The sequence below is a fragment of the Flavobacterium quisquiliarum genome (genome assembly GCF_019308285.1).
Lineage (GTDB): Bacteria > Bacteroidota > Bacteroidia > Flavobacteriales > Flavobacteriaceae > Flavobacterium > Flavobacterium quisquiliarum.
In genome coordinates, this window is sequence record NZ_WWEM01000035.1 from 230,686 (window position 1) to 281,877 (window position 51,192).

A 51,192-nucleotide genomic window follows, 5' to 3' on the forward strand; every position below is an offset into this window, starting at 1 on the left:
TGCCGACCACAATACACCAACCATAAACCAACATTTACCAGTTCAAGATCCGCTTTCTGCTAATCAGCTTCAAGCTCTTGAAGATAACGCTAACGAATACGGAATTTCGCACTGGGGATTAGGTCACCAAAAAAATGGAATTGTACACGTAGTTGGCCCTGAAAACGGAATTACTTTGCCAGGTGCTACTATTGTATGTGGAGATTCGCATACGTCTACTCACGGTGCTTTTGGAGCTATCGCTTTTGGTATTGGAACATCTGAGGTTGAAATGGTACTTTCTACGCAATGTATCATGCAGCCTAAACCAAAGAAAATGCGTATCAATGTAAATGGTAAATTGAGCAAAGGTGTTGGTCCAAAAGACGTTGCACTTTATATTATTGCTCAATTAACTACTTCTGGAGGTACAGGATATTTTGTTGAATATGCTGGTGATGTTTTTGAAAACATGACTATGGAAGGCCGTATGACAGTTTGCAACTTAAGTATCGAAATGGGTGCTCGTGGAGGAATGATTGCTCCTGACCAAACTACTTTCGACTTCCTTGAAGGAAGACTATACGCTCCAAAAGGAGAAGCTTGGACAAAAGCTGTTGAATACTGGAAAACTCTTAAAACAGATGCTGATGCTGTGTTTGATGCTGAATTAAACATCAAAGCCGAAGATATCGAACCAATGATTACTTATGGTACTAACCCAGGAATGGGAATTGGTATCACAAAACATATCCCAAGTGCAAACCAAGTTGAAGGTGGTGAGGAAACTTACAAAAAATCTTTAGCTTATATGGGCTTCAACGAAGATGACGTAATGATCGGAAAACAAATCGATTATGTTTTCTTAGGAAGTTGTACAAACGGACGTATTGAAGATTTTAGAGCTTTCGCTGAAATTGTAAAAGGAAGAAAAAAAGCAGATAATGTTACCGCTTGGTTAGTTCCGGGTTCTCACGTTGTTGAAGCTCAGATTAAAGAAGAAGGTATTTTAGATATTCTGACAGAAGCTGGTTTCGTATTACGTCAGCCGGGTTGTTCTGCTTGTTTAGCAATGAACGACGATAAAGTTCCTGCTGGTAAATATGCAGTAAGTACTTCAAACAGAAACTTTGAAGGTCGTCAAGGTCCTGGTTCAAGAACTTTATTAGCAAGTCCAATTATGGCTGCTGCAGCTGCTGTTACAGGAAAACTAACAGATCCAAGAGAACTGTTCTAGTCAATGACGATGGCAATAACAATTTCAAAAATTCAATAAAATTGTTTTTAGATTTAATATAGATTCTCATTTTCAGAAAATCTAAAATCTAAAATCCAAAAATCTAAAATTAAAATGGCATACGATAAATTTAACATACTTACTAGCAGCGCAGTGCCGTTGCCAATTGAGAACGTAGATACAGATCAAATCATTCCGGCTCGTTTCTTAAAAGCTACAAAACGTGAAGGTTTTGGAGACAACCTTTTTAGAGACTGGAGATACAATGGAGACGATACTCCAAAATCAGATTTCGTTTTAAACAATCCAACTTACAGTGGAAAAATTCTTGTTGGAGGAAAAAACTTCGGTTCAGGATCTTCAAGAGAGCACGCTGCTTGGGCGGTTTACGATTATGGATTCCGTGCTGTAGTTTCTAGTTTCTTTGCTGATATCTTCAAAGGAAATTGTTTAAATATTGGTGTTTTGCCAGTACAAATCAGCCCAGAATTTTTGGCTAATATTTTCAAAGCTATCGAAGCTGATCCAAAAACAGAATTAGAAATCAATCTTCCAAACCAAACGATTACTTTATTGTCAACTGGTGAACAAGAATCATTCGCTATTAACGGTTACAAAAAAAATAACATGATTAATGGCTTTGACGATATTGATTATTTACAAAACATGAAAGAAGATATTAAGGCTTTCGCCGATAAACTTCCTTACTAATAGCAATACCATTTAGTCTATTAGACCCGGCAGGCTTCAAAAACCAGTCGGGTCTTTCTAGAATATAGAACGCGGGTAAAACAGATTTGCTATCGCAAAAACGCGGATTAACGCAGATTTTATTTTAATAAAAAAATCCGTTTTATCAGCGTCTTCGCAAAGCGAATCCGTAAAATCAGCGTCAAAAAAATAGAATATGTTTATCTGTTACATTCAAACAGTTAGAAATTAGAAATATCAATATGGAAAAAAGAAAAATTGAAATAATGGATACGACACTCCGTGATGGTGAACAAACCTCAGGAGTATCATTTTCTGCTGCAGAAAAACTAACCATTGCGCAATTGTTGTTGGAGGAATTAAATATTGATAGAATCGAAATTGCTTCGGCACGCGTAAGCGAAGGAGAATTTCAGGCTGTAAAAGGCATTACTTCATGGGCCGAAGAACGTGGCTACATCAACAGAATTGAAGTGCTGACGTTTGTTGACGGTGGTGTTTCAATTGACTGGATGAAAAAAGCCGGTGCCAAAGTGCAGAATTTGTTGACCAAAGGCTCAATGAATCACTTAAAGCATCAATTAAAAAAAACTCCAGAACAGCATTTTTCCGAAATTGCTCAAATCATTTCTTTAGCTAAAGAAAACAATATTGAAACCAATGTTTACCTGGAAGACTGGAGCAACGGAATGCGAAATTCTCAAGATTATGTTTTTCAGTTTCTTGATTTCTTAGCAACACAGCCAATAAAAAGAGTTTTACTTCCTGATACTTTAGGTGTTTTAATTCCGTCTCTGACTTTTGAATTTATATCAAAAATCAGAGCAAAATATCCAAACATTCATTTTGATTTCCATGCACACAACGATTACGATTTAAGTATTGCGAATGTTATGGAAGCCATAAAAGCGGGAATAAACGGGCTTCATGTAACGGTAAACGGAATGGGAGAACGTGCAGGAAATGCGCCACTTGAAAGCACTGTTGCAGTAATTAACGATTATTTGCCAGAAGTAAAAATCAATGTTAAGGAAACGTCTTTATATTCTGTAAGTAAGCTTGTTGAAACTTTTACTGGATATAGAATTCCTGCGAATAAGCCAATTGTAGGAGATAATGTTTTTACTCAAACAGCCGGAATTCATGCTGATGGAGACAACAAAAACAATCTTTATTTTAATGATTTGCTTCCAGAACGTTTTGGAAGAAAAAGAAAATATGCCCTAGGAAAGACTTCTGGAAAAGCCAATATTGAAAAAAATCTTCAGGAATTAGGTTTAAAACTAAACAACGAAGATTTGAAATTGGTTACCCAAAGAATTATCGAACTAGGCGACAAAAAAGAAACCGTAACAAAAGAAGATCTTCCATACATTATTTCAGATGTTTTGGACAGTCATACTTATGAAGAAAAAATTACTATAAATTCTTACATGCTGGTTCATTCTAAAGGAATGCGACCATCTACGACTTTATCTTTAAATTTAAACGGAGAAATAATCGAAGAAAACGCACAAGGAGACGGTCAGTTTGATGCTTTTATGAATGCTTTATCCAAGATTTACAAAAGCAAAAAATTAACACTTCCAAAATTGATCGATTATGCAGTAAGAATCCCTCCAGGAAGTAGTTCTGACGCTTTGTGCGAAACCATTATCACATGGGTCAACAATGGAAAAGAATTCAAAACCCGCGGTTTAGATTCAGATCAAACTGTGGCAGCGATTATTGCGACACAAAAAATGCTTAACATTATAACTTAATAATAGTTACAAAGGTTCAAAGTGACAAAGCAACAAAGGTCTATTACCTGCTTTTAAAACTTTGAACCTTTGCAACTTTGTCACTTTGAACCTTAATAACACATATAGAATGAAATTAAACATAGCCCTTTTAGCCGGAGACGGAATCGGACCAGAAGTAATAAATGAAGCTGTAAAAGTATCTGATGCTATTGCAAAAAAATTCGGACATGAAATCACTTGGAAACCAGCTTTAACTGGTGCCGCTGCAATTGATGCTGTAGGCGAGCCTTATCCAGATGCAACACACGAAGTTTGTAAAAATGCTGATGCTGTTCTTTTTGGAGCAATTGGCCACCCTAAATATGATAACGATCCTTCTGCACCTGTAAGACCAGAACAAGGTTTACTAAAAATGCGTAAAGCATTAGGTTTGTTTGCAAACGTAAGACCAACTTTTACATTCCCTTCTTTATTAGATAAATCTCCTTTAAAAAGAGAAAGAATCGAAGGAACTGATTTAGTATTCTTAAGAGAGTTAACTGGCGGGATTTACTTTGGTGAAAAAGGAAGAAAAGATAATGGAGATACTGCTTACGACAATTGCGTTTACACAAGAGCTGAAGTACAGCGTTTAGCAAAAAAAGGTTTCGAATTAGCAATGACACGTTCTAAAAAATTATGCTGCGTTGACAAAGCAAACGTTTTGGAAACTTCACGTTTATGGAGAGAAACAGTTCAGGCAATGGAAAAAGATTATCCAGAGGTTGAAGTTAGTTACGAATTTGTTGATGCGGTTGCTATGCGTTTGGTTCAATGGCCAAACTCTTATGATGTATTAATTACTGAAAACTTATTTGGAGATATTTTAACAGATGAAGCTTCTGTAATTTCTGGCTCTATGGGATTAATGCCTTCTGCTTCTATGGGAGCTGAAGTATCTTTGTTTGAACCGATTCACGGTTCTTACCCACAAGCTACAGGATTAAACATAGCAAATCCAATGGCTACTATTTTATCTGCTGCTATGATGTTCGAAAACTTCGGATTGATGGAAGAAGGAAAAGCAATGAGAGATGCTGTAAACAAAGCTTTAGAAGCTGGAGTAGTTACTGAAGATTTAGCCAATGGCGGCAAAGCATACGGTACTAAAGAAGTTGGTGACTGGTTAGCTGCGAATGTATAATTAAAGAAATCGTAGAGATGCACCGCAGTGCGTCTTCTCGTTATATTAGACGCACTGCGGTGCGCCTCTAAAAAAAGGGATCAACTTTCGTTGATCCCTTTTATATTTTAGAAAAAAAATACTAATATCCTCCTCTGTTTCCGCGATCATTTCCACGGTTGTTGTTTCCATAACCACCACCACGATTATTTCCTCCGCTGCGGTTGTTATTGAAACTTCTTCTTTCGCCTTCTGGTTTTGGCTCTGATTTATTTACTACAATTGCACGTCCTTGAACAGTTGCACCGTTCAATTCATCAATTGCTTTTTGCGCTTCCGCATCGTTTGGCATTTCTACAAAACCAAAACCTTTGCTTCTTCCAGTAAATTTATCAGTAATAATTTTAACAGAATCTACTGTTCCATAAACCTCAAAAGATTCTCTTAAATCTGCTTCCTCAATACTGAACGGAAGGCTTCCAACAAAAATATTCATAGATATTTATTTATAATAAGAGGCAAATGTAGTCTTATTTATATCTAATCTACCATGTTATGAGTTTATTTAAGTTTTTATTCTGATTTAATGAAGTTCAAAGCAACAGATTAATTGCTAACAGGTACAAAGTTTCCTCCCGGTTCCACTGGAATTTTATAAAAAACACCTTCCGAAAAATGCATTGTTTGTTTTTCGACATCGGAACTAACATTAACTGCTGTAAATTTAAATGTTCCCGAAATAGTATTATCAACCGTATTATATTCTGTCACAACAACTTCTCCATTTCCTTTACCTGTTCCAGTACTAAATTCTGCTTCTTGTCCTTTATAAGTGTTTTTATAAATAGCTTTTATATCATCATTTATTCCTAAGGCAAACGTTTCTTCAGCTGGTTCAGAAAGCTGAAATTTTATCTGCTCATAACCTAAAGAACCTTCAATAATAAAAAAACCATTCGTTTCGGTTCCAGCTTTATATACTTGGGCTCTCCAAAAAGTATTATCTTTTAAGGTTTGAAAAGCAGGATTATTAAATTTTATATCTTCTTCACAAGAAGCAAAAACAGTTAAAATCACTAAAAAGTAGAAATATTTCTTCATATATTAAGATGAATTTAATGCAAAAGTACCGCTTAACTTGAAATTTTATTCTAAAATAAACCAAAAAAACATTCAAAAGATAATAAAAATCAATCTTATATACATTTTATATGGTTAGAAACGCATTATTAACAAAAAAATTATATCTTTGCGCCCTTAATTAATAGAGGTCGAGTACCTCAAAATTTAATCACTAGATTATGTCAGTAAAAATTAGATTACAAAGACACGGTAAAAAAGGAAAACCTTTTTACTGGGTAGTAGCTGCAGATGCACGCTCAAAAAGAGATGGTAGATACTTAGAGAAAATCGGTACTTACAATCCAAACACTAACCCAGCAACTGTTGAGTTAAACCTTGACAGCGCAGTTAAATGGTTACACAATGGTGCTCAACCAACTGATACTGCTAGAGCTATCCTTTCTTACAAAGGTGCTTTATTGAAACACCACCTTGATGGAGGTATTCGTAAGGGAGCTTTAACTCAAGAACAAGCTGACGCTAAATTAGCTGCTTGGTTAGAGGCTAAAGCTGGAAAAGTTGATGCTAAAAAAGATGGTTTATCAAAAGCACAAGCTGATGTTAAAGCTAAAGCTTTAAAAGCTGAAAAAGAAGTTAACGCTAAACGTGTTGCTGATGCTGCCGCTGCACAAGCTGAAGCTGCTGCCGCTGCACAAGCTGCTGAGGCTACAGAAGAAGTTGCTGAAGCAACTGAAGAAGCTCCTGCTGCTGAAGAGAATAACGAAACAACTGAAGCATAATTTTACTTAGCGATAATGCGTAAAGAAGACTGTTTTTATTTAGGTAAAATCGCTAAAAAATTTAGTTTCAAGGGTGAAGTTCTGATCTATTTAGACACAGACGAACCTGAGTTATACGAAAATCTGGAATCAGTGTTTGTTGAGCACAACAAACACTTGGTTCCTTTTTTTATTGAATCAAGCTCAATGCACAAAAACGACTTTCTTAGAGTTCGTTTTGAAGATGTAAATACCGAAGAAGATGCTGATGCTCTTGTTGGAAATGGTATTTATCTTCCTTTATCAATGTTGCCAAAACTTACTGGCAACAAATTCTACTATCACGAAGTTATTGGTTTTGAAATCGAAGACAAACGTTTAGGTGTTTTCGGAAAAATTACTTCTATTAATGACTCTTCTTCACAGCCTCTTTTTGAAGTTCTAAATGGCGAAGTAGAGATTTTAGTCCCAATGATTGATCAATTCCTTGTGAAAATTGATCGCGAAAACAAAAAAGTTATCATGAATCTTCCTGAAGGTCTTGTGGAGATGTATCTTTAGGTTTAAATTTCCAAATCTTAAATTCCAAATTCCAAGCCATAGCAACGTTAAATTCGGGCTTTTTTAAAACTCCAAATTCCCAAAAGAATACAATTTTTTCGACACTAATTTGAAAGAAAAAACTTTCTTTTTAATTCTTTTGTTTATATTTATTGTTTAATAAATTGGAATTTTATACTCATGATGAGTAAGCCATACAATCTAGAAGAAAGAACCTTTTTGTTTGCAAAAGAATGTAGAATCTATATTCGTACTCTACCTAAAACCACATCGAATATTGAAGATGGCAAACAATTAGTACGCTCCTCTGGTTCTGTTGGAGCAAATTACATTGAAGCAAATGAAAATCTTGGAGATAAAGATTTGTTATTTCGTCTTAAAATTGCACGAAAAGAAGCAAAAGAATCAAAATTTTGGCTTCAATTATTAAACGATTTAAATCCGGACCAAAAAGAATTGTCTGAATCTTTATTATTTGAAATTGAGGAGTTACGAAAAATTCTTTCTGCCATAATTACCAAAACTTCTAAGCTGTAAATTAATATTTAATCTTACTTTTGCAACTCAACAAAATTATCCACTTCAATTGAAATTTTCATTTTGAAATTTCTGCTCAATAATTGGAATTTGGTATTTAAAAAAATTGGTATTTTATTTTTATGTTTCAGTTTAAGCAATTCTCTATCAACCAGGATCGTTGTGCGATGAAAGTGGGCACAGATGGTGTTTTACTTGGTGCTTGGGCTCCTGTTTTTCATAATCCGTTTAGTGTTTTAGATATTGGCGCCGGAACTGGAATTATTGCTCTAATGCTGGCACAGAGAAGTTATGCGGAACAAATTGATGCTCTTGAAATTGATGAAGACGCTTATGAGCAAGCTGTAGAAAATTTTGAAGCTTCTCCTTGGGGAGATCGTTTATTTTGTTTTCATGCTGGTTTAGATGAATTTATTGAAGAACCTGAAGACGAATATGATTTGATTGTTTCAAATCCGCCTTTTTATGCTGAAGATTACAAAACTGAAGATGAACAGCGTGACCTAGCAAGATTTCAAGATGCAATGCCTTTTGAAGAAATTGTTGAAGCTGCTGATTTATTACTTTCTGAAAACGGAATTCTTGCCATAATTATTCCTTTTAAAGAAGAAGAAAAATTTATTGCTTTAGCCAAAGAAACTGAATTATATCCATTAAAAATTACCCGAGTAAAAGGCACTCCAAAATCAGAAATCAAACGAAGTTTACTGGCTTTTAGCCGAAAAGAAGTTTTTGAAATTGAAATCGACGAACTTGTTATCGAAATAGAAAGACACGTTTATACTCCAGAATATATTGAATTGACTAAGGATTTTTATTTGAAATTCTAAACCTGCTCAAATATACTCTTAAACTGATATAATATTCTTTGTAATAACCTTAAATCTTCTGTTACAATTTCGGCGCTTCCTTTCATTTCCTGCTGAAAAACAATCTGTTTATCATAAGAAGTTTTTAATCCGTTAGGAAGCGAAACATCAACGAGTAAATTCCCATCTTTATCCGGAACTAGGGAAATATTTTTGATTTCACCTTTCAGCACACCAAATTCGCGGTCTGGATAATTTGCCAAACGAATATTAACTCTCTGCCCTACTTTTATTTTTCCAGAATTTAAGGCTGGTGCTTTTACCTTTCCAACAAACCCATTTTTAGCATCAGGGATTATAGAAAAAACATTGTCGCCAACATTAATGGTTTGATTTTCATTCCAAACCTGAAGAAAAGTAACTACACCGCTCACGGACGATTTTAAGGTATAAGCTAACTCCCAGTCTTTTATTACTTTTTTTAACTGATAAAAAGACTGTGCCATGCTTCGTCCTAAGTTAACTTCTTCTCTAGTGCTATTTATCTGAGAATTCTGACTTGATTTTGTATTATCAATCAAAGATGATTTTAACTGAGAAATTGACGTTAAAAGGCCTCTATAATTCTTCTGCGCCTGCAAAAAACCCAGTTTTTTTACTTCCATATCCTGAGCCGAAATAATTCCTTTTTTAAATAAGGCTTCAAAACGGGCTATTTCATTTTTTTGCAGTTCCAATTCACTTTCATTAATCACTTTCTGTTGTTGCAGAATATCCAATCTTTCTTTCAACTGAATTTTCTCTGAGCTCTGAGCCCTGCTTTCCACATCAAAAGGATGAAGGCTTTCGTTTAATTGCTGCGCTTGATAATCTTTCTGGAAAACGGCAAAAGCACTTTCGATTTCGCCTAACTGTTTATTTTTCAATAACTCAAAAGAGAATGCTTTTCCTGAATTAATATCATAACTATCAACAACTTTCTTTAACAGAAAAACATCTTTATAATTGGCTGTATTTTCGATAATGGCCAGCGTACTGTTTTTTAAAACTTCTGATTTATCTTTAACCAAAATGACTTCAATTCTTCCAGAAGATTTTGAAACAATTTTCTCTGGCGGAATATTAGTTGTGATAATAATTTCTGCCTTTACTACATCAGGGTATTTAACAAACCATGACACAAAGAACAGCATAACAATAATAGCAAATATCAGAACTGTTCCCCATCGTATCATCCAATGTGGTACTTTGGTCAGAATGTCCTGAACTTCTTCACTTCTTAATTCAAAAGTATCTTTTTCTTCCACCATAATTAATTTCCTAACTGCAGCTGGTTTTTAACTAATTCAAAATAATTGCCTTTTTGCTCTACTAAAGCAGAATGATTCCCAATCTCAATAATTTTTCCTTTATCCAAAACTACAATCTGATCTGCATTCATCACCGTACTTAGTCGATGCGCAATTACAACTACTGTTTTATTCTCGAAAAAGAGATCCAGTTTTCTCATAATTTCTTTTTCATTATTGGCATCCAAAGCCGAAGTAGCCTCATCAAAAAACAAAATTTCTGGGTTTTTGTAAACTGCTCTTGCAATTAAAAGGCGCTGTTTTTGTCCTGTACTCATTCCAACTCCGTCTCCTCCTATTTTTGTATTATATCCTAAAGGAAGTCCGCCAATATATTCTTTAATATTAGCAACATCTGAAGCGTAAAGCAACCGTTCTTTATCTATCCGATCAACGCCGAGAGCAATATTATTGGCGATGGTATCACTAAAAATATAGCCTTCCTGCATTACCGCTCCAATATTTGACCTCCAGGCTTTCTGTGAAATATTCTTTAACTGTGTATTACCAATAGTCACTTCTCCTTTTTCAGGATCATAGAACTTCAAAAGCAGTTTCATCAGAGTTGTTTTTCCGCTGCCGCTGACGCCTACAATCGCAGTTACCTTTTTGGCTGGAATTATTAAGCTCAGATTATCCAATACTGGAATATCTGAACCTAGATAACGATAAGTAAGGTTTTTAATCTCAATATCAGCATCAAAAGGCACTTCACTTGTCTGATGCGCTTCCTGTTGCAATTCGTCTTCTTTTTGATGGATTTCGGATAATCTCGCCAACGAAATTTTAGCATCCTGAAACTCTCTTACAAATTCTATTAATTGTGTTATTGGCCCGTTTAAACTTCCTACGATGGCACTAATTGCCAACATCATACCGAGTGTTATCGAACCATCAATCACCAATTTCGCAGAAAGCAGAATAATAAATATGTTTTTTAATTCATTAATTACAGAAGAACCAATGGTCTGTGTCTGTTCTAGAATCAATCCTTTTATTGAAACCCTGAAAAGTCTTGCTTGTACATATTCCCAGCCCCATCTTTTTTGCTTTTCGGCATTATGAAGTTTTATTTCCTGCATGCCGTTAATAAGTTCCATTACTTTACTCTGCTCTTTCGAAACTTCTGCAAAACGCTTATAATCTAAAGCTTCTCTTCTTTTTAGAAACAATGTGATCCATCCGAAATAAAAAACACTGCCTACAAAGAATACCAAAAATATCTGTATATTGAAATAAGCTAAAACTGCTCCCATTACAAACATATTGATAACTGAGAAAAGAACATTTAAAGAAGAAGTAGTTAAGATCTTTTCGATACGGCCATGATCATTTATTCGCTGCATAATGTCTCCAGTCATTCGAACATCGAAAAAGGAAATCGGCAGATTCATCAGCTTTATAAAGAAATCTGAAATAAGAGAAATATTAACCCTCGTAGACAAATGCAGTAAAATCCAGCTTCTGATTAATTCTAAACCTGTTCTTCCTGCAAAAATAAACAACATTGCAAATAGAATTAAATAGATGAAGTTAATGTTCTGATTTTGGATTCCGACATCAACAATACTCTGGGTTAAAAAGGGAAAAATTAAATTGAGTAAACTGCTCGCCAAAAGTCCAATTGCAAGCTGAATTAAAAAGGATTTATATTGAAATAAATATTTGGATAGGAATCTAAAATCTAATCCTTTATTTTCTTCTTTCTCAAAATCTGATTCAAAAAAGACAGGAGTTGCCTCTATTAATAGTGCAATACCTTCTTTTGTAGTATCATCGGCATTATGACCAATCCAGAATTTTACAAAATCTTCTTTATTGTATTCTAAAAGTCCAAAAGCGGGATCCGAAATATAATATTTGTCTTTTTTTATTTTATGAAGGACAACATAATGATCTTTATTCCAATGAAGAATACATGGAAGAGGAGCTTCCTCTATTCTCTGAACTGATAATTTTACTCCTAAAGTCCTAAAACCAATTTTTTCGGCAGCATCGCTCAAAAAAAGCAAATTACTTCCTTCGCGAGTTGTTTCGCTGAAATCTCTCAACTCTTGAATATTGATTGTTTTGCCGTAATATTTAGCTATGATCTTTAAACATGTCGGACCGCAATCTTTATTATCGGCTTGTCTATAATGAGGGAATCTCTTCAATTTCTTTTGATTTATTCAAGACTAATGTAGGAAAAAAAATTCTTGTTAATCTATAAAAAAACAGAGAAGATATAAATCTTCTCTGTTTGGGTATTTATAAACAAATTACCAGCAACACAATTTCTTTAGGACATGGCCGCGGTTTTACCCTAACCAAATAAAATCAAACCCAGCGGCCAACTCCTAAGAATCTCAGTACCAATCATCAATACTGAGAAAATGCTCAATGTTCCACGATCGAGCGCCTATACATTCAAAAAAAACATGACTAAATTCTAAATAAGGCTATATCGTATTACTTTTAAAAAAGTTAAAAATCAACAACAAAGACGACTTGTATCACAAATACCTGAGAGTGTATTTATTGGACACTTTTCGCCTGATGGTATTAATATGCATCCTGCTTCAATAGCATGAATCCAGCACTCTGGAATTCCTCCTCTCATAGTTTTCAGCTCATTTCTCGATATAATTTGAGCACCATTGAGATTTAAAATTTTATTCAACATATTAATGACACAATTTTTAATAGTAACAGAGCATTTTAAAACTCTGTTACTATAGAAATATTAAAATTAGCAAGCATAGTTTTTTTCAGCAACAGCATTGTAACAATTAGGCTCAGTGCTTTCGCCTCCTAAAATGTTTTTCTGCTCTTTTTTTGTAAGCTTTTTAGTTTCTTTACTTTTTAAAATCTTTTCTAACATAATTGGTTATTTACGTTTTTTGGGCAAGCCTCAAAAATTTGGGAAAATATCTGAGGCATTAAATCTTCAGTCTTAACAGCTTCCGACATAATTGTTTGGCACACAACTCCAATAAGCTGGAACTGTTCCAAATTCTGTACATCTCTTAGCTTTAAATCCTTCCTCACAAATAGGAGCATTACCTCCATTTATTGTTTTTTGCTCGTTAGCAGTCAATTCTACTGCACCTTTTAATTTCAAGATATTTTTTAACATAACTGCAGGTATTTGGGGTTACTATTTTTTTCTTTATGCTGTTCTTTCTAACACTTGAACTTCATCAATAAAATCATTCAAGAAATATTTCAATTCGTTCAGTTCATATTCATTTGGAAATAATCTCTCATTTACAATTTTAACTGGTGTATAGTTAAAGTTATTCATCGAGCACCAGTCATATTGTTTTTGAATTTCCTGACTGATCATCATACTAACTGAATCAACATGCCATTTTTTGAGCCATTTTTTATAGGCCATTCTTTTAATATACCAATCAGAAATTGCCTCAACAGTTTTCCCAGGAGTTGTTCTATTAATCGTTAATAGCCTTTCAACAATTGCTTTATATGGATTATCATTATTCTCTGGATTAATATTAAAAAGAACGTTTAAAAAAATTCTATCTGGATATTTCATTACTAGCTCAAAAGCCTCCTGAAATGTTTTATAACAATGTCCACAACTAGGACTAATTATAATAGAAAGTTTTACAGCTGCATTTCTATTACCAAAATTTAGACCTCTTAAGTCTTCAAATCCTTTTGTATATTTTACTTTTTTAGACAAGAAGTTTAATAGGGAATAATTTCTTTTAAACTTTTTAAGTTCTTTCAGTGAGTTTTCATTATCAAGCAGTTTTTTAATCATCACCTTTACAGCCGCCCAAATAGGAATTAACAGTAATAAAGAGAAAGTGTATGGAAAAACATCTTTAAAACTAAAACTCAACGTAAAAAGATCTGATGAAAACCATATAACGCTTTGCACTACAATTAATAATGATACTGCTAAACACATTACACACCATTTTTGAATTTCAAACTTCTGAATCCAAATAGAACAAACCACTACTGGAATTGCTAACAAGCTTAAAAATCCAACAAATATTGCTGAGCTTAAAGGCTGAACCAAAATTGCAATAATGCTTGAACTAAAGAAAAGCAATGGTAAATCTGAAAAACTTAACCATCTATTTGCAATGTCGTCATTAAAACTTATAACAGAGTGACAAGAAGAGTTAGAACTTAGATTACAAAATTTTGAAATTACAGTGTTTTTAACACCCCATTTTTGCTGTACAATAAATATGCTTACAATTAGACCTAATATTGAGGTCCCTAAGAAAATAGTGCTAAACAAATTAAATCCGTTATAAAAAAAAGATAGTCCTGCGAGAAGCACTAATGGAAGAAAATATTTCAACCAATTATATTCTACTTTTAGGTTCTCTCTTGCAACAACATTATTTGGTTCAATTGCAACAATTACTCCATTCCAATCTAAAAGAAATTTATCATACGATAATTTTTGGCTTCCTTTTTTCAATGTTGTAATTCGAACACCATTTTTAATCTTTTCAACCAGGATTAATTCCTCTTTAAAATAAGCCAAAAAATTAGATGGCAGATCCACAATTTGCTCTTTTGAAACTCTCACTGCCGCATTCTCTACAGAAAGCAAATCAAACGAATCTGTAATAGCAAATAAACTTGGATAATTTGGATGAGATAAAAACAGATCCTTGAACTCATTTTTTATGTCTGAGTACTTGTTGATTTGTAAAAATTTTTGGACCAGTTTTAACATCACTTTTTATCGATTTAAAATCATAATTACACTGCAAAGATTGGGGTTTTTATTGATAAAAATCGCATGCATGTATACATTTTATTAATTATACCACATACAATTTATAAATTATACCAAGTATACTAAACACAATAAACACCTGTAAAACAAATAGTTATGGTTGTGTTTTTTTATTTAAAACTTCTAAAAGCCTATTTTCGATTAACGGCTATGCTTTTTATCTAGTTTTGGAAAAGCAATAATCCAAACATCAAAAAACATGAAAAAACGGCCTTAAAAATTAAATGATTTTAAAGTAAAAAGATCATAAAAATGAGGACAGAAAATGACAAAAAAATAGTCAAAAAAATGTCTGAATTGAAACAAAAATTCTCCCAAAAAACATAAAAAGCAGATCATTATTTTGAAAGCTTAAACTTACAATAAGAGATTAATTTTTTCTGCTTTTTAATCCAAAAATAAACCCAGAATTTCAAAACATAAACCAAAATTTGACGCACAATTTTAGCGCATTTGACTCAATTGCCTAAAAATATTTATGAAAGATTAATAGTACAAAAAAACTGAACTTAAAAATAAATAAAGATGAAAAATAGAACATTCACATTAAGCGATTTCGAAGTAGAAAAAATAAGCAGAGAAGCACAAAAAATAGTAAAAGGTGGCGTAACAACAACTCCTTCAGAAGAACCAAACCCGCTTAATAACCGTGGTGGAAACGGAAATGGTTAATGACCATTTAAAATCATAAAAAGCAATAAACGTAATTTCTAAAAAAAAGACACATGAAAAAAAATACACTAAAAATAGCAGACTTTCAATTTGAAAAAATAAGCCAAGAAGCGCAAAAAACAGTAAAAGGTGGCGTAACAACAACGCCTTTGGAAGAACCAAATCCGCTTAATAATGGAGGAGGAAACGGAAATGGTTAATTACCATCTTAAATCATAAAAATTAATAAAGCAATCCAAAAAAAAAGACACATGAAAAATAATTCACTAAAAATAGCAGACTTTCAATTTGAAAAAATAAGCAGAGAAGCACAAAGAACGGTAAAAGGAGGCGTAACAACAACACCGCCGGAAGAACCAAATCCGCTTAATAACCGTGGTGGAAACGGAAACGGTTAATTACGCTCTTAAATCATAAAAATTAATAAAGTAATCCAAAAAAAAAGACACATGAAAAATAATTCACTGAAGATAGCAGACTTTCAATTTGAAAAAATAAGCAGAGAAGCACAAAGAACTGTAAAAGGAGGCGATACAACAACACCGGAAGAACCAAACCCGCTTAATAACCGTGGTGGAAACGGAAACGGTTAATCATCCTAAATAATGAAGATCAATTAAAATAATCCAAAAAAGAAAAAAATATGAAAAATAATTCACTGAAAATAGCAGACTTTCAATTTGAAAAAATAAGCAGAGAATCCCAGAGAACGGTAAAAGGCGGTGATACAACAACCCCGCCGGAAGAACCAAACCCGCTTAATAATGGAGGAGGAAACGGAAACGGTTAGTTATCATCTTAAATCATAAAAATTAATAAAGTAATCCAAAAAAGAAAAAATTATGAAAAATAATTCACTGAAAATCACAGATTTCCAAATAGAAAAAATAAGCAGAGAATCCCAGAGAACGGTAAAAGGCGGTGATACAATAACTCCGCCAGAACAACCAAACCCGCTTAATAATGGAGGAGGAAACGGAAATGGTTAAAAAATTCAGCTCTAAATATTGTTCGCAAATTGAGCTGGAGATACTCCAGTTCTTTTGCGAAATGATTTTGCAAAAGAAACAGCATTCTTAAAACCAACACTTTCGGCAATTGCCTGAGTAGAATATTTACGATATAAATGATTGGTAATCATTTGATTAATAACATAATTAATCTTTAGTTCGTTAGAATACTCTCCGAAAGATTTACCAAATCTTTTATTCACCACATAAGATAGATAAGTAGTATTTGTTTTGATCTTTTTCGCGGCATAAGATAGCGTAAAATCAGCATTTAAATATTCTAATTTTTCTTCCAGAGCCAAAAGTTTTTCTACAATTTTATTTTCTTTGGCCTCATCAATACTCAAATTTGCATTTTCCTTTTTGAGCAGAGACTCTTCTAATTCAGGAACTTCTAAAACTACAGGTTTTTCAATTGTTTTCTCAATTTCTTTCTTCTCTAAATTAGCTTTAAATTCTTCAATTAAAGCATTCATTTTTTTCTGTGCTTTATTTTTATCCCGAATGTTTTTAATTAAAAAAAAGACAATTGCTACCACCAAAATAACATAGAAAACTTTAAGTGCTTTATTCCATAAGACTTCATATTTATATTTCTCCTGAATACTTACCATCTCTTCACTAAGATTAGCAGTACCTAGTTTATAATTAACGTCTAAGGCTTCTTCTCTCAATTCTCCTTCATATTTTTCGTAGGCATCTAAATATAATTTAGAATGCTTAAAAGCCAATTCTGGCTCATTTTTTATATTATAAATTTTAGCCTGTATATAATTGGATTGAAAATAACTTTTATCGATTTTCTTCTCTTTGAGAGCAATCGAGTCATTTTTTTTCAAAAAGACCAAAGCTTTGTCATACTTTTTCTGGGTATAATAGAGTTCTCCCAGATTGTAATTTGCAATCTTGTAATACACTTGGTCATTATTTTGCTTAGCATACATTGCTATATCAAAATAGGCTTTTTCAGCGTTTTTAACATCTTTTTTTACCAGATAGATATTTCCTAGACTTAGAGTGGCCGTCATTTTATTATCTATATAGTTCTGCGAAAAATTGACTGCTTTTTTATAAAAATATTCGGCGGAGTCAAGCAAAAATAATTTATTCCTATTCTTCATAAAATAGCTTTCGTAGACATTTCCTAAATTGGTATAAATATTACTTTTACTATTTTGAAATTGATCTTTTTCGTAAAGTCCCTCATTTTTATCTAGAAAATCACTGTTCTGTCTTAAATTTTTGGCAGCAAGTGCGTAATTCCCAACTTCAGAATTCACCAAAGCCATATTGCTTTTAAATTTTACAGTTTGTATAACATCTGATGTTTTTATCGAAAGCTTAATTCCTTCCTGATAATTACTTAAGGCTTCACCAAAATTTTTTCTTTTCCACTCGGTTAACCCTCTGTAATTATAGAGATAGGCTCTAATGTTTATTTTTTCAACAGATTCGGGAATTTTTTTATAGTATTCTAATGCTTTGTTATACCATTCATCACATTTAACGCGGTTGTTCTTTAACTGATACAAATAGGATCCTGCGCCATAAGCAAAGGCTAAATGTTCATTCTTGCTAGATTTCTGAAGTTCGGCTGCGTACTTTAGTCCTTCATCAAAATTACCGTTCATACTGAAACGTATTTTATCCTGTAACTGTAAATACTCTTGTTCAGTAAACTCTTTTGTAGGTTGAGCCATACTAGTATTAAGTAGGAATAAAAATAGAAAAGAGATGATCAGCCTCATTTATTAAATTTTTGGTATTCAAAAATAGTCTATAAATTATCAATAAACTACAATTAATTTGCCAAATTCCTATTAATTTTATTTTTACCTTTAAAAAATATAACAAAACAAGAACTATTTGTTATATTTTTATTACGTAAATTTGTTTTGTTAAAAATTAAAAAACATGAAACCAGACCTATTTCAATCTCCAGATTACTACAACTTAGACGATTTACTTTCTGACGAACATAAATTGGTTCGCGAATCTGCTCGTGCATGGGTTAAAAAAGAAGTTTCTCCTATTATAGAAGAATATGCTCAAAAAGCAGAATTCCCTAAACAATTAATTAAAGGTCTTGGAGAAATTGGTGGTTTTGGACCTTATATTCCTGTCGAATATGGTGGTGCTGGATTAGACCAAATCTCTTATGGCTTAATTATGCAGGAAATCGAAAGAGGCGATTCTGGTGTAAGATCAACCTCATCTGTTCAATCTTCGTTAGTAATGTATCCCATTTGGAAATATGGAAACGAAGAACAAAGAATGAAATACCTGCCAAAACTTGCTACAGGAGAATATATTGGCTGTTTTGGTTTAACAGAGCCGGATCATGGTTCTGATCCAGGAAGCATGATTACTAATTTTAAAGATATGGGAGATCACTATCTTTTAAACGGTGCTAAAATGTGGATTTCCAACGCTCCGTTTGCCGACATTGCCATTGTATGGGCTAAAAATGAAGAAGGCCGAATTCATGGTTTAATTGTGGAACGAGGTATGGAAGGCTTTACAACTCCAGAAACCCATAATAAATGGTCGCTTCGTGCCTCTGCAACCGGAGAATTGATTTTTGATAATGTAAAAGTTCCAAAAGAAAATCTTTTACCTAATAAATCGGGGCTTGGCGCTCCGCTTGGCTGTTTAGATTCTGCTCGTTACGGAATTGCTTGGGGAGCAATTGGCGCTGCAATGGATTGTTACGATACTGCTTTACGTTACTCTAAAGAGAGAATTCAGTTTGGAAAAGCAATTGGAGGAACACAATTACAACAGAAAAAACTGGCAGAAATGATTACCGAAATCACGAAAGCACAATTATTAACCTGGCGTTTAGGTGTTTTAAGAAACGAAGGAAAAGCAACTACTGCACAAATCTCGATGGCAAAACGTAACAATGTAAATATGGCAATCAACATAGCGCGTGAAGCCAGACAAATGCTTGGAGGTATGGGAATTACTGGCGAATACTCTATTATGCGCCACATGATGAACCTCGAAAGTGTGATTACTTACGAAGGAACTCACGACATCCATTTATTGATAACTGGAATGGATGTGACTGGAATTCCAGCATTTAAATAAACAGTAACTATTAAAATATACATAAAATCAATACAAAAAGCTTCTTCTTAACGGAGAAGCTTTTTATCTTTGCACCAAAATTTTTCCAAAAATGAATATCGAAACGATAAACAAAAGCATTCAACCTCAAAAAGATCAACTATTAAAACATTCTTTATACAATAAGATTCAAAACATAGACGACTTACACAGCTTTTTAGAAACGCACGTTTTTGCTGTTTGGGATTTTATGTCACTTTTAAAAGCCTTACAAGCCAAACTTACTTGTACAACAACGCCTTGGTTTGCTACAAAAAATCCAGAAACGAGATATTTAATCAATGAAATTGTTTTGGCAGAAGAAACCGATTTAACGCTAGACGGAAGAAGACAAAGCCACTACGAAATGTATTTGGAAGCTATGGAAGCCTGCGGTGCTGATACAACAGGAATTTTAACTTTCTTATCAGAAGTACATTCGCTTCAAAATATATTTGTTGCCATCAAACAAAGCCCAATGCATCCAAATGTGAAAGCTTTCTTGGATTTTACTTTCAGAGTAATCGAAGAAGGAAAACCACACGAAATTGCTGCTGCTTTTACATTCGGAAGAGAAGATTTGATTCCAAGCATGTTTACAGAAATTCTGAAAAACTTTCAAAAGAACCTTCCAGAAACCGATTTGACAAAACTTTTGTATTATTTTGAAAGACATATCGAACTAGATGCTGATGAACATGGTCCAATGGCAATGACAATGATTACAGAATTATGTGAAGACGATGTACAAAAATGGAAAGAAGTCGAAGAGGTTTCTATTCTTGCCTTAGAAAAACGCATCGGACTTTGGAATGCCATCGAGGAAGATATCGTGATGAAAACCGAAATGGTTTAATAAAATCCAAAATAACTTATTTAACGTAACTATTTGTTTAAAACGACCTCAAAATTTAAACAAATTATGAAACTAGATTTTAAACAAATAGTTATTGTTATACTTTCAGGATTTCTTTTGAGCTGTAATTCAGATGAAAATTCAACTCCTACTACAACTACTCCTCCCGTTGTAAATCCGCCCGTAACAACAAATCCTCCTATTCCGAGTACTATAAATTATTTAGCTTTAGGCGACAGTTATACAATTGGTCAAAGTGTTTGCACAACCTGCCGTTTTCCAGAACAGCTAAAAGCGAGTTTAAATACCATGTATTCGAGTACCATTTCGCTTAAAATAATTGCTACAACAGGCTGGACAACATCCAATTTACTTTCGGCAATCGAATCTCAAAAGCCAGAATCCAATTATGATTTGGTAACACTTTTAATTGGCGTTAACAATCAATACCAGCACAAAAACTTTTCGGTTTACGAAAAAGAATTTCCAGAATTGGTCAACAAAGCGATTATACTAGCAAAAGGCGATCGAAAAAATGTTGTCGTAATTTCTATTCCAGATTACGCTTACACGCCTTATGGGAAAGCACTTTCAGGAGATCAAAGCGCTATAATTTCTGCAGAAATAGACAAATACAACACCTTTGCAGAAAACTATTGCAATGACAATCAAGTCGCATTTGTTTCGATTACAGATATTACCCGTTTAGGACTTAGCAATCCAAACCTTGTAGCCTCAGATGGCTTACATCCTTCCGAAACCGCTTATAAAATGTTTGTAGACCGAATGATGTCAAAGATCAAAATCGCTTTGCAAAATTAAGTTTTTATATTTTTTAGAAGCAGAAAAACTCGTTTTCAAAATCACGTTTAGTCCCGCTATTCGCTATATCTTTTATGGCGAACCCCGCCATAAAAGGATACCGCTTCTATCGGGGCTAGATTAGATCTTTAATTTTTCAAAAGAACCAAAGAGATTTACTTTTTAGACTTCCAAATAAACCCATCCAACAAATAATGCGTAAACTGCGGAACGCTCAACAAAGGAACTAACAAAATCTGCCAGCTAGAAAAATCAAAACTGCTAATCATTATGTTTTCATTCCAGACAAAAAACTCCCATAGAAATTCTTCCGAAAAGGCAATTAAAAGAAGAATTCCAATATAAATTAAAATGCCTTTGTATTGTTTTAAAAAAGACAAACGCCCTAATTCAGAGACTGATTTCCCATCAATTTCCCTAAAATAAACCAAAGCCATATATGGAATTCCATGCGAAACGACATTCAATAAAGTAAAAACCAAATCGTCATTAAAATATACAATTCCGAAATACCAAGACAAAGCCGTTCCCAGAATAATGCTGTTTTTCGGAATATTAAAAAATCGATTTTGAATCGATTTCACAGCCGTATAAACTACATACAAAACCAAAATTCCGATATAAACCCAAAACAGGATTTCGAGAATTCTTTGGTTTTCAAACCTGAAAAATTCATTTTCCACAAACCAGTTGAACTTTCGCTTGGACGAAAAAAACCAATATAACATGGGATATCCAGTTGAAGCATAAATGGCGAGATTATCAATCCAAACCGAGATTTTTGTTTTCACTTCTTTTCTGGCATACAATCGCATAAAGCCGTATTGCTGTCTGATAAAATGAAAAACAGCCACATAAGCCAGAAACGACCAAAAAACTAAACTTCCAAAAGAGAACAGTATAATTCCGGTTACCAAACAAATAATAGGCAACAGAACCAATCTTCTTTTCTGTTTCTGAAATTCATCAGCGACAAAATAAGTTTTGAATAATGTCGCGTAAACATGGGCGACATCAATAAAAACAATTAAAAACAACCAAGTGTAAAAAGAATAATGCTCTTCAATCTGAGTAATATAATCCTGAAACAAAAAGATGATCGCCAATACAAAAAATGACGGTCCAATGATAAAAGTTAAATCGGTTTTGGCTTTATGAATCCACGGTTGTTCCATCTACAATTTCATTTACAACATTAATTCCCTGATGAAAAGCTTCTTCAAAAATCGAAATTCCTGATAAATCGCTATGAGCGAAATAAATCTTATTTTGAATATTTTGTTTGGCTTGTTTCTTCGCTTCACCAAAAATAAAACCTGGCGCAGGCGAAATCATTCCGTGTCCTAAAAGAAAAACTTCGACATCTTCTGTATATTCTTCAATATCCGGATGCGCCACTTTTAAATCGTTCAGCACAAACTGTTTCCAATATTCTTTGTCTTTTTTATAAAGCTCTTTTCTTGTTTTCTTCAAATCGGCAGACGAAAAACTATAATAGTACGTAATGACTTTTTTATCCTGAACCTGATTCACGGTCTGATGCTGATCGTAAACATATCCCAAACCTTTTGCATCATAAATTACATTATCCCACGAAAGCGGAAAACTAAAATTGTCAAACAAATCATTTACAACTAAAGTTGCCAAAAGCCAGGGCGTATAATGAAAATCTTTGGTAAACGCCTTTCTATCATTAATCAGATACTGATTTACAAATTGCGGAGAAGCCATTATCACTTTATTGGCAATAATTTCAACGGATGTTTTGTTTACGTCATCAAAAGCTTTTGCAATTACTTTATTGTTCTCGACTTTAACTTCATAAACCAAATGATTTTTCAGCGATTTATCTTTCGTATATTTTTTCAAATGATTGGCTAAACACGAATTCCCTTCCGGCCAAGTTAAAACGCTGTCGTGTTTTTCGGGTGTAGAATCCTGTTTTCTTCCAGCAAAATAATGAATTCCTGCCCAAGCCGAAACGTATTCAATTCCTAAACCAAAATCGTCTTTACAGCAATAATCGATATAATTATATAAAGGTTCAGAAGTAAAATGATTGTCTGTAAACCATTGTTTCATAGTTATTTTATCTAAAGCTCTTGTCTTTTCGTCTTTAGAAGAAAGATGAAGCGGAATATCAAACAAATACTTCTGATCTTCGCCTTTGGCAGTTCTAAAAACATCCATTTTTTTGAAGAATTTCTCAAATTCCAAATCGTCAGAAATCAAATTTCCTTCTTTTGGCACTACACCTTCCTGCCAATTGTTTTTGTAAAACAAACGTTCGTCTGGTGCAAAAGTCAGCTGTAATTCATCAAAAACAGGAAAACCTTTTTCATCATACTTTAAAATGATTTTTTCTTCTTCCAGAAATTGAAGCAATTCTTTATCCTGAAAATTAGGTAAAGGAAGATAATGTGCTCCTAAAGGATATTTAGAGTATTTGTTTTCTCCGTTGGAAGAATTTCCTCCCAAATGATTTTCTAGTTCTACGATAAGAAAATCTGAAATTCCTTTTTTATGAAATTGTCGCGCGGCGCTTAAACCCGAAATTCCACCGCCAACGATTAAATACGGAATCTGGATTTGCTTAGTCGGTTTAGGAAAATCTTTAATCCATAAACGATGTCCAAGCAAATGTTTAGTACCTAATAAACGAATCATCAAAACCGCAATTTTATCGGAACAAAACTGCAGAAACGGAACCGCAATTAAAGCAGTTCCTACTATTTTTATAAAACTCCTTCTGGATTTATTGCAGTTTTCCCCACTCTTCATCAAAATAGCGTACTAAAATCTGGTTATCTAAACGATTGATTTCGATTTGGTTTGAAATCATATCGTTGGTAAAATAATTGAATCGGTCGAATTGGTAATTGTAAAATTTCAATCCGTCAGCTTTTCGGTTTACGGTATTAAAAGTCGTTCGAAAACCATTTATAGCAATCGTATAACCCCATTCTCCAAACGACGGAACATACACATGATACGCATCAACCTGAGGAAAAACCTGCATGACTGTTTTATTGATACACCAAAAAGATTTCGGTGCAAAATAAGGCGATGTAGTTTGTATTACAACGGCTGCGTTAGGTTTTAAAATGGTTTTAATGGTTTGATAAAAATTAAGCGAATACAATTTCCCCAAACTATAATTAGAAGGATCTGGAAAATCGATTATCGCTACATCGTATTTTTCTTTGTTGTTTTTCGCCCAAATATAAGCGTCGGTATTAATTACGGTAACTTTAGGATTATTCAACGAGTTCTGATTGAAATTCGTCAATACCGAATTGGTTTTGAACAATTTGGTCATTCCTTCGTCCAAATCGACCAAAGTTACTTTCTTAACGTCTTTATATTTCAGGATTTCACGAACGGCAAGCCCGTCTCCGCCGCCTAAAACCAAAACATTTTCGACACTTTTTGCCATCGACATTGCAGGATGAACTAAAGCCTCGTGGTAACGATATTCGTCGGCAGAACTAAATTGTAAGTTGTTATTCAAATAAAGTCTGTAATCGCTTTTATTGTGCGTTAAAACAATACGCTGATACGGAGTTGAATTGGTATAAATGATATTTTCTCCGTACAATTTCCCTTCTGAATACGCGAGAATATCATTCGAAAAAATAAAAAAGACCAGTAATAGCACAAAAGAAAAAATGGCTTTTGCTCTTAATAAAGAAGGTTTTTTTAATTCTCTTTTCAATAAAAAACATAATGCAATAGCAATACTGACATTGATCATTCCGAAGAAAAGAGAAGTTCCCATAATGCCTAATTTTGGCACTAAAACCAACGGAAATAAGATCGATGCCAAAAGTGCTCCGATATAATCAAACGTAAAAACATTCGAAACCAAGTCTTTAAACTCGACTCTGTCTTTTAGAATATTCATTAAAAGCGGAATCTCTAATCCGACCAAAAAACCGGTTACGAAAACAAATAAATATAGAATGAATTGAAAAGAACCTACACTTTCAAAAAGCAGAAACAAAACCACCGAACTTAAACCGCCGATAAGTCCAACCAGAATTTCGATTTCTACAAAAGTATTGAGCAGATTCTTATTGAAAAACTTCGAGAAAAAAGAGCCTATACCCATCGAAAACAGGTACACGCCAATAATAAATGAAAACTGTTTTACCGAATCGCCTAATAAATAACTCGCCAAAGTTCCCGCAACCAATTCATAAATAAGACCGCAAGTGGCAATTATAAATACAGCGAAAAGTAAAAGAAATTCAAACCTAAGAAACTTTTTACCCATGAATTGCTGCACTAATAATCATGGAAATTCCAATGATAAACGCTGCCAAAACAATTGCAACAGCAACATTACTTTTTTCTGTAACTTCTTTCCAGGTATTTTCTGGAGTCAGTTTTTCGATAATAAAATAGCCTACTAACAAAATGGCAATTCCTAAAATAGAATAGATAATAGAATTTACTATTGGCTGAGCGTGAATTAATTCCATAATTGATTGTTTTTATTTGTGGTAAAAATGATTATAAGATGAACGGCTTCCGCTCGTTGTGGATCTGTAGTTTTCTGTAGTTTCGCAATCACAGATTCGGTTTCCGGCAAGAGCAAAATATATATAAACGCCAAAGCAAAAGAAACCAATTGCCAGTGGTGCCCAATTATTTGCAAAAAAATCAGATATTCTATTCATAGTAATTTAGTCAAAATTAGAGTAGGAACTGTCTGCCCATCTATTCCTTTCAAATTGGTTTTTGAAATATCGTATTATAAAATAAAGTGCAATCATCCCAATAATAACCAGCCATACATTTCGATTCGAAGGCTGATTCCAGACTACGCTTACGTTCATTGTACTGGTCGAAAAATCTTCCGGAGCTTTCATTGGTGTAATCGAAAGATGGTATTTTCCGGCTTTTACACCGCAGATATTAAATTTCTCGGACTGACTTCCTTCTGTCCACGATTCTCCTTCAGAAGTACCATAATAATATTCTATGTCTTTATTGGCATAAGTTTCATCACCATTATCTTCATTAATCAAAGCGATGTTTAAGTTCGCCCATGAATTAAGTACAGCTGTCGAAACCTTAATCGTCATAGGAGCCGAAGCACCATTGAGCACAAACGACGGAGTAGTCATTTCTTTATTATTAAATTCATTGAATTTAATCGCGCTGTTAAACACATTTTGCTCCACCTGATCTTTATAAATATACCAGTTGGCCGTAAGAATCAACAAAGCAAAAAGACAGAAAATAATAGCCGTATTTCTCAAGTCAAAACGAGAAGGCTGAATCATACCGACTCCAGACTGATAAGGCATTGTTCTTTTAGGAAAAGCTTTTTTGATAACACTTTTCCTCACATATTCTCCATGAAAAGCCGTTTGCACGTTGTTCATCTTTTCAACAGAAATAATAAACGGCGGATTTATAAATTCAGCCAGATGAATTAATTTGCCTGGAAGTTCAAAATCAAAAAAACCTTGGGCATCTATAATTTGAGCATCCGAATGCTCAAACAAATCGTAGCTTACGTCATCATGCTTTAGGACTTTAACGCCCTTTCTCAGTTGATCGATCTTTTCCATTTCGGTAAGCATCATCCAATGCCCGTTTGAAACAGAAAGATATAAAAATTCCTTAGCTTCATTCTGCAATATAAATTCATTCCAGGTATAATCCGGATGAACTTTTTTCTTCAATATACCCGTAACCTTATACTCGCTTCCATTCAAAAATCCAACATCGCCAAGTTCCAGCGGATAATCTTTGAGTATATTACTGTATTTATTTTTTCGTCGAAAATGTCCTTCGTTGTCACGAGCATACAAACTATGACATTTCGGGCACACAAAATTGACTACTTCAAAACCAACCTCTAATTCGGTTTCTGTATTACAATCGTAACAAGGAATCTTCATATCTTATCGGTTAATTTCAAAATCTTTAATAATCTCAGCATCAAAATAGGCAATATAATCGGCCATTACAGCGCGCACTTTATCCGAATTATCCTGAAGATAATTACACAAATAAACATCCAAAGTCAACTGATTGTATTCTGGCCAAGTATGTATGCAAATATGCGATTCCTTAAGACAGTATGAAATTGTAAAACTATCGTTATCAAAGTTATGTACCACTGCACCAACCTTCTCCAATTCATATTTTTCTAAAATGGAATTGGTAACCGCAACAAAACCATTACTGTTGGTAAGCTTCGAAATTTCGGCGACATGTAAAGTAACCAGTTTATGCAATCCAGGCGAATAATGAGGTAAATCCATCAAGTTATTTATATTACTCAGAAGCCAAATATATAATATTTCCAGAATAAAATAATGTGGGAAACCGTATTTAAGCACAACTTTTTAGAACTATATCTTTGTGGATTTTTTCTTTTTTTAGGGAGCAGAAAAACTCGTTTTCGAAAGCACCTTTAGTCCCGCTATCCACTATATCTTTTGTTCTGAACCCCAGAACAAAAGGATACCGTTCCTATCGGGGCTAGATTAGAAGTTTTCGTTTCTATTTGTAGTTTTCAAAATCAACTTCAACTTTTTCAAACAGTTCCGACTTTTCTAAAATCGAATTAATCTTAACCAAAACATCTTGATTATCGTCGGCTATTATAAAAGCAAAACCCCAAATATCTTTTGAAATGGTAAATTTTCCCACTTCAGAATCATACGTTATTAAAACTTCATCATTCATCCATAAATCCAGAATATCAATCATTTTAGGTTTAATTTCCTTTATTGCAACCATCAAATCAGAAATAAAATTTTCGTTTTCAGCACCGCTAAAAATAGCTATTAAAAGTTCTTTGGATTGATAACCGGGACGAAAATGGTATTGATATCGACTCATTATTTTTCAATACGTTTATAATGATAACCCAAATTATAATCGGACCCAGCCCAAAAAAGAAACAAAATCGCCCCTGAATTATCATAAGCATAATTCACCAAAAGTCCGTTATCTTTTGCGAGTCCAATTCGGGTTTTGTAATTGGTATAACCACCAGCAAGATACGGAATACCATTTCGTTTTAAATATCTATTGTCAAGATAGAAAAGTCCTTTTTTTAGTTTTCCTCCCACTTCAAAACTTTCTATTTCCACATTGTCTTTTTTCGTGGTAAATTTTAACTTGTTTCCACTAATAAACTTTATATCAACCAAATAAACTCCAAAATCACTTTGTTTTGTCTCTTTAAACGAGACAAAATAGTTGAGATCACGTCTTACCTTAGAATCTTGAGAATTTATCAATTCTGCACTTCCTTTTTTGTTATATCGTAAATCAGGAAACAGCTCATAAGTCCCTTCCAATTTCGACAAATCATTTTCTGATAAATTCTCCTTATTATCTTTAACCATTTTATCTGAAAAAGAGGCGCAGGAAGAAAAAAGTAAAAAGCTTAAAAAGGCATATAGAATTGATTTCATACTCTTTAAAATAAGATTATACTACCAATTTAGAGTTTATTTTTCAATAATCAATTCTTCTTTTTATAATCGTGCTTTTTACACTTTGTAGTTTTTTTATTGCAAACTATTTTTTATCTTGGTAAAAGTCAAAATATACTTTTAGTACCTCTATTCTATTTTTTCAACAGTAAAAATTACCTAAATCAAGGACTTTAGTTATGAAAAATAAAATTTTAATTTCATTAAACTTACTATTACTAATGAGCTGCAGCCCAAAATCACAGGATTTATCCACTATAGATTTCAACAAAAGTGCCAAAACCTATCTCGACGGACTTTCCTTTTCTTCCAAAACAGAACAAAAAGGACATTATGAAGCTGTTGTTAATGGAGAAGATGCCAGTCTAAATTTAGTAGACAAAGGAGAAAAGTCTACCAATTATGTCTTTATGGGCGAAAAAAATACCGTACAGCTTAACTACGGAGGAATTCCAATAAATGATGTTATGGGAACGGCAATAACTGTTTACGATAATAAAATTGCTTTTATGAGAATCAATCCAAAAAACGATCAAAGCATTGTTCTTTTCGATTTTCTCAGGAAAAAACTGGGCAATCCAACCGAAATTGTAAAGAGCGAAAACACGCCATATAACGAAATCGATAAGTCGCAAAAACTTCTTTTGGAGAAACTGCCTAACGAAACCAAAAAGATAAAAGATGATTTCGATGATTATTATATTACCTATCCCGAGCATTTTATTTGGACTAAAGGCGATACGATTTATCAACTAACATTTTCTCCAACCGGAAATTATGTGAGCAGTCAGCTGGTTGTGATTTCAAAGAAAGCATTCAAAGACAGAATTATTATGGGATATCATGCTCCAGATAAGGATCCTGTTTTAGCGAAGTATCTTAATTAAAAACAAAAAATGCTCCCGTAATAGGAGCATTTTATTTCAGCAGAAAGGAAGGGATTCGAACCCTCGATACAGTTACCCATATACTAGCTTTCCAGGCTAGCTCCTTAAACTACTCGGACACCTTTCTTTATTTTGGTTTATTTTTAATTTTATTTTCCAAGTGTTTTAATTCTTCTAAATCTTGCTCGTCTGCTTTGTTAGCTTCAAGTTGTTTGCGCTGTTTATGGAATACTTCGTATATAGCTTCTACTTTTTCTTCCATCTGTAAATGTGTTACTTTTCCTTTGTGAGTCAAAACTTCTTTATCATTAAACTCAATAATTCTATCAACATTTATTTTCCAGAAATTCATTGTAATATCTTGTCTGTTTTTTGCTCTCAACTCAGCAGTTTCAAGAAACACAACAACAAAACGGTTTAATGTATCTATTTCATCAGCCGTCAGATAATTTTTTGCGATATAAATATCTTGTTTGCGTACAACACTTCCTTTCCAACTTGTTAGCGACATATTTGGCGTATCTGCACTTGCACGCGATACAATAATTTCGGCCGCAGTTTTTCCTGTAATAGCATAAAGCAGTTTATTTTGTGTATCTGCAAAAAACATTTGAGTCGCTTTATCTGTAGCATCATAATCACTGCTCAAAGCAAAAAGATCACGAACTTTTTGGTAAAATCTCTTCTCAGAAGCCCGAATATCTCTAATTCTTTCGAGTAATTCATCAAAGTAATCCGTCCTTCCGTTTGGGTTTTTAAGACGTTCGTCATCCATAACAAAACCCTTTATCATATATTCCTGCAAATTTTGATTTGCCCACTGTCTAAACTGCGTTCCTCTTTTGCTTCGCACTCTAAAACCAATTGCCAAAATCATAGCTAAAGAATAAAATGCAACATTATATTGCTTTCCATCCGAAGCAGTTGTTAAGTAATCCTTAACAACTGAATCAACATATAACTCCTTATCTTTAAACACATTAGACACATGCATGCTAATATTAGGTACAGAGGTGTCAAAAAGTTCTGCAATTTGATTTTGGCTCATCCAGACATCTCCATCTCTAGCCAAAAGAGCTACATTAGATTTTCCATCAACAGTATTGTAAAAAATAAATTCTTGTTTTTCCATCTTAAAAAGAAGCTTTTTACATTAAGATTATTACAACAAACAGCAAATTAGTAATTAGAGAAAGTTAATAAAAAAACCTCGAAATATACATTTCGAGGTTTGGTATTGTTTAAGTTGAAAATCTTGCAGAAAGGAAGGGATTCGAACCCTCGATACAGTTACCCATATACTAGCTTTCCAGGCTAGCTCCTTAAACCACTCGGACACCTTTCTATTTTGGTCTGCAAAGAACTCAAAAAAAATTGAGTTATACAACGTAAATTTCTAAGATTCGTTGATACTTTTGCTAAATTCTTCCATAAACAACTTTACGGCTTTCTTTTGATAGCTTCCAATTGTCAACATAAAAGATTCTCGTTTAGTGACAACGCCTGTAATCTGAATAGCTTTTAGACTGTGTTCCCAGCCTTTTAATGCTTTTTCGGCTACAATAGTTGCCCAATCGCTGTTTTCTACCATTTGCAGTAAAGCATTAATCGAATTTAATTCTATCGAGATTTTCGGCTTCATATGATGTTTTACAAACAATATTTCTACATATTCTCTAGAATTTGATCCTTTTCCCGGCAGAATCAATGGTACTTCTTCTATTTTTTTAAAGGGTATTTTTTCTAAAGAAGCCAAAGGATGTGTTTTTGCAACCGCCATTACCATGTTTGACGTAAACAAAGGCACTTTTTGAATTGGAGGCCCAATCTCATGCGATGAAATCACTAATACTAAATCTAGTTCATTATTAATCAATTTTTGTTCTAAGGATTCTGTTGTACCATAATCTACTATGATTCTTAAATTCTGATATCTTTTAGCAAATGCATTCACAACAGGCAGCACCAATAATCCGAAAATGTAGGTTACTCCTATTCGAAGTTCACCGCCAATCATTTCGTTCAAATCTTCGATTGCCTGTTTTCCGTTTTCTACATTTTCTACCACTTTTTTGGCATGAATTAAAAAAACCGAACCCGCTTCTGTAAGCTGTACTTTTTTTCCGATTCGCTTAAACAAAGGCATTCCAAGTTCTTCTTCCAGTTTTTTTATTTGCTGCGAAAGTCCAGATTGTGTTACAAAACACAATTCTGCTGCTTTGGTAAAGTGCAAAACCTCAGCCGTTTTAATAAAATACTGTAGTTGATAAATTTCCATATTGATAAGTTTTACTACTTATTATCAGTAAAATTATTAATTTTTCTAATGAAATCATAATCCCGACCTTTGTATCAAATAATTTAAGATCATGTTTAAAGCCTTAAAATCAAAAAATTTCAAGTTGTTCTTTTACGGACAATCTGTTTCGGTTATTGGAACCTGGATGCAGAAAACCGCCGTAAGCTGGATGGTTTACAGTATAACAGGATCTGTCTTTTTATTGGGATTGGCGACATTTTTAAGTATGATTCCATCTTTGTTTCTAGCACCTCTAGCAGGAACCATAATTGGTCGTTATGATAGACACAAAACATTATTATTTCTGCAATCTCTTGCCATGCTTCAGGCCGGAACTTTAGCTTTGCTGATTTACCTTAAAATATACAACATCAACTTCATTTTAGCATTAAGTTTAATTCAGGGAATCATCAACGCTTTTGATATGACCTGTCGTCAAACCATGATGATTGATATTGTAGATAATAAAGAAGATCTTCCAAACGCTGTGGCGCTAAATTCAACAATGAACAACTTTGCGCGTATTGCAGGACCTGCTATTGCCGGAATTATTCTGCATGAATATGGAGAAGATATCTGTTTTATTGGGAACTTCATTAGTTATATTCCCGTTTTGATTTCATTATTGCTAATGAAAATCACGCCGCATATTAAAGCCGAAAATAAATTGAATATGCTGGATGATCTTATTGAAGGTTTGGATTATGTGAAAAAAGAAACCGAAATGGCGAGAATGCTTTTAATGTTAACCTGCAGCAGTTTGTTCGTTATTTCTTTTAATACTTTAATGCCTGTTTTTGCCAAAGATATTTTTAGCGGAAATGCCGAAACTTTCAGCTGGTTTGAAAGTGCTGCCGGGATTGGTTCTGTTTTGTCTGCTGTTTATTTAGCCAATCTAAAATCTGCTGAAAATATGGGTAAATTGATGATTGCAGCGAGTTTGCTTCTTGGTTTCAGCGTAATCATATTAGCCGTTTCAAACAGCATTACCATCGCCTTAATCTGTATGACTTTAAGCGGCATCGGGATGATGGGACAAACTTCATCTATCAATATTTATATTCAGACACACAGTATTGTGAGCATGCGTTCTAGAAGCATTAGTTATTTTATGATGGCGTATCAAGGAATGATTCCCGTGGGAAGTTTGATTATTGGATATGTTTCTCACTCACTTGGCGTTAGAACTACTGTTGCGCTTCAGGGTGTTATCTGTATTCTTTCTGTGATTGTTTATGTATATTATAAAAAACATAAAGCAACGGAAGAAGATTTGGAAACTTGTCCGGTTCCATATCAAAATTCCAAAAATTAAATTACAAATTCCAAATTATACGCGCAATCTTGTCATCCTGACGAAGGAAGGATCTCCACAAGATACTCCGTAATCAGAATCGACAATATTTGTAGAGCTACTTACGGAGATCCTTCCTTCGTCAGGATGACAAACTGGAACGGTTAAACTAAATTCTCAATAAAAAAAATCCCAAATTCCAAAACTAAAGTATGGAATTTGGGATTTTAAGTATTGGAATTTTGAAACTATGAAATCTCTCCTCTAAGTGCTGTTTCAAAAATATCTTTAAATTCGTTTTGCGGAATCTTATGTCCAAGCAAATACATTAATTTTGTAATTGCTGCTTCTGTCGTAATGTCTTTTCCTGAAATCACTCCAAGCGATTTTAAAGCTGTACTCGTTTCATATTGTCCCATGTTTACGCTTCCGCCCGAACATTGGGTTACGTTTACGATATACATTCCTGATTTGATAGCTTTTTCAATTAAATTTAAAAACCAGTCTTCGGTCGGAGCGTTTCCTGAACCGTAAGTTTCGAGTATAATACCTCTTAGACCTTTAGTTGCTAAGATTGAAGCCAAAACAATTTCGCTCATTCCAGGAAACATTTTAATAATGGCAACGTGATTGTCTAAATTTTTATGGACAATCAATTTTGCGTCTTTGTTTATAGGAAGAAATAAATGTTTATTCAATTTTAAGTGCACTCCAGATTCTACCAATTCTGGATAATTTGGTGCTGTAAAAGCTCTAAAATGTTCTGCATTTACTTTCGAAGTTCGGTTGCCTCGGTATAGTTTGTATTCAAAATACAGACAAACTTCTGTAATTACTGGTTTCCCGTTTTCTTGAAGAGAAGCAATCTGAATCGCCGTAATCAGGTTTTCTTTTGCATCGGTACGTAAATCTCCAATTGGCAACTGCGAACCTGTAAAAACTACAGGTTTTGACAAATTCTCCAGCATAAAACTCAATGCTGAAGCCGAATATGACATGGTATCAGATCCATGTAATACCACAAATCCATCAAAAGAAGCGTAACTTTCCTCAATGATTGTGGCAATTTTTGTCCACATCTCAGGATTCATATTCGAAGAATCTATTGGATGTTCAAATGAAATGGATTCGATTTCACAATCCAATTGTTTGATTTCTGGAATCTTCTGTATCAATTTGCCAAAGTTGAACGCCTTAAGCGCTCCAGTTTCAAAATCTTTGCTCATACCGATGGTTCCTCCGGTATAAATCAATAATATTTTAGCTTTAGATGACATCTTGGTATTTTAATTTATTGACAACCGGATTGGCATACATTGCCAAAAATCCTTGTCTTGTCACAGGATTATCACTTCCGATACGCATTTCTAAACGACGCTCAAAAAGCTGTTTTTCGCTTTCTTTGTATTTGTCAGCAAATCGGTCTGTTTCGTTTAAAATATCGTAAGCAATAAAATTAGTCGGCCATAATTGATAGTTTTTCAAAACAACGTCATCAATAGTTTGTGCCAAAGCCAGAACCTGTTTGTTTGCATTATCATTTTCGGCTACGATCTGATCAATTTCTGTATCTAAAACATCTCCGACAGAAATATGGATTCTTTTCTTAGTTCCCATGATACCGCTAATGATATTCATGAAATCTTCGTTTTTATCTTTTACGTAAACCTCATTGTTGGCTTCTGCCATTAATTGCGGCATTTTCAACACATCGGTCGGGTCGTATTCGTATGAAATGGAAACTGGAACTATTTTTAATTTTTTAAAATAATCCATTAAGTTTTCTTCGTCAGATCCCATTCCAATCATTTTTAAAACACCTGGATTAGTTTCGTCATTTCCGTCTTTTGTTCTTCCTTCTTTCTGAGCAATCCAAACCGAACGATTTTCGCGAAGCAATAATTGTCCCATATATTCTGAAAGAAGCTTAGAACTTTGCAGCATTTCTCGAGGTGTTAATCCTCTTAAAACTAAAAAGTTTCGATTCAATTTTGCTAAAGTTGCCAAAAAGGCTTTCTTAACCAAATTGTCTCCAATTGCAGATGCCGTCATCACTAAACCATGTTCAAACAAACATACATTTAATAGCGTCGTATCTAAAAGAATATCTCTGTGATTCGATATAAATAAGTAAGAAGTATTTGGTTCTAATTTTTCAAAACCTGAAGTTGTTAAGCCCTCAGAACTTTTTTCTAAAACCTTCTGAATTGTATTGTAAATAAAATTGCATTGAAAATCACGAATCGAATGTGTTTTCTTTAATTGATCTTTCCAAACCTCATCCTCTACATCTGGAAAAGTAAAGTTCATCATGGTTTTCATCATTGGATGATTGACAACACCATGAAGTGCTTCATTTATTTCAGAATCATAAAAAGGTCGAATGGCATCAAATTTCTGCATTATTTATATTGATTTTAAGTGGGCAAAAGAACAAAAAAAAAATTACATTAAAGTAACGAATAGATTAAATCCCAAAAACGTCCTTCGAATTCTGGGTTGTTATCGCTGCTATTTCATCTTCAGAAACTTCGTAAATCGTTGCCAATTTTGAAATTACATTCACTAAATAACTGCTTTCATTTCGTTTTCCTCGGTATGGAATTGGTGCTAAATAAGGAGAATCTGTCTCCAGAACGATGTGTTTTAAATCGATTTGATTTAAAAACTGATCGATTTTTCCATTCTTAAATGTAACCACACCACCAATTCCTAATTTCATATTATAAGAAATAGCTTGCAAAGCCTGTTCTAAAGTTCCGGAAAAACAATGAAAAATCCCAAATAAATCTTCAGATTTTTCTTCTTCAAGCACTTCAAAAATTTCGTCAAAGGCTTCACGGCAATGAATTACAATAGGTAATTTGTATTGTTTTGCCAGTTGAATCTGTTTTTTAAAAGCAATCTGCTGTTCTTTTAAATGTGTTTTATCCCAATACAAATCGATCCCAATTTCACCAACAGCATAAAACTTTCTTTTGGCCAGTTCATTTTCAACATGCGCCAATTCTTCCAGATAATTATCTTTTACATAAGTGGGATGCAATCCCATCATTAAGAATACATTATCGGGATAATTTTTCTCTAAATCGTACATAGACTGAGTTGCCGCTGCATCGATTGCAGGAATAAAAAAACGGGTAACTCCTGCGTTAATGGCACGCTGTATCATTTCGTCACGATCCTGATCAAATTCTTCAGAATATAAGTGCGTGTGGGTATCAGTAATAATAGGTGTTGAATTCAAGGCTTTCATTTTAAAGTGGTCAAAATTACGACAATATTAAAAGAATACCAATTTTGTAGAGATTACGGGACGCGGATTTGACTGATTCACTTCGTGAAACCGCTGATAAAACGGATTATTCTCTCTTTTCATTTTGAGAAATGACGCTTAGAATGAGAAAAACCTTTGTCAAAGTTTAAAACTTTGACAAAGGTTGCTGTATTTTTTTATCATCTTAAGGAACGAAGAATCTCAAAAGTAGTATCGCAAAGAAAACCCCCATTTTTTCTGACGATCAACTAGTGTGATCCTTCGTTCCTCAGGACGACAAACTGAATTAATAAAATATCATTTGCCTGTTTCAATAAATAACAAAGCACGGTCCAAAACTTCATCTTTTCCTTCCTGAATGCCTTTAATTGTTGGCTTTACTTCAATATCAGGAACTATGCCAATTCTTTGAGTTTCGCGCTTATCTGGGTAATAAACCCCAATTCCTGAAAATAATGTACGAAATGCTTTAAACTCAAATACAGAAATATTACCATCTGCTCCTGAAGTCTGACTTCCAATGATAGTCGTATTCCCCGAAGCTCGAAAACACATTGCTGTCCATTCTGCGTGGCTCTGCGTTTTCTCATTCAATAAAACAACTACTTTTCCTTTATAATTATCCTTATTGTCAGATCCGCTTGAAGTGCCTTCATTGTTCCATTTAAATCTACCTGGATAACTTAAATCCGGAATAGTATAAATGGCAAACTTATTTTCTTGAGGACTTATAAAATTTGATATCTCTATGGCAGTTCCTTTTGGATAATTTCTTACATCAAAAACAATTGCTTTGGTGTTTTTGAGCAGTTCAATCATATCGGGAATATTTCTGTCTGTTAAAATTCCCATGTCAACATAGCCAATATTATGATCTAATAATTTGAACCTCTCTTTCTTTTTCTTTGCTCCTTTTTTAAATTCGTTTCTGTGAGAATCATGATAATCGTGCCATATCATCGTTTTGGTTAAATATTCTCCATTTTTAAGAAATTCTACTTTAACGGTATCCGATTTACTTATTAAGATTCCGCCAATTATCTTTTCCAAATATTTAGCATTATTAGAAGCACTAACCAGATTCTTATTTTCCGCAATAAAATCTTTTATTGTTTGATTGTTTATTTTAGTAATGACATCGCCTACTTTTATATTATCAGCTTGTGCCAGACTATCCGCTAAAATTTCAGTAACAACAACTTTATCATCGATTATCTTTCCGTTGGCAGGGAAATATGTAGTCGGCAAACGAGCTTCTGAAGTAGGATAAACATAAACTTCCGTATGACTATCATCAATACTTGACATTAGTCTTCTTATTACCAAATTAAAAAAATCATCATGATTCTTAGCTTGAATAGCAAGAGGTATAATTTTATCTAATGTGATGTCCCATTTCTGATCCATCTGATATTTATAAGGGAAATAATATTCTATTAAATTCCAGAGCATAAAAACCATTCGAAGTTTTGAATCCTTATTAGTATAGTCAGGATCTTCAGAGCTTTCATTTCTCATGCCAATATTTCCAACATATTCCATAGCATAAACATAAAATTGTTCGCCCTGAAACCTGTTTTCTTCAATAAATTTCAATTTCTTCGAAAGATTTTTAGAAAACAACTTGTTATTAAACCAGCTTAAATCAAAGTTTTTATCGAAATATTCTACATCTTTCGAAGCGGAAATTGGTGCAACTTCTTTTATAGTCCCAAGCTCATCAATCCATTTTTCTAGAATTAATGAAAACTCTTCCTTAGTTTGTGCTTTTTCTATTTTAGGTAATTTCTCCAAAAGCTGTTTATCCCAATTCACTTCTCCACCAGCGACTTTTGGATGATAATATTTTAAGAAACCCCAAACTTTGCAAGTTGCAACGAGTTTTTCTGTTTCAGTGATTTTAGCAGCACTGAAAACAGTTTGAGAAAATATGATAAAAAGAAATAAAGTAATCTTTTGCATCAATTAATCGGGTTAAGTTTTAAATTGTTTTGGGACAATTCTTATAAAAAGAAAATCGAATTTAGAACTAAAATTCCAAATTCGATTGAGGTTTTACGTAATGACCGCATTTTTTTTATCGATCTCGCTAAATTTTAACTAATTTAACTCTTCCAACAGCTGTTCAACATCATCATAATCTTCAAAATCCTGAGAAATGGTCTGTAAAATTTCCTGACATTCTTTATATTTTCCTTGTTTTAATTTAGACAAAGCCAGATTCCATTTTGCCTTTTCTTTATAAACAGAATTTCCTGCTTCTAATTCTTTAAAAATAGTTTCTGCTTTTACATATTTACCTACCTGCAATAATGAAACACCGTAGAAATATTTAATTTCTTCTGAATTATTTTCTTTTAAGATAGCTTCAAAAAGCGGTACTGCCTTTTCATATCTTTTGCCATTAAAATTATCTTCGGCCTTTTTCAAAGTTTCTTCAGAAACTCCTCTTTCAGTAAAATAAGCACTTTCTGGATGATTATAATCTTCAAAATTTGGATAATGTTTATAGTCGAAGAAAAACAATCCGAACATAATGGCAACAGAAGCCACTGCTGCAAAATACCAAGGTTTCAATGAAACTACTTTGGTTTTCTTTTTCTGGAAATATTTATCAGAGATTCGGTTTAGGTTTTCTTCAAAAGCTTCTCGCTCCGTTTCCATTCCGAATTTATTGTCTAATTGAAAATGCATTTCTTTGAAACTCTCAAATGCCGATGCCAGTTCTGGATCTTCAGTTAATTGTTTCTCCAAATTGCTTCTTTCATCAACGGTCAGTTCGCCTTGAAGATATTGGTCAAATAATATATAGCGTTCTTCGTTCATGATTAATTGTTTTTTAAAGATTTAAAATTTTTCGCTTCCTGAATCCACTGCGTCAACTGGCCCACACATAACGATTTCTTTTTTCGAACATAACCGTAAGTTACATTGAGTTTCTCGGCTACTTCTTCCATCGATTTTAAAGTGAAACTGAGTTTTAAAACTTCTTGGCATTTCTCTCCCAGTTTCTGGAACATCGTATCAAAAAGCTGTTGTTTTTCGTCAAATTCTTCTGTTTGAGCAACTAAGTCATGCGCAGATTCATTACTAGATACCACGTTCTCATAAATTGTTACCCCTTTGTTTGATGATTTTTTCAGTTCGTTCAGCCAGCGTCTTTTGCACAATAAGAAAAAGTAAGCATCAAACGGACAAGTGAGCTGTAGTTTATTGGCTTTGGCCTGATTAAAAAGCAAAATCATAATTTCCTGAATCACATCCTGAGCCTGGTCTTTATCTCCCGAATTATTGGTGATAAACAAAACAACTTTGGGCGCATACTTCTTATATATCATTTCAATAATAACCGAATCATTTGCGGCAAGCCCTTCAATATATTTTTGGTCAGGATGAATTTTGTTTTGATCCATAAAAAATGTTTTAACAGCTAATTTAAAAAAAGAATCTCAAAAATTTTCAAAAACAAGGGGTAACAATATTGCAGTGAATTGTATATAACGAAACAAAAGTCTTTTAAAAACCTTTAAAAAATTAAAAGAAATGGAAAGTTACCAATTTGTAAATGAGAAAAATCTAGACCGATTCTACGAGATAATTGCTGCCAAAACACGCAACGGTTTTGTAATTACAGAACATAATGAAAAACTGCCTTATGTGGTTTTGTCCAAAGAAAAAAAAACCATAAACCACGCACTGCATTTATTTATCAGTTTCATGACTTTAGGTTTTTGGGTAATTATCTGGATTTATCTCATTCTGAATTTCTCCCGTAAAAGAGACATTTTGGTAGCCGTTGACGAAGACGGAAATCTCTTTGAAGACAAATGCCTTTCTGCTTAAATAAAAAAATCAAAAATAAAGGGTAACAATTTTTAAAGCCAATTGATATAACAATACAAAAGCCTAAAAAATATTTTTTGAAAACAAGGGTAACAAAATCAAACCCCAATTGATTTAACTAAAAATTAATTAACCAAATCTGAAAACTACTTGAAACAATCAAGCCAGATTTATAAAAACTAGAAATTATGAAAACAAATTTTAAAAAGATCGGACTTTTATTATTAGCGATAACCACTTTTGCAAGCTGCGACGATACAAACGGAGAAGATATTAAACTTTCTCCTCCAACTGCAGCCGCTTTTAAAAGCATCAGCGAAAAGGGAGTAAAAAGAAACACTCAAAATTTTACGATGACAGCGGGGAATGGAGTCGTTACTCTAACATCCGCAAAGGGTGTCAAGCTTTACATTAACGGAGATTGTTTAACTAAAAACGGAACTCCTGTTACGGGACAAGTAGATATCGAATTTATCGAACTTTTTGATAAAGGAAATATGTTAGTGACTAACAAACCAACAATGGGAATTATGCCTGATGGAAAGAAAAATCTTTTGATTTCTGGAGGAGAATTCTTCATCAAAGCAACTCAGGGGGGAGTCGAATTACAAACCTCATGCTATATGAACATGACTGTTCCAACAGCATTAACGAATGGTTACGATAATTTAATGACTTTATGGACTGGAGTTATTGATGAAGATGGCGAACTGGCTTGGAAAGATGCCAGAGCAAATGCCGATGGAACTGGCGGAAAAGGCGGTGTTCAAGGAGAAGGAAACAATTATTATGTAACTTTTGGAAACTTTGGATGGACAAACGTTGACCGTTTCTACAGTGATCCGAGACCAAAAACTACTATTTTGGTAGATGTTCCTGAAGGATACAACAATACCAATAGTGCTTTATATCTTTCTTATGATGGCGAAGGTACCAATGCGCTTGCTAAATTAGACACTTACACAGCCGAAGGATTATTCAGTGAACACTACGGTCAGATTCCGGTTGGTCTTGCCTGTCATATAATTTTCGCAACAGAAGACGGTGGTAACTGGAGATATGCAATCAAAGGAGTGACTACTACAGCAAATGCTGTTTATACCTTTACACTAGCCGAAACAACAGTCGGTACAGAAGCCCAGCTGGTTGCTGCAATTAATGCCATTCAGTAACTTTCAAATGCTTTTTTAAGAAAAAGTGGTGATTTGCTCATCACTTTTTTTTACATTTAATCCTGTTTGAAATTTCCCCAAGAAATTTTAAGCCTCAAAACTATCTAGTTATGAAACCACATTTGTCTATTTTCTTTATTCTATTTTCTATTCTCTCAATAGGGCAAACCAAAGTAAAAGACACCATAACCCGAAGAGCAAATATCCGTTTTATTCAAAACGGAAATCAGGTTTCTTATAAACCCGAAACACCACCTTTGATTCCGATTGCGGGTGCGCCAAAGCCAAGTTATTCTTATTTATGGGAACTCGGAGACGGACATTACAGCAAAGAAGCAGAACCGAAACATGTTTACAAAAAGAAAGGCACTTATACCACTAGACTTGCCGTAACCAACAATTACGACAATGGAAAACCTCCTGCAACGCGCCCAAAAAAAGTAGCCGTTAATGATATTACAGATACCAATTATAAAGACATCGCATCAATTGCCGATCAGAATGGTTTTGCAATTATCAAAAATTGTGATCCAATTCCGGAGCAGGAAATGGTAGTCGTTGTAAGTTATCAGAATCTTGAAAATTATGTTGCCAACGGAAAGCTTTATTTGTTTTATAATGAAAAACAATTCAAACACAATAATTTCGAATTGAGCGATTTCAGAACTTATGCCGGCGAACGTGAAGTAAAAGAAAACTTAGTCGCTTCGGTTGATGATTTGAATGATTCGAATAATTTTCTGGCTTCCGCAGAAGGGAATTTCAAAACCAAAAAATACCGAAATACAACAACTGAAGAAGATTTGGACGCATCTCTTTTAGATGCCAACAAAACCTATCATAATGTTTCTGTTTTAGAATTTGATGATGCCAATCCAGGAGAAACGCGAAATGTTTTTTACACTTTCAAAACTACTCCTGAAATGATTAAGGATACCAGTGCAACCGTTACCATGCGCGGTATTTTTGTTCCGAACAGAAGTTATAAAAACCATAAAGTAAAAAATCTGGAAATGGAAATTGTGACTTCTCATGATCCAAACAAAATGGGATCTAACGGAAGATTTATGAATTACAGACTGGTTCGTTTTAAAAGAGTCAATTTTAAAACCCGTTTCCAGAATAACGGCGAAGGCCCGGCAAGAAAAATTCGTTTAGAAACAGATATTCCGGATATGTTTGACAAAAAGACTTTCCAGATTGAAAGCATGTATCCCGAATGTCCGATTTGTCCAAAAGGCGAAGAACCAACTGTAAGCTGTTTGGATACGATTATAAAACAGAAACAAATCATTTTTACTTTTAAAAATATTTACCTTCCGGGAAGCGAACAAAAAAATGTTCACGAAAAAGATTCTACAAAAGGTTTTGTAAAATACTCCATGAAGTTTGGCGAAGATTTTCATAAAGTAAAAACCAAAAGCCGAACTGCCATTATTTTTGATAAAAACGAACCGATAATTACCAATTATGCCACTACCCGATTCCTGCCTGGACTTTCGATTGGGGCAAAAGCGGGTTATAATTTTTATCCTGATTTAGATAAATCAACGAGTTATTTTGTAGGAGCTACACTTTCTCCGTTTAAATCCTATCGTTTTTATTGGCAGGTAGAATGGGTAAATGCTTTGAATCAATACAACAGCGCTGTGAATGTCTCTGACGCATTTAACACTAATGCCAATGGAACAAGGCAGTTGGTACGTACCATAACTTCGACGGAAAATAAAAATATCAACTGGGAAGTTCCGGTTTTGATTCGCTATAACATCAATAATTACATTGGAGTTGGTGCAGGAATTCAGGCGAATATCAATGTTTCTTCTGAGCAAAATCAAAGCGTAAAAGTGGATACTTATGAAGGTGATAAAGAGAACTTTTTGATTAGTTCGACAACCAGTTCTGATAAAGTGAAAAATAGTTTTACAGATGTAAAAACAGGCCTTTTATTTGATTTGACGGCAGGTTTTGCCAGAATCGGCCCAAGTCTAGGCGCTCGATATGTGATCAATTTTGAACAGAATTTTAATTATTTTCAAGTGTATGGAATCTGGAAGTTTTAGGTGGTTATACCGCAGAGATACGCGAAGGTTACACAGAGATACGCAAAGTTATTTTTGCTTTGTGAATCTTTGCGAAAAAAACTTTGTGAATCTCTGTGAAATTAAAAAAGCTTAATATGAACTTACATCACTTATATGGTTTTATCTTCCTTTTCCTGAGTCTGAATGTTTTCGGGCAAAATCAGGAGGATAAAATATATAATGCTGTGGATAGTTTTACCGCAAATCCTTCTGCAGAAGCGTTACAAAATCTTAGAAATATTGAAAGTGATTTTTGGAAAAGTGCAAAACCAAAAACAAAAGACGAATTATTGGCCTTTGTTATTCTTAGTTGTAATAAAGCCTATTATGAAAATCAGTTTGGTCAAACTTTAAAAGCGGTAAAAAGCTATGAAAATGCCTGGATGATTTATCAGAAATACAAACTGAAAAACTATGATATTGTTGAATTCTGTTTAAAACCTTTAGGGAACTTGTATACGGTTTTGGGCGATTATGAAAATGCCGAAAATACGATCAAACAATATTATTTTATTGCCAGTCAGGAGAAAAACAAAGCGCAAAAAACGGCCGCAATTCTTAATCTTTCGAATGTTTACCAGAATACTGGAAATATTTATAAAGCAATTGAATTAATTGAAAAGACCATTCAGACTGAAAAACTTTCCAACACAGAAAAAGGTCTTTTGCTGAATAATTTAGGTACGAACTATGTTTTATCTTCTAAAAAATCCGAAGCTGAAACTTCATTTTTAAAAGCTGTTTCTCTTTTAAAAAAGGATAAATCACAAACTGAAACTTTAGCCAATGCATATCGAAATCTGGCGCAGTTAAAAGTAAATGAAAATGATTTCGTAAAAGCATCAGAATACTTCGAAAAAGCCAAAACCGAATTCAATAAAACCTCTAATCGCGAACCTAGAAAAATAGGACAGTTTTATTATGAAGCAGCTTTTATTGCTTTCAGCGAAGGAAAATTTGTCGAAGCACAAGAAAATATTGATTTCATTTTTAAAACACTTATTCCTTCTTATTCTAGTACAAAAAATAAACTGCCCAATCAGAATTCGCTTTATGCGGAAACGGTTTTACTGGATGCTTTGGATTTACAAGCCTTGATTTTTTTAGCCGAAAATAAACCTAAAGAGGCGCTGAAAAGTTACGAGCTTTCTTTTCAGATTGAAGAAATGATTCAGTCACTTTTGGTTTATGAAAATTCTAAAATTATAACACAAGTCCGAAACCGAAACCGAACAGAAAAGTGTATTGAAATCTATCTTTCTCTTTATGAAAAAGAAAGAAAAATGAGCTATTTGGAAAGTGCTTTTTTACTTTCGGAACAAACTAAATCAGTTGTTTTAAAAAATCATCTTAAAAATTCAGAAACGATTTCAAGAGAAGAAAAACTGATTTTACAGCAATTGCAAAATTGGAACACCACTATTCTGAAAGAACAGCAAAAACTGGAATTGGCGGATATTTCAAAAATCAATGAAGCAGTTAAAAAACAGAACGAATTAATGCTTCTTTTGAAAACGAAACAAAGCAAAACAGATTCAAAAAAGAATACCAACTTTGATCTTTCTGCACTTTATGCCAAATTAGAAAAAGACAATGCGCTATTAATCGAATACTTTTTCGGAACACATTGTATTTATAATTTTACTTTAGAGAACAATAAAATTGCATTACATCGAATTGAAACCGACAAGAACGCTTTTCCCGAATTGCTTTCTTTTATTAGTCTTTTTAAAGATCCTTCGGCTATTACTAATAATCCTAAAAAATATAATTTGCTGGGAAATAAGGTTTACAAAAAGCTTCAAATTCCCCATTCTTCAAAACATAAAAATTTAATCTTAATTCCAGATGGTATTTTATCTTTTCTGCCTTTTGAAGCCTTAATCAATGAAACATCCAATACAACCAACTTTACAAAAATGCATTATCTGTTGGACAAATTTGATGTTGCTTATAACAATTCGGCCGAATTATATTTGAATGCCAATACGCTTTCAAACGGAAAAGAAAATATTCTCGGTGTTTTTCCGATTTTTGAAAAGACGAATTATGCACTTAGATTTTCAAAAAATGAATTAGAATCCATAAAACATAATTTTAAAGGACAGTTTTTTGAAAACGAAAATGCCAGTTTTTCAAACTTTAAAAATAATTCAATAGGAAAATCTATTATACATCTCAGTACACACGCTTCTTCAGGCGATTTGGAAACTCCTGCCAGTATCAAATTTTACGATCAAGAAATCTTGTTTTCTGAACTTTATAATTTAAAACTTAATCCCGATTTGGTGGTTTTAAGTGCTTGTGAAACGGGAATTGGAAAGTTATATAAAGCCGAAGGCGCAATGAGTGTAGCAAGAGGTTTTCAGTTTGCAGGAGCTCAAAATCTGTTGTTTTCGTTATGGAATGTAAACGATTATACGACTTCTGTTTTTATGGATTATTTCTATAAAGAAATCAAAAATGATGTTTCTTTTGTAAAAGCGAGTGGCAATGCTAAAAGAGCATTTTTAAAAGATAAAACCATTCCGAATGCTAAAAAATCTCCTTATTATTGGAGTGCTTTTGTTTATTATGGAACTATCGAAGAAACCGAAAAACCTACAAATTATATCTTCTATATCATTAGTTTTTTGGCTGTAATTGGCTTATTTTTGGGTTTCAATCAGTACAGAAATGGAAAATCTTCACGAAATTCTCAAAATAGAGAATTACAAAAAAATAAAATTCAAAATCACTAAAACCCAGCATTTACAGATTAAAGCTAAAATTAACGGCATCTCTGGAAATTTTATTTTAGACACAGGCGCATCGAACACTTGCATCGGATTTGAAAGTATAGAATACTTTGAATTAGCCGCAAAAAAATCAAAAACAAAAGCTTCGGGCGCTGGCGGAACGGGAATGAAAACTCAGATTTCCTCTCAAAATAAATTACAGTTAGGAAGCTGGAAAAACAAGGATTTCAGCATTGTGATTTTTGATCTTTCGCATGTGAATGAAGCTTTAGAATCGTACGAAGCAAAACCTGTTCATGGTATTATTGGTGCTGATGTTTTATTGGAAGGAAAAGCGATTATTGACTATTTTAACCATTATTTGTATTTAAAATAAACATTTCAATTTAGATTCATTTCTTTTACGTCTTTACGGGAAACCTCAATTTTAACAATGTTTATTGTATTATATTTGTTAGGCCATTAACAAATCTAATACTATGAAAAAAACTCTACTTTGTTTTCTTTTTTTATTACCTACCTTCATTTTTGCTCAAATCAGCAGTATCATACATTGCGCTGGTGATAATGTTTTTGATTTGACTAGTCGTTATGATGAGCTGACTAAAGACCGAATTTTAAATCCTGGCGACAAAATCACCATTAAGTATTATACGAAGGACACACATGCAACAAATGATATATACGCAGTTTCAGATCCAAAGAATTTTGTTTTCAATGAATGGCAACTATCAATTTACGCTAATTTATATGTTAATAATGAATTGAAAATTAGATACTCTTTTCTTATAATTCTGAATCGTCCCTTATCTATATATGCTGCCACTGTTACAAATCCAACCTGTGGAAACCAAAGATTAAGCGTTGGTGCTGTAGGAGGCGGAGTTTCTTATAAATATTCTTTAGATGGAATTAATTATCAATCAGAAAGTTTTTTTGATAATGTAAGTCCTGGCACCTATACTATACATGTTAAAGATAATTATGACTGTACAGCTACTATCGAAAAAGTTGTAACTCCTGTAGCTCCACTTACCGCAACAAGTTTGAAAATAGATAATAGTTGTAATGGTTTTCCTGATGGTAGAATAGAAGTTACTCCTATTGGAGGAGTAGCAAATTACTCCTATTCTAAAGATGGAGGAACTAATTATCAATCTTTTAATATATTCTCGAATTTGGCGGCAGGTCAATATAATATGATGGTAAAAGATGCTTCAGGATGTACATTTCCATTTCAAGTAGAAATAGTAAGTCCCGCAATTTTACACTCTTATGTCACCGCTACTAACGTCAGCGCTCTTGGCAACAACGATGCCGAAATAACAGTTACTGCAACGGGAGGAACACCTGAATATTCTTATCTTTTACGTGACATATCTGGAATAGTCATAAGACCTTTTCAGCTTTCAAACAGATTCCCAAACTTAGATGCTGGTACTTATATGGTAGAAGTGAGAGATAAAAAAGGATGTACTTTTATGACTCAAATTACCATACCTGCTCCAACAGCTCCTTTGAATGCCTCTATCACGACAATTGATGGTACATGCGATAATCCTTCGGGCGCTATGATACTGGTAAATGCAACAGGTGGATCGGGCTCTTATTTGTATTCTATAAATGATGAACCATACAGTGTTTCAAATATCTTTCCAAATTTAGCCTCTGGTAATTATGTGGTAAATGTGAAAGACAGTCAAAACGCTATCGTAAATATTCCCGTTGTTATAAAATCGTATGAACCGCTAATTGCAACTGCCAATTATACAAAAATTGAAAATTGCTCCATAAATTACGATTCTATTATTACTATTACAGCTAGTGGCGGTAAAATGCCCTATCAATACGCAGTTAATCAATCAACGAGTTATAAAGAGAGTAATACCTTTTTTGGTGCAGCGCCGGGTGAGCATACTATATATGTTAGAGATGCTAATGGATGTATATTTACCAAGACATTAACTATTGATTCACCTGTTTTATTGACAGCAACTGTAACTGTTAACGAAGCCGAAATTTGTGGGGGCAAAAGTTTTGCTACGATTAATGTGAGCGGAGGTAAAGAACCTTACAGTTATTCTTTTAACCAAGGAAGCATCTATTCTAATGTAAATACAGCTGAGTTATCGGCAGGATATTATACTTTATTTGCGAAAGATGCTAATGGCTGCATCGTTAGTCAATCTGTGCTAATTACTCCAAACTCTCCACTTACAAGTACGCTTGTAGCCTACACTAATACAACAACTCCAGATAGCAATGATGGAAGTATAACCATGAATGCGACAGGCGGAACATTGCCATACTCTTATTCAATTACAAATAGTAATAATGCAGCAGTGTTTCCCGCTCAAGCATCTAATACTTTTACCAATTTAGCACCAGGATTTTACAGCATAGTTGTTAAAGATGCTAAAGGATGTCTTTCACAAACCATAGAAGTAGCTATTTTAGCACCATCTGTTACACCACAACTTACAGCTGTTGTTGATGTAATCCAGCCGGATTGTATGAATCCAATGGCAACTATAACAATTTTGGCTAGTGGAGGATCTGGTGGTTACCAATACTCAATTGACAATGGTATAACATATACTGCGAGCAACACTTTTATCGTTTATCAAGCTGGCAATTACATCATAAAAGTTCGCGATGCTGAAAATGCGGAATATAGTACTGTTTTAGCAGTAGAGCCTTCAGATCCTTTACATCTTAATGTTGCAATCGTTTCTCCTGTTACTTGTCAGCAAAATGGAGCAATATTTGCTAATGCTATAGGAGGGAAACACCCTATCTCTTATTCTATAAATGGCGCCCCATTTAGTGACGCTAATATCTTCGAAAATCTTCTTCCAGGTGTCTATACAATAACTGCAAAAGACAATAATGGCTGTACTGAAACTACTGTTATTAACCTAGAAACACCTATTCCATTAACTGCTACTGTTACAATAGAAAATCAAACGGCTATTATTAATGCAACTGGAGGAAGTGGTGAGTTAAAATATGCTGTCTCTCCTAATTTAAATATATTTTCAAGTCAAAATGTCTACACAAATTTGGCTCCTGGAGATTACACTGCAGTTATTCAAGATGTAAATGGATGTTTTATAATGCTAGCTTTTGTAATTGAAGTTCCAGCTCCTTCTGCAGATGGAAAAACTATCGTAAATATAGAATTCAAGCAAGGGCAAACTTTAGGCGACCTTGTTATTGAAGGACAAAATATAAAATGGTACAGTACTCCTGGAAGTTCTCCAACTGGAAAAACAAGTAAATCGGCTGAAACACCTTTACCGTTGTCTACTGTTTTAGTTGATGGAGTTACTTATTATGCATCGCAGACTATTAATGGAATCGAAAGTAAAGAACGTCTTGCTGTTACTGCAAAAGTAAACGGCTCTCTTTCTACTCCAGATTTCCAATTGGCCAATTTCAAGTTTTATCCTAATCCTGTAAAACATATTTTGAGTATTAAAAACCAATCTAATATAGATCATATTCAAATTTTCTCTGTTTCTGGAAAATCTGTTTTGTCTAAAAATATTAACAGCACTTCTGCCGAAATTGATTTATCTGGTCTTTCAACGGGAATGTATATCTTAAATGTAAGATCTGACGGAAAAGAAAAAGCATTCAAATTTGTCAAAGAATAGTGATTCTAAAACACATAAAAAAAGCCTTCATAAATTTTGAAGGCTTTTTTTATGCATTTGTCTCGTCCTGAAATAAGTTGACATAAAATTGACTTATTTATGAATAATCCAGAATTTAAAAAAGAGCGACGTAGTCAGCGAGATTACAACTTAGGCTTTAAATTAGCCGTTATTTCGCAGGTAGAAAAAGGCGAACTTACTTACAAGCAGGCGCAGAAAAAAATACGGAATACAGGGAAGAAGCACTGTTTTGGTTTGGTTACGAAAATTTGGTAACTTAGACTGGAGCAAACCTAATCTTCTTTTTATGTCAAAATCAAAAGAAACTCCGGCACAGATTATCAAAAGATTAGAAAAAGAACTGGCAGATGAAAAACTGAAAAACATGGTTCTTAATACTATGATTGATATTTCTGACAGTCAATATGGAACTCAAATCAGAAAAAAGTTTTCTCCCAAACCATCAGAAGCATCCGGCAGGAAAAAGGAATAAGTATGTCCTATGCCTGTAGATTATTTGGGATAAGCCGACAATCGATTTATCAGCATGAATCACGTTTACTAATACGCGAAGAACAATTGCTCAAAGTTAGGGAACTGGTTGAAAAACAAAGAAGAATAATGCCTAGATTAGGCACAAGAAAACTTTATTTTTTATTGGAGCATTGTTTTGCTGAAAATGGAATTAAAATCGGTAGAGATGCATTTTTCAAGTATTTAAAAAGAGAGCAGCTGCTTATAAAGCCTGCAAAGAGTTATATTAAAACAACTTTTTCTAAACACTGGCTTCATAAATATCCTAATCTTCTAAAAGATATTAATGTGCATAGGCCCGAACAGGTCTTTGTAAGTGATATAACTTATGTAAAATCATATGAAAGAACCCATTATCTCTCATTAGTTACAGACGTTTTCAGCAGGAAAATTGTCGGCTATCATTTAAGTGACGATATGAGTGCAGAGAATGTTGTTAAAGCCCTGAAAATGGCAGTTAAAAATAGAAAAAACAAACTTGCACTTATACATCATTCAGACAGAGGGCTTCAGTATTGTTCCCAGATTTATCAGAATGAATTAAGAAAGAACAATATTGAACCATCAATGACCGATGGATATGATTGCTATCAGAATGCTTTAGCAGAAAGAATCAATGGGATTTTAAAGCATGAATTTTTAATCTATAAATGTAAATCAGCAGTAGAATTAAATAAATTAATTAAAGAATCTATAGAATGCTATAATCAAAAAAGGCCGCATTTAAGCTTGAAAATGAAAACACCTAATTTTGTATATCAAAAAA

Annotated in this window: 50 protein-coding genes, 2 tRNA genes and 1 pseudogene (1 of these 53 only partly in view); 26 read left to right on the forward strand and 27 right to left on the reverse strand. The window is 33.6% G+C overall.

Annotated features, from left to right (window positions below; genetic code table 11):
* The 4 genes from leuC to leuB all read left to right on the forward strand — a co-directional run.
* On the forward strand, positions 1 to 1,216 hold the 3' portion of the coding sequence (leuC, locus tag GSY47_RS18330; protein WP_179003913.1) for a 3-isopropylmalate dehydratase large subunit. Its footprint begins 179 nt before the window's first position; 1,216 of the gene's 1,395 nt are visible here — the last part of the coding sequence; its start codon lies off the left edge, out of view; the stop codon is at positions 1,214 to 1,216.
* A gap of 114 nt (positions 1,217 to 1,330) precedes the next feature.
* A complete protein-coding gene (leuD, locus tag GSY47_RS18335) occupies positions 1,331 to 1,927 on the forward strand; it encodes a 3-isopropylmalate dehydratase small subunit (protein ID WP_179003912.1) in 597 nt (198 codons plus the stop codon).
* A 242-nt stretch (positions 1,928 to 2,169) separates the two neighbouring features.
* Positions 2,170 to 3,690, forward strand: coding sequence for an alpha-isopropylmalate synthase regulatory domain-containing protein (locus tag GSY47_RS18340; protein WP_179003911.1), 1,521 nt, complete (start codon positions 2,170 to 2,172; stop codon positions 3,688 to 3,690).
* 109 nt (positions 3,691 to 3,799) lie between these two features.
* Positions 3,800 to 4,855 (forward strand): 3-isopropylmalate dehydrogenase, encoded by a 1,056-nt coding sequence (leuB, locus tag GSY47_RS18345; protein ID WP_177211264.1) that lies wholly within the window; start codon positions 3,800 to 3,802, stop codon positions 4,853 to 4,855.
* Between the two features lie 121 nt (positions 4,856 to 4,976).
* Here the strand turns inward: leuB and GSY47_RS18350 are convergent, their stop codons facing one another.
* Positions 4,977 to 5,330, reverse strand: a complete 354-nt coding sequence (locus GSY47_RS18350) for an RNA recognition motif domain-containing protein (protein ID WP_179003910.1) — start codon at positions 5,328 to 5,330, stop codon at positions 4,977 to 4,979.
* Positions 5,331 to 5,440: 110 nt separating this feature from the next.
* Complete coding sequence (locus GSY47_RS18355; protein ID WP_179003909.1) at positions 5,441 to 5,935, reverse strand: DUF6252 family protein; 495 nt, start codon at positions 5,933 to 5,935, stop codon at positions 5,441 to 5,443.
* Positions 5,936 to 6,135: 200 nt separating this feature from the next.
* Between GSY47_RS18355 and GSY47_RS18360 the strand changes: the two genes are divergently transcribed.
* The 4 genes from GSY47_RS18360 to GSY47_RS18375 all read left to right on the forward strand — a co-directional run bounded on the left by GSY47_RS18360 (position 6,136) and on the right by GSY47_RS18375 (position 8,603).
* Positions 6,136 to 6,696, forward strand: a complete 561-nt coding sequence (locus GSY47_RS18360) for a 30S ribosomal protein S16 (RefSeq protein ID WP_179003908.1) — start codon at positions 6,136 to 6,138, stop codon at positions 6,694 to 6,696.
* A gap of 15 nt (positions 6,697 to 6,711) precedes the next feature.
* Complete coding sequence (rimM, locus tag GSY47_RS18365; RefSeq protein ID WP_179003907.1) at positions 6,712 to 7,236, forward strand: ribosome maturation factor RimM; 525 nt, start codon at positions 6,712 to 6,714, stop codon at positions 7,234 to 7,236.
* A 180-nt stretch (positions 7,237 to 7,416) separates the two neighbouring features.
* A complete protein-coding gene (locus tag GSY47_RS18370) occupies positions 7,417 to 7,773 on the forward strand; it encodes a four helix bundle protein (RefSeq protein ID WP_246611353.1) in 357 nt (118 codons plus the stop codon).
* 122 nt (positions 7,774 to 7,895) lie between these two features.
* The gene (locus GSY47_RS18375; protein WP_179003906.1) at positions 7,896 to 8,603 is read left to right on the forward strand and encodes a tRNA1(Val) (adenine(37)-N6)-methyltransferase; all 708 of its coding nucleotides are present in this window, start codon (positions 7,896 to 7,898) and stop codon (positions 8,601 to 8,603) included.
* Here GSY47_RS18375 and GSY47_RS18380 read toward each other — a convergent pair.
* The 5 genes from GSY47_RS18380 to GSY47_RS18395 all read right to left on the reverse strand — a co-directional run bounded on the left by GSY47_RS18380 (position 8,600) and on the right by GSY47_RS18395 (position 14,639).
* On the reverse strand, positions 8,600 to 9,892 hold the full coding sequence (locus GSY47_RS18380) for an HlyD family secretion protein (RefSeq protein WP_179003905.1): 1,293 nt from the start codon (positions 9,890 to 9,892) through the stop codon (positions 8,600 to 8,602). The two genes, GSY47_RS18375 and GSY47_RS18380, sit on opposite strands and share 4 nt — an antisense overlap.
* 2 nt (positions 9,893 to 9,894) lie before the next feature.
* A complete protein-coding gene (locus GSY47_RS18385; RefSeq protein ID WP_179003904.1) occupies positions 9,895 to 12,087 on the reverse strand; it encodes a peptidase domain-containing ABC transporter in 2,193 nt (730 codons plus the stop codon).
* A 575-nt stretch (positions 12,088 to 12,662) separates the two neighbouring features.
* Positions 12,663 to 12,794 carry a hypothetical protein gene (locus tag GSY47_RS26320; protein ID WP_256871097.1) on the reverse strand — a complete coding sequence of 44 codons (132 nt, stop codon included), beginning with the start codon at positions 12,792 to 12,794 and terminating at the stop codon, positions 12,663 to 12,665.
* 72 nt (positions 12,795 to 12,866) lie between these two features.
* Complete coding sequence (locus GSY47_RS18390) at positions 12,867 to 13,049, reverse strand: hypothetical protein (RefSeq protein WP_091490610.1); 183 nt, start codon at positions 13,047 to 13,049, stop codon at positions 12,867 to 12,869.
* A 33-nt stretch (positions 13,050 to 13,082) separates the two neighbouring features.
* The gene (locus GSY47_RS18395; RefSeq protein WP_219071502.1) at positions 13,083 to 14,639 is read right to left on the reverse strand and encodes a vitamin K epoxide reductase family protein; all 1,557 of its coding nucleotides are present in this window, start codon (positions 14,637 to 14,639) and stop codon (positions 13,083 to 13,085) included.
* A 588-nt stretch (positions 14,640 to 15,227) separates the two neighbouring features.
* Between GSY47_RS18395 and GSY47_RS18400 the strand changes: the two genes are divergently transcribed.
* From GSY47_RS18400 to GSY47_RS18425, 6 genes are read left to right on the forward strand one after another with little or no spacing between them, the layout of a single operon-like run.
* Positions 15,228 to 15,374 (forward strand): hypothetical protein, encoded by a 147-nt coding sequence (locus GSY47_RS18400; protein ID WP_179003903.1) that lies wholly within the window; start codon positions 15,228 to 15,230, stop codon positions 15,372 to 15,374.
* Between the two features lie 53 nt (positions 15,375 to 15,427).
* Positions 15,428 to 15,574, forward strand: coding sequence for an rSAM-modified peptide (locus GSY47_RS18405; RefSeq protein WP_179003902.1), 147 nt, complete (start codon positions 15,428 to 15,430; stop codon positions 15,572 to 15,574).
* A 51-nt stretch (positions 15,575 to 15,625) separates the two neighbouring features.
* The gene (locus tag GSY47_RS18410) at positions 15,626 to 15,772 is read left to right on the forward strand and encodes an rSAM-modified peptide (protein ID WP_179003901.1); all 147 of its coding nucleotides are present in this window, start codon (positions 15,626 to 15,628) and stop codon (positions 15,770 to 15,772) included.
* Positions 15,773 to 15,823: 51 nt separating this feature from the next.
* Positions 15,824 to 15,967, forward strand: coding sequence for an rSAM-modified peptide (locus tag GSY47_RS18415; RefSeq protein ID WP_179003900.1), 144 nt, complete (start codon positions 15,824 to 15,826; stop codon positions 15,965 to 15,967).
* A 50-nt stretch (positions 15,968 to 16,017) separates the two neighbouring features.
* On the forward strand, positions 16,018 to 16,164 hold the full coding sequence (locus GSY47_RS18420) for an rSAM-modified peptide (protein ID WP_179003899.1): 147 nt from the start codon (positions 16,018 to 16,020) through the stop codon (positions 16,162 to 16,164).
* Positions 16,165 to 16,216: 52 nt separating this feature from the next.
* Positions 16,217 to 16,363: an rSAM-modified peptide gene (locus GSY47_RS18425; protein WP_179003898.1), complete on the forward strand. Its 147-nt coding sequence runs from the start codon at positions 16,217 to 16,219 to the stop codon at positions 16,361 to 16,363.
* A gap of 11 nt (positions 16,364 to 16,374) precedes the next feature.
* Here the strand turns inward: GSY47_RS18425 and GSY47_RS26455 are convergent, their stop codons facing one another.
* Complete coding sequence (locus tag GSY47_RS26455; protein WP_379786692.1) at positions 16,375 to 16,731, reverse strand: helix-turn-helix domain-containing protein; 357 nt, start codon at positions 16,729 to 16,731, stop codon at positions 16,375 to 16,377.
* A 1,567-nt stretch (positions 16,732 to 18,298) separates the two neighbouring features.
* On the opposite strand from GSY47_RS26455, the gene GSY47_RS18435 reads away from it, so the two are divergent.
* The 3 genes from GSY47_RS18435 to GSY47_RS18445 all read left to right on the forward strand — a co-directional run bounded on the left by GSY47_RS18435 (position 18,299) and on the right by GSY47_RS18445 (position 21,173).
* Positions 18,299 to 19,477 (forward strand): acyl-CoA dehydrogenase family protein, encoded by a 1,179-nt coding sequence (locus GSY47_RS18435; protein ID WP_091490603.1) that lies wholly within the window; start codon positions 18,299 to 18,301, stop codon positions 19,475 to 19,477.
* 91 nt (positions 19,478 to 19,568) lie between these two features.
* Positions 19,569 to 20,351 carry a DUF3050 domain-containing protein gene (locus GSY47_RS18440; RefSeq protein WP_179003896.1) on the forward strand — a complete coding sequence of 261 codons (783 nt, stop codon included), beginning with the start codon at positions 19,569 to 19,571 and terminating at the stop codon, positions 20,349 to 20,351.
* Positions 20,352 to 20,417: 66 nt separating this feature from the next.
* Complete coding sequence (locus tag GSY47_RS18445) at positions 20,418 to 21,173, forward strand: SGNH/GDSL hydrolase family protein (RefSeq protein ID WP_179003895.1); 756 nt, start codon at positions 20,418 to 20,420, stop codon at positions 21,171 to 21,173.
* A gap of 155 nt (positions 21,174 to 21,328) precedes the next feature.
* On the opposite strand, the gene GSY47_RS18450 is transcribed toward GSY47_RS18445, so the two are convergent.
* From GSY47_RS18450 to GSY47_RS18490, 9 genes are all read right to left on the reverse strand, one after another.
* Positions 21,329 to 22,348 (reverse strand): hypothetical protein, encoded by a 1,020-nt coding sequence (locus tag GSY47_RS18450; RefSeq protein ID WP_219071500.1) that lies wholly within the window; start codon positions 22,346 to 22,348, stop codon positions 21,329 to 21,331.
* On the reverse strand, positions 22,326 to 23,954 hold the full coding sequence (locus GSY47_RS18455) for an NAD(P)/FAD-dependent oxidoreductase (protein ID WP_219071501.1): 1,629 nt from the start codon (positions 23,952 to 23,954) through the stop codon (positions 22,326 to 22,328). The genes GSY47_RS18450 and GSY47_RS18455 overlap by 23 nt, the downstream gene beginning before the upstream one ends.
* Positions 23,929 to 25,449 carry a polyamine aminopropyltransferase gene (locus tag GSY47_RS18460; RefSeq protein ID WP_179003892.1) on the reverse strand — a complete coding sequence of 507 codons (1,521 nt, stop codon included), beginning with the start codon at positions 25,447 to 25,449 and terminating at the stop codon, positions 23,929 to 23,931. Before GSY47_RS18460 ends, GSY47_RS18455 begins: the two co-directional genes overlap by 26 nt.
* Complete coding sequence (locus GSY47_RS18465; RefSeq protein WP_109191434.1) at positions 25,442 to 25,657, reverse strand: DUF350 domain-containing protein; 216 nt, start codon at positions 25,655 to 25,657, stop codon at positions 25,442 to 25,444. Before GSY47_RS18465 ends, GSY47_RS18460 begins: the two co-directional genes overlap by 8 nt.
* 12 nt (positions 25,658 to 25,669) lie before the next feature.
* Positions 25,670 to 25,855: a hypothetical protein gene (locus GSY47_RS18470; protein ID WP_179003891.1), complete on the reverse strand. Its 186-nt coding sequence runs from the start codon at positions 25,853 to 25,855 to the stop codon at positions 25,670 to 25,672.
* 6 nt (positions 25,856 to 25,861) lie between these two features.
* Positions 25,862 to 27,088: a DUF4178 domain-containing protein gene (locus GSY47_RS18475; protein ID WP_179003890.1), complete on the reverse strand. Its 1,227-nt coding sequence runs from the start codon at positions 27,086 to 27,088 to the stop codon at positions 25,862 to 25,864.
* A 3-nt stretch (positions 27,089 to 27,091) separates the two neighbouring features.
* The gene (locus tag GSY47_RS18480; RefSeq protein ID WP_179003889.1) at positions 27,092 to 27,454 is read right to left on the reverse strand and encodes an S-adenosylmethionine decarboxylase family protein; all 363 of its coding nucleotides are present in this window, start codon (positions 27,452 to 27,454) and stop codon (positions 27,092 to 27,094) included.
* Positions 27,455 to 27,695: 241 nt separating this feature from the next.
* The gene (locus tag GSY47_RS18485) at positions 27,696 to 28,037 is read right to left on the reverse strand and encodes a hypothetical protein (protein WP_179003888.1); all 342 of its coding nucleotides are present in this window, start codon (positions 28,035 to 28,037) and stop codon (positions 27,696 to 27,698) included.
* Complete coding sequence (locus tag GSY47_RS18490) at positions 28,037 to 28,618, reverse strand: hypothetical protein (protein ID WP_179003887.1); 582 nt, start codon at positions 28,616 to 28,618, stop codon at positions 28,037 to 28,039. Before GSY47_RS18490 ends, GSY47_RS18485 begins: the two co-directional genes overlap by 1 nt.
* A gap of 200 nt (positions 28,619 to 28,818) precedes the next feature.
* Between GSY47_RS18490 and GSY47_RS18495 the strand changes: the two genes are divergently transcribed.
* Complete coding sequence (locus tag GSY47_RS18495; protein WP_179003886.1) at positions 28,819 to 29,526, forward strand: hypothetical protein; 708 nt, start codon at positions 28,819 to 28,821, stop codon at positions 29,524 to 29,526.
* A gap of 40 nt (positions 29,527 to 29,566) precedes the next feature.
* Here the strand turns inward: GSY47_RS18495 and GSY47_RS18500 are convergent.
* From GSY47_RS18500 to GSY47_RS18515, 4 genes are all read right to left on the reverse strand, one after another.
* Positions 29,567 to 29,653: transfer RNA gene (locus GSY47_RS18500), tRNA-Ser, on the reverse strand.
* Positions 29,654 to 30,658, reverse strand: a complete 1,005-nt coding sequence (locus GSY47_RS18505) for a virulence RhuM family protein (protein ID WP_179003885.1) — start codon at positions 30,656 to 30,658, stop codon at positions 29,654 to 29,656. It abuts the tRNA gene before it with no gap.
* A 126-nt stretch (positions 30,659 to 30,784) separates the two neighbouring features.
* Positions 30,785 to 30,871: transfer RNA gene (locus GSY47_RS18510), tRNA-Ser, on the reverse strand.
* 51 nt (positions 30,872 to 30,922) lie between these two features.
* Complete coding sequence (locus GSY47_RS18515) at positions 30,923 to 31,804, reverse strand: LysR substrate-binding domain-containing protein (protein WP_179003884.1); 882 nt, start codon at positions 31,802 to 31,804, stop codon at positions 30,923 to 30,925.
* A 91-nt stretch (positions 31,805 to 31,895) separates the two neighbouring features.
* Here GSY47_RS18515 and GSY47_RS18520 point away from each other — a divergent pair, with 91 nt between their 5' ends.
* The gene (locus GSY47_RS18520; protein ID WP_179003883.1) at positions 31,896 to 33,140 is read left to right on the forward strand and encodes an MFS transporter; all 1,245 of its coding nucleotides are present in this window, start codon (positions 31,896 to 31,898) and stop codon (positions 33,138 to 33,140) included.
* A gap of 227 nt (positions 33,141 to 33,367) precedes the next feature.
* Here the strand turns inward: GSY47_RS18520 and GSY47_RS18525 are convergent, their stop codons facing one another.
* The 6 genes from GSY47_RS18525 to GSY47_RS18550 all read right to left on the reverse strand — a co-directional run bounded on the left by GSY47_RS18525 (position 33,368) and on the right by GSY47_RS18550 (position 39,809).
* Complete coding sequence (locus GSY47_RS18525; RefSeq protein WP_179003882.1) at positions 33,368 to 34,396, reverse strand: asparaginase; 1,029 nt, start codon at positions 34,394 to 34,396, stop codon at positions 33,368 to 33,370.
* Positions 34,386 to 35,522: a 1-acyl-sn-glycerol-3-phosphate acyltransferase gene (locus GSY47_RS18530; RefSeq protein ID WP_179003881.1), complete on the reverse strand. Its 1,137-nt coding sequence runs from the start codon at positions 35,520 to 35,522 to the stop codon at positions 34,386 to 34,388. Before GSY47_RS18530 ends, GSY47_RS18525 begins: the two co-directional genes overlap by 11 nt.
* 64 nt (positions 35,523 to 35,586) lie before the next feature.
* Complete coding sequence (locus GSY47_RS18535) at positions 35,587 to 36,375, reverse strand: TatD family hydrolase (protein WP_179003880.1); 789 nt, start codon at positions 36,373 to 36,375, stop codon at positions 35,587 to 35,589.
* A 318-nt stretch (positions 36,376 to 36,693) separates the two neighbouring features.
* The gene (locus GSY47_RS18540) at positions 36,694 to 38,358 is read right to left on the reverse strand and encodes a S41 family peptidase (RefSeq protein WP_179003879.1); all 1,665 of its coding nucleotides are present in this window, start codon (positions 38,356 to 38,358) and stop codon (positions 36,694 to 36,696) included.
* A gap of 138 nt (positions 38,359 to 38,496) precedes the next feature.
* On the reverse strand, positions 38,497 to 39,222 hold the full coding sequence (locus tag GSY47_RS18545; protein ID WP_179003878.1) for a CDC27 family protein: 726 nt from the start codon (positions 39,220 to 39,222) through the stop codon (positions 38,497 to 38,499).
* A 2-nt stretch (positions 39,223 to 39,224) separates the two neighbouring features.
* Entirely contained in the window at positions 39,225 to 39,809 is a 585-nt protein-coding gene (locus GSY47_RS18550) for an RNA polymerase sigma factor (RefSeq protein ID WP_179003877.1), read from the reverse strand.
* A gap of 130 nt (positions 39,810 to 39,939) precedes the next feature.
* Between GSY47_RS18550 and GSY47_RS18555 the strand changes: the two genes are divergently transcribed.
* From GSY47_RS18555 to GSY47_RS18585, 7 genes and pseudogenes are all read left to right on the forward strand, one after another.
* Positions 39,940 to 40,239, forward strand: a complete 300-nt coding sequence (locus GSY47_RS18555) for a hypothetical protein (protein WP_179003876.1) — start codon at positions 39,940 to 39,942, stop codon at positions 40,237 to 40,239.
* 188 nt (positions 40,240 to 40,427) lie between these two features.
* The gene (locus tag GSY47_RS18560) at positions 40,428 to 41,411 is read left to right on the forward strand and encodes a hypothetical protein (protein WP_179003875.1); all 984 of its coding nucleotides are present in this window, start codon (positions 40,428 to 40,430) and stop codon (positions 41,409 to 41,411) included.
* Positions 41,412 to 41,521: 110 nt separating this feature from the next.
* Positions 41,522 to 43,474 (forward strand): PKD domain-containing protein, encoded by a 1,953-nt coding sequence (locus GSY47_RS18565; RefSeq protein WP_179003874.1) that lies wholly within the window; start codon positions 41,522 to 41,524, stop codon positions 43,472 to 43,474.
* A gap of 116 nt (positions 43,475 to 43,590) precedes the next feature.
* Entirely contained in the window at positions 43,591 to 46,236 is a 2,646-nt protein-coding gene (locus tag GSY47_RS18570; protein ID WP_179003873.1) for a CHAT domain-containing protein, read from the forward strand.
* The gene (locus GSY47_RS18575; RefSeq protein ID WP_179003872.1) at positions 46,172 to 46,609 is read left to right on the forward strand and encodes a retropepsin-like aspartic protease; all 438 of its coding nucleotides are present in this window, start codon (positions 46,172 to 46,174) and stop codon (positions 46,607 to 46,609) included. Before GSY47_RS18570 ends, GSY47_RS18575 begins: the two co-directional genes overlap by 65 nt.
* Before the next feature lie 103 nt (positions 46,610 to 46,712).
* Positions 46,713 to 49,892, forward strand: a complete 3,180-nt coding sequence (locus GSY47_RS18580) for a T9SS type A sorting domain-containing protein (protein WP_179003871.1) — start codon at positions 46,713 to 46,715, stop codon at positions 49,890 to 49,892.
* Positions 49,893 to 49,991: 99 nt separating this feature from the next.
* Positions 49,992 to 51,192, forward strand: a pseudogene (locus tag GSY47_RS18585) (IS3 family transposase); the annotation flags it as partial.

Excerpts from the sequence above, each read along its gene's own strand:
- GSY47_RS18450 (WP_219071500.1), bottom strand. The coding sequence starts at position 22,348 with ATGGAACAACCGTGGATTCATAAAGCCAAAACCGATTTAACTTTTATC.
- GSY47_RS18575 (WP_179003872.1), top strand. The coding sequence starts at position 46,172 with ATGGAAAATCTTCACGAAATTCTCAAAATAGAGAATTACAAAAAAATA.
- GSY47_RS18560 (WP_179003875.1), top strand. The coding sequence starts at position 40,428 with ATGAAAACAAATTTTAAAAAGATCGGACTTTTATTATTAGCGATAACC.
- GSY47_RS18410 (WP_179003901.1), top strand. The coding sequence starts at position 15,626 with ATGAAAAATAATTCACTAAAAATAGCAGACTTTCAATTTGAAAAAATA.
- GSY47_RS18495 (WP_179003886.1), top strand. The coding sequence starts at position 28,819 with ATGAAAAATAAAATTTTAATTTCATTAAACTTACTATTACTAATGAGC.
- GSY47_RS18535 (WP_179003880.1), bottom strand. The coding sequence starts at position 36,375 with ATGAAAGCCTTGAATTCAACACCTATTATTACTGATACCCACACGCAC.
- GSY47_RS18375 (WP_179003906.1), top strand. The coding sequence starts at position 7,896 with ATGTTTCAGTTTAAGCAATTCTCTATCAACCAGGATCGTTGTGCGATG.
- GSY47_RS18435 (WP_091490603.1), top strand. The coding sequence starts at position 18,299 with ATGAAACCAGACCTATTTCAATCTCCAGATTACTACAACTTAGACGAT.
- leuD (WP_179003912.1), top strand. The coding sequence starts at position 1,331 with ATGGCATACGATAAATTTAACATACTTACTAGCAGCGCAGTGCCGTTG.
- GSY47_RS18340 (WP_179003911.1), top strand. The coding sequence starts at position 2,170 with ATGGAAAAAAGAAAAATTGAAATAATGGATACGACACTCCGTGATGGT.
- GSY47_RS18555 (WP_179003876.1), top strand. The coding sequence starts at position 39,940 with ATGGAAAGTTACCAATTTGTAAATGAGAAAAATCTAGACCGATTCTAC.
- GSY47_RS18420 (WP_179003899.1), top strand. The coding sequence starts at position 16,018 with ATGAAAAATAATTCACTGAAAATAGCAGACTTTCAATTTGAAAAAATA.
- GSY47_RS18545 (WP_179003878.1), bottom strand. The coding sequence starts at position 39,222 with ATGAACGAAGAACGCTATATATTATTTGACCAATATCTTCAAGGCGAA.
- GSY47_RS26320 (WP_256871097.1), bottom strand. The coding sequence starts at position 12,794 with ATGTTAGAAAAGATTTTAAAAAGTAAAGAAACTAAAAAGCTTACAAAA.
- GSY47_RS18350 (WP_179003910.1), bottom strand. The coding sequence starts at position 5,330 with ATGAATATTTTTGTTGGAAGCCTTCCGTTCAGTATTGAGGAAGCAGAT.
- GSY47_RS18565 (WP_179003874.1), top strand. The coding sequence starts at position 41,522 with ATGAAACCACATTTGTCTATTTTCTTTATTCTATTTTCTATTCTCTCA.
- GSY47_RS18390 (WP_091490610.1), bottom strand. The coding sequence starts at position 13,049 with ATGTTAAAAAATATCTTGAAATTAAAAGGTGCAGTAGAATTGACTGCT.
- GSY47_RS18515 (WP_179003884.1), bottom strand. The coding sequence starts at position 31,804 with ATGGAAATTTATCAACTACAGTATTTTATTAAAACGGCTGAGGTTTTG.
- GSY47_RS18370 (WP_246611353.1), top strand. The coding sequence starts at position 7,417 with ATGATGAGTAAGCCATACAATCTAGAAGAAAGAACCTTTTTGTTTGCA.
- GSY47_RS18490 (WP_179003887.1), bottom strand. The coding sequence starts at position 28,618 with ATGAAATCAATTCTATATGCCTTTTTAAGCTTTTTACTTTTTTCTTCC.
- GSY47_RS18415 (WP_179003900.1), top strand. The coding sequence starts at position 15,824 with ATGAAAAATAATTCACTGAAGATAGCAGACTTTCAATTTGAAAAAATA.
- GSY47_RS18525 (WP_179003882.1), bottom strand. The coding sequence starts at position 34,396 with ATGTCATCTAAAGCTAAAATATTATTGATTTATACCGGAGGAACCATC.
- leuB (WP_177211264.1), top strand. The coding sequence starts at position 3,800 with ATGAAATTAAACATAGCCCTTTTAGCCGGAGACGGAATCGGACCAGAA.
- GSY47_RS18570 (WP_179003873.1), top strand. The coding sequence starts at position 43,591 with ATGAACTTACATCACTTATATGGTTTTATCTTCCTTTTCCTGAGTCTG.
- GSY47_RS18405 (WP_179003902.1), top strand. The coding sequence starts at position 15,428 with ATGAAAAAAAATACACTAAAAATAGCAGACTTTCAATTTGAAAAAATA.
- GSY47_RS18540 (WP_179003879.1), bottom strand. The coding sequence starts at position 38,358 with ATGCAAAAGATTACTTTATTTCTTTTTATCATATTTTCTCAAACTGTT.
- GSY47_RS18520 (WP_179003883.1), top strand. The coding sequence starts at position 31,896 with ATGTTTAAAGCCTTAAAATCAAAAAATTTCAAGTTGTTCTTTTACGGA.
- GSY47_RS18475 (WP_179003890.1), bottom strand. The coding sequence starts at position 27,088 with ATGAAGATTCCTTGTTACGATTGTAATACAGAAACCGAATTAGAGGTT.
- GSY47_RS18440 (WP_179003896.1), top strand. The coding sequence starts at position 19,569 with ATGAATATCGAAACGATAAACAAAAGCATTCAACCTCAAAAAGATCAA.
- GSY47_RS18360 (WP_179003908.1), top strand. The coding sequence starts at position 6,136 with ATGTCAGTAAAAATTAGATTACAAAGACACGGTAAAAAAGGAAAACCT.
- GSY47_RS18505 (WP_179003885.1), bottom strand. The coding sequence starts at position 30,658 with ATGGAAAAACAAGAATTTATTTTTTACAATACTGTTGATGGAAAATCT.
- GSY47_RS18445 (WP_179003895.1), top strand. The coding sequence starts at position 20,418 with ATGAAACTAGATTTTAAACAAATAGTTATTGTTATACTTTCAGGATTT.
- GSY47_RS18395 (WP_219071502.1), bottom strand. The coding sequence starts at position 14,639 with ATGTTAAAACTGGTCCAAAAATTTTTACAAATCAACAAGTACTCAGAC.
- rimM (WP_179003907.1), top strand. The coding sequence starts at position 6,712 with ATGCGTAAAGAAGACTGTTTTTATTTAGGTAAAATCGCTAAAAAATTT.
- GSY47_RS18455 (WP_219071501.1), bottom strand. The coding sequence starts at position 23,954 with ATGAAGAGTGGGGAAAACTGCAATAAATCCAGAAGGAGTTTTATAAAA.
- GSY47_RS18550 (WP_179003877.1), bottom strand. The coding sequence starts at position 39,809 with ATGGATCAAAACAAAATTCATCCTGACCAAAAATATATTGAAGGGCTT.
- GSY47_RS18480 (WP_179003889.1), bottom strand. The coding sequence starts at position 27,454 with ATGGATTTACCTCATTATTCGCCTGGATTGCATAAACTGGTTACTTTA.
- GSY47_RS18355 (WP_179003909.1), bottom strand. The coding sequence starts at position 5,935 with ATGAAGAAATATTTCTACTTTTTAGTGATTTTAACTGTTTTTGCTTCT.
- GSY47_RS18380 (WP_179003905.1), bottom strand. The coding sequence starts at position 9,892 with ATGGTGGAAGAAAAAGATACTTTTGAATTAAGAAGTGAAGAAGTTCAG.
- GSY47_RS18470 (WP_179003891.1), bottom strand. The coding sequence starts at position 25,855 with ATGAATAGAATATCTGATTTTTTTGCAAATAATTGGGCACCACTGGCA.
- GSY47_RS18580 (WP_179003871.1), top strand. The coding sequence starts at position 46,713 with ATGAAAAAAACTCTACTTTGTTTTCTTTTTTTATTACCTACCTTCATT.
- GSY47_RS18465 (WP_109191434.1), bottom strand. The coding sequence starts at position 25,657 with ATGGAATTAATTCACGCTCAGCCAATAGTAAATTCTATTATCTATTCT.
- GSY47_RS18460 (WP_179003892.1), bottom strand. The coding sequence starts at position 25,449 with ATGGGTAAAAAGTTTCTTAGGTTTGAATTTCTTTTACTTTTCGCTGTA.
- GSY47_RS18485 (WP_179003888.1), bottom strand. The coding sequence starts at position 28,037 with ATGAGTCGATATCAATACCATTTTCGTCCCGGTTATCAATCCAAAGAA.
- GSY47_RS18425 (WP_179003898.1), top strand. The coding sequence starts at position 16,217 with ATGAAAAATAATTCACTGAAAATCACAGATTTCCAAATAGAAAAAATA.
- GSY47_RS18530 (WP_179003881.1), bottom strand. The coding sequence starts at position 35,522 with ATGCAGAAATTTGATGCCATTCGACCTTTTTATGATTCTGAAATAAAT.
- GSY47_RS18400 (WP_179003903.1), top strand. The coding sequence starts at position 15,228 with ATGAAAAATAGAACATTCACATTAAGCGATTTCGAAGTAGAAAAAATA.